Raw genomic sequence first — 57,671 nt, 5'->3', positions numbered from 1 at the left:
CGCACCGTGGACGAGAGGACGTACCCGGTTCCCCGTCGACCACGCCGCGCCTCCGGGCCGACGGCTCTCCAGACGGGTCGCGGGGTTACCCCGCTCGCCGGGCGCGAGCAGCCAGTCGGCCAGTTCCATGGCCCCTCCCGGGGGCAACGCCCGGCACACCGGGCACGTCCATCAGTCATCCGTACGTCCAGCAGTCATCTGTATGTCCAGGTCGCCGGCAGAAGCTCCGGCCCGGGCTCCTCGACAGCCGTGCCGGCCTCGGGAAGGACGTGGAGAAGCCGGAGGATGCCGTCCCCGCGGCGTAACCGCCGTAGCGTCCGGACATGTCAGACGAGTAGCCCTCGCAGAAGAGTCGAAACCTCGCCGCCCCGGCCTGGATTCACCCTGCTCACAAGCGGCGCCACCGAACGGAGGCGAAGGAGAAGACACCGAAGAGGATCAGCCCGATCACGACGGCGACCAGGAGCCACGGCCCCACCGGTGTCTGCGCGAAGCTGCGGAGCGTCGCGTCCACGCCCTTGGCCGCATGCGGGTCGAAGCGGACCGCTGCCACCAGGATGAAGATCCCCGCCGCGACGAACACCACGCCACGCGATACGCCTCCGCCCACACCCAGAGCGGTGACGACCTGTTTCGTATTTCGTACGGTGGCTCATGCCGCCGGTGTCCAGCTGCTTCAGGAAGCGCCGCACGGCCGCCCGCACGGCGAGTACCCCGCCGATACCGATCAGCAGACAGCCCGCGGCCCCCACCAGCACCTGCCCGTACGACAGTTTGAGCGCCGATGCCGTCCAGTCCTACGCCTTCGCGTTGCCGCTGGAACCCTGACCGCCCCCGGCGGCATACGTGGCCGTGCCCCAGCAGACGAAGGCGTAGAAGACCGCCCGGCCGCCGTCCAGCACACGCGAACCCACCTTCCGTTCGGGCCCCCGGGTGAGCGCGGCGCAGGCAGCCCGCCATGGCGCCGAAGCCGACCACCAGCGCCCACAGCATCACTTTCCCGAAGGGCTGCCCCGCGATCTCGTGCAGCGCGCCCTGCCGGTCCGCCTGGCCGCCGCCGCTGCCGACGGCGATCCGGACGGACAGCAGCCCGATCAGTACGTACACGACACCACGGGCGACAAAGCCCGCCCGCCCCGCGACGGTCAGCGTCTCGTTCCGCGTGCTACGCGCCGCGGACTTCGCGGCCCGGCCGCGCCGTTGCGTGTCGGACGAGGTCACGATGTCCTCCCCATGGCGGGCGCGCGGTACGCGTCCACCGCCCTACCCGAGTGCCCGGTCCCGGGCACTTGCGAGCGGTCGACCACTCGACCTGGCCGAGGTCCTTACAAGTGGGACCGCCCGACCACGACTTGTAGGGGTACCTGACGCACCAACAGAAATTAGGTCACGGAATGGAAAAAGGTCCAGGTCAAATGGTGTCCGACCTGGACCTTTACGGAGCCCCCTGTCGGATTCGAACCGACGACCTACGCATTACAAGATCGCCAGAGCATTGCCCCACAGTTCACTCCCTCCCCCTGTTTTCGTCGTCTGCGCAGTTCAGCGAGCATGGGGGTGTCCGTGGCGTGTTGATCGTTCACGAGGTTTCATCGCCCTTCCGGCCCCATCCTGGACCCAGGTTTGGGCCGGCCCCCGGCTAGCCTGGCACCAGTCGGGCTGGTATCAAGCTCAGCGAAAACACGCAGACACCCCCCGAGCCCGACATCCCAACCCCAGTAGGCGGACCAGCCATCGCGGACGCTGGTCAAGGTCGGCTCTGCGCCACGGACCGCCGCGTACCAGCCACTCCTGGCTGTCTCCTCTTCCCCGGTCTCCCCGCCTGACAGAGTTGATCTTTCGGATGGCCTGATTTCGGCCACCCTCAACCCACTGCATCCGTGCGATTCGCCACCCCAACTGAGTAGTCGTACTCATGCTCCCGCAGGTCTCCTGCTGCCACAGTGGTCACAGCGGGGTCCTTCAGCACGGCTTCGTTGAGCGGACAGTCGGCTACCGTCTCGCATCGGCCATTCACAACCGACTCCCTTCGTCCGGTCGACAGCCAACTCTCACTCAACCGGCCGGTGCAGGAGGTCACACGTGGCAGCGGCAAATCGACTCCGAGCCTCAATAGGATCGGCTTTCAGCCAGCTTCACGCCTTCGTGGCAGCCGGATTCCGCGAGACGCAAGATCACAGCTATCTTGCTGAGTTGCATCTGTTACGGATGAGGCACTGCCAGTGAGCGGCCGAGGTACTCGCTGAGCAACGTGCCGTACGGGGAGGAAACGGTGGCGGTCGACAGCACGGGGGATCCGCAGGCAACTGTCGCTGGGCTGGAAGCGGCTGCCGGGGCGATCGCCGCGTCGGGCATCGGGCCCCTTGCCGGTGTCGGTGCCGCTGTGGCGCAGGCACTGCGTGTCGAGAGCGAGACGCTGACGACCTTCAAGAAGCGGGTCGACGATCTCCTGACCCAGCTGGAGCAGTCGAAGGCCGCCCCGCGAAGGATCGCCGGCGGTGGCCTGCCGACAGGACGACTGGGGAGCTTCGACGAGGCCGACGCGCTTCACGCCTCCTACACCCGCGTGCACTCCCGCCTGGAGCAGCTGTCCAAGATGCTGGCGCTGCAGATCGAGGGGCTGGTCGTCACGGTCGACGCGTCGAAGAGCGGCTATCACAACCTCGACGACGGCATCCGCGACCGCTTGAGCCGGATCCGGGTCGAGGCGGACAAGTTGATCGCCGACGAGGCGGGTCCGGCGGCAAGGGCACACACCAGCGGCGCGTCGAACGGATCGGCCCGCGACCAACAGGGTTCTCAGCCGGCGTATGAGCAAGCCGGTGGCTTGTGATGTCGGTGTCGGCGAAGAGCGGCAGCACGATGCCCGCGGCGGTAAAGGCGGGGCAACTCCATGTCTGACTGGGGCAGTCGGGCCTGGCAGATGGTCAAGGAGACCCGGTTCGTGGCCCACGACCCGGAAGAGCTGTGGGCCATGGTCGAGCCCGCGGACGGTACGACGGCCACGGAGCTGGGCGAACTGCTGACCCAGGCCGCCAAGACGATCAAGGAGATCGGCGGCGACCTGCGCACACACAGCATGACGGTCGAGTGGGACGGCGAGGGCGGCGAGGCGTTCCGGACGTGGTGCAACCAGGCCGCGCTGGCCACCCTGGGTCTGGGCGACTACAGCGAGTCCGCGGGCAAGTGGCTGGGCCACGCCGCGGACACGCTCCACGAGGTCAAGCCCCAGCTGGAGATCCTGCGAAAGCAGAGTGCCACCGCACGGTCGGTGGTCAACGCGCATGCGGCGAAGGCGACGGACGTCGGCAACCACGACGACGGCCCCTCGGACACCGAGGTGAAGACGGCCAAGACCCGGTACACCAACGACAGTGCTGACGCCGCCGGCCTCATGATCAAGCTCGCCCAGTCGTACACGGCTTCGACCGAGCAGATCGACGCGCTGGAGGCGCCCGAGTTCCCGAAGCTGCCGGAGCGGTTCGTCCCCGAGGCCCGTGGCGAAACCGCGGTCTCCGTTCCGACTGGCCAGAAGTCCGTCACGCCAGTGGAGACCTCTGGGCGAAGGACAGCCGTCGACTCCGGTATGAGCGGGACGAGTTCAGCGCCTCAGGTGTCCGCGCCGCACCACCCCGCGAGCGTGGCGCACGTGCCCGATACGGCCCCGAGAGGCCATACGCACCCGACGAACACCGCGATCCCGACGAACACCGCGATCGACAGCGTGGGAACGCTTCCTTCCACCCCATCAGTCCCTGCTGCTGGCGCGGCTCCGCTACTGGGAGTGAGCGGCCCGGACGGCAGGACATCGTCGCCAACCGGTGTGCTCCCACCCGCATTCGGGGGTACCGCGACGTTGCCGCCCGGTACTGGGGCAGGCGGAGGTCGTCCCGCGTACGGCGCCCGGAGTTCACTGCGCACGCCCTCCGAGCCAGGCGCGTCCGGCAGTCCGCGCGTACCCGGCCGCGGGCTGACCGCATCGCCTGTCCCCGGTATGTCCGGTGCCGGTACTGGTATTCCGGGCACGCCGGGGAGGGGGCTGCCCGGTCCCACGTCGGCCAGGGGCACCAACGGCATCACCGGCGGCCGCCCCGTCTCTCCCGCCGGACGATCCACCGGTGCGATTCCCCGGGGCACGGTCGTCGGCGGCACCTCGAACGAGCAGCAGACTCCGATGGGCCGTGGCGGCGTCGCAGGGGGTACGAGCGAGGGCGCGGCACCGGCCGCCCGCAGCGGAGAACGCGTACCAGGTCGGGAAGGTACGGCGAGGGGCGGCCCGAGGTCGCCCACCCAGTCCGGTGGGATCATCGGCGGGCAGCCGAAGCAGGCCCCGCAGCGCAGAAGGGCGCTGTTCACCTCGGGAGGCGAGGGACTCGTACGCGGAGCGAACGCGAATGCCGACGGCACGCTGCCGCAGGGCGGCGGAACGATCCGCGATGGCTCTGCCGCTCCCTCGCGCCGCGCTGACCGCTCCCCTCGCGATGAACGCACCCGCGACCGTTCGGACGACCAGGCGGGCGACGGGAGCAACCGGCACCAAGACGACCAGCACGCCATCCCGCCGGCAACCGACTGAGCACAGCCCACACCACGAGCAGCTTCAACGAATACGCCGACGAGAAGGACGAACATGCGCACCCGCAGCAAGCAGGCCAGACGACGCGGACCGGTCGTGTCGGCCGTGGCAGGCGTCCTGCTGGCGAGCGTCGCCGTCACGCCCGCGCACGCTGACACCATCCGCAGCCGGCAGTGGTACCTCGACGCCATGCAGGCCCAGCAGATGTGGAAGACCAGCACGGGCAAAGGCGTCACCGTCGCATTGATCGACAGTGGCGTCCAAGCCGACATCCCCGACCTGCAGGGCCAGATCGTGGCGGGGAAGGACTTCTCCAAACGCGCCGGCGACGAACGCACGGACTACGACGGCCACGGCACGAGCATGGCGGTCATCATCGCCGGTACCGGTGGCAGAGGCATCACCAACGGCTCGTACGGCTTGGCCCCAGGCGCGAAGATCATGCCGATCCGCGTACCTGACTTCGTCGAACGCAACCGTACCGACGGCAACCAGGACGACTTCGCCACCAGCACGGCCAAGGCCATCCGGTTCGCGGCGGATTCGGACGCCAAGGTCATCAACATCTCCCTGGGAAGCACGGCCCACTCACAGCAGCTGACCGCCTCCGTCGACTACGCCCTGTCCAAGGGCAAGCTGATCTTCGCGGCCGTGGGCAACACCGGAGACGCCCTCAACGAAGTCGAGTACCCGGCAGCGATCCCCGGTGTCGTGGGCGTCGGGGCGATCGACAGAAACGTCAAGGCGACGAAGGAGTCCCAGCACGGGCCCCAGGTCGACCTGGTCGCGCCAGGAGCGGACATCGTCGCGGCCTGCCTCGAATCCAGCACCAAGGTGTGCGAGACGCGCGGCACCAGCGACGCCTCTGCCCTCGCCTCCGCCTCCGCCGCCCTGATCTGGTCCAAGCACCCCAGCTGGACCAACAACCAGGTCCTGCGGGTGATGCTCAACACCGCGAGCAAACCCAAGAGCGGCAAGGAACGCACCGACTACCTCGGCTACGGCGCCGTACGCCCCCGCATCGCACTGACAAACCCCGGCGACCCCGGGCCCGCGGACAAGTACCCCCTCCCGGACCTCGCGGCTGTGGGCTCGAACTCGCCTTCCTCGGACGCCTCCGACTCCACGGGCACGGGTGCTCCGGCAAAGGATGACGGCTCCGCTGCGGCAGCCACCGCATCCAAGGACGGTAGCGGCAACAACACCCTCTGGATCGGGGTGGGCATCGGCGCCGCCGTACTCCTCGGAGCGGCGATCGCGATTCCCGTAGTCGTCCGCAGGCGCCGGGCCCCCGCACGGTCTGTCAAGACCGCCATGACCGGTCCGGGCCAATTCCCGTACGCGGGCGCGGGTTTCATGCAGCCTCCGAACTCAGCACCGAGCGCACCAGACAGCATCGGCCCGTCCGATCGAGGCCCTAGTTCCGCATGAGTACAGATACTCATGCGCGATGGTCCCCGGTGCTGATGGGGCATGTGATGCACGGGCGTTACGGTACTTCTCGACCACCGCAGCATTGCTGTCGCACGTTCACATCAGCTCGTCGGTGCACGACGAGCCACGGGGAAGGGGCCACGTATGGCGTGGGACGAGTGGGAGCAGCTCAAGACCGCGGCGGTCGAGCGGCAGACCGCGAAGATGCAACTGAACCACGTACCGCTCGACCCCGGTGGTAGTGGTACCGGCACGCTGGTGTCGAACAAGCCGGCCTGGTCCAAGGCCGGCCAGGACGTCGGCTCGTTTCGTGACGACATCAGCAAGGCGCTGGGAAAGCTCTCGGACGGTCAGAAAGGTCTCGGCACGGACGCCGGCTGCCTGACTGCGGGGGCCCAGAAGGACGTCTATGACTCCTGGGAGCGCTACGTCAAGAGTGTGAGCGAGCGGTGTGGGAAGCTCGCGGGTCTGCTGGAGAAAGCGGGCAACGACCAGTTGAAGACCGATGAGGCGATCATGGTCGAGATCGGCAACCTGAAGGTGGACTACGCGGACACTTCGGCTGTCGGTGGTCAGGACACGGGGCGGTAATCAGTCATGGACCTTGCAACACTCAAGGCCCTCAAGCCGACCGAGTACTCGGAAGCGGCCGACGGATACCGCAGCACCTCTGACAAGGCGAGTGCGGCCAAAGACCGCATCGAGACCCAGATAGCCGTGGCCATGAGGGAGTCCCTGAAGGGCGAGGCTGCGGACGCGGCGGTCGTCCAGCTAACGGAGTTGGGAAAGAACTTCCACTACATCCAACTCGAATGCGGTCTTGTCAGTACAGCTCTCGAGGCGTTCGCGTACGAGATGGAAGCAGCCAAGAGGAAACTCGACGCGGCCATCGAGGACGCCCATGCGGCGAAGCTCACCGTGAACTCTGACGGCTCGATCACCTATCCGCCGGGCGGGCAGAAGACCGAGGACGGCAAGGTACCCGAGGGTGGCACGGTGACCGGCCTGACGGATGACACAGCCTCCGCCGTTGGCCGTCAGGCGGCCAACTTCGACCCCAACCCCAACCACCGCCTCGCGCAGGACTGTGTGGACCGGATCGCCACGGCCCTCAAGGAGGCGACGGAGGCCGACGAGAAGTGGGCGCCGAAGCTGCGGGCGTTGAAGGCAGACGACGACCTGACCGTCTCCGACCGGGACTGGGCCGACGCGTCCTCGGACACGAGCGGTGTACGCGACGCGGGCAAGAAGTACCTCGACTCATTGCCGCAGCCGCCCAAAGACGGCAGTCCGCAGGACAACGCGGCGTGGTGGAAGGGACTCAGCGCGGAGGAACAGGCCGCGTGGGTGTCTATGCGACCCGATGCCGTGGGCGCGTTCGACGGGCTGCCTTCCACGGTTCGGGACGAGGCGAACCGCATGGTCCTCGCCGAGGACCATGGTGTTGCGCAGGGTCAGTACGACGCCTGGCTGAAGAACCACCCGGAGCCCGAGCGATTCCAGACCTACATCGACCCCTATACCGGGACTGTGATGAAGGGCGTCAACGTGGAGACCCAGGCGTGGAAGGACTGGGAAGAGGCACGGAAGAACGCTCACAAATCTCTCGACGGTATGAATGCGATCCAGACTCGTTTCGACGCGACCGGTAAGAACGGGCTCCCCGAGGCATACCTGCTGGGATTCAGCACCGAAGGAGACGGCCGCGCGATCATCGCCAACGGAAACCCGGACACCGCGGATCATCAGGCGGTCTATGTTCCAGGTACGACGTCGGAGCTGGGCAATATCGACGGGAACATCAACCGGATGGTCAATGTCTGGCACGAAGCCGACGCCAAAGCCGGTGGGCAATCCGTTTCCACGATCACCTGGCTCGGCTACGACGCACCGGACAGCGTCGTCAAAGACGCACCGTTCGAACACTACGCGTACGACGGCGCACCGGCACTCCGTAATTTCATGGACGGACTCGACGTGTCGCATTCCGGAGATTCGCCGGCGCACACCACCGTAATTGCACACTCCTACGGAACGACCCTTGTCGGCGCCGCCGCAGAGACGGGGCATCTCAACGCCGATGACATCGTCTTCGCTGGCAGTCCTGGCGTCAAGGTGTCCGGTGCCGATGAGTTGGATGTCCCCAAGGGCCATGTGTGGAACGAGGAGGCCGACGGAGACCCGGTTCCGGACATCGGCCGCTACGGCCTCGGCGGGGACCGCTTCATCATCCCCAGCGATCCGGGATTCGGCGCCAACCAGATGACGACCGACACCGAAGGGCACAGCGGTTACTGGGATGACAACTCGCAGAGTCTGCTGAATCAGGCCCTGGTCGTCGTCGGGAAGGGCGACAACGTGGCACTGAAGCCGCCGCCCGACCCCTGGGCGCATGTGAAGTAGGACCAGCCCGACGACGTAAGGCTCCCTGACATGAAGACCAAACTGAGCACTCTCGCGCTCGCCGTACCCCTTGCCCTCACTACTCTCACCGGATGCAGCATGACTGACAAAGACTCCGATGCAATCCCGTCTGCAGGCACGAGCACCTCAAGAGACGCCTCCGATGCGATGGAAAAGGTATCCAGCGGTATCTACGATCTGATCGGCGTGAAGGGGAAGACGTCCAACAGCCGTCCGGGAGTCACGGATTGCTCAGGAAAGGACACGAAGACGTACTTTCGGATCTTCCACCCGTGGAGCTTTTACCCCGCATCGTCGAGCGACCTTGACACTGCGATGGAACAACTCAAGACGGAACTACCTAAACAAGGGTGGGAAATCGTCGAATACGGGCCGGACACCAGCAAGAACAAGAACATCAACCTGACCGCTGACAACAACAAGAAGAAGGTCAGCGTAAAAATCATCAAAATGTCGAAGGAAGACCCGCCGATGCTGAGCCTGGACCTTGTATCCGGTTGCTACAAGGTCCCGGACGGCGAAGAGGTCGAGCGCTTCTGAGTCTCGACGGCTTCCAGCTTGGCCGCCTGGAGAGCGGTCCAGGCGGCCAAGGTGTTCCGAAACTTGAATGGCTCTATTCAAGGATGTAACGGACCCGGAAACCTCTGAAGTGCAGAACCGCTTTCCTCTAGAGGATGGGAAGGATAAGGCTTCTGTTCGAAATGTCGCCGCCATTGTCGCAGGACAGCCGGGATACTTCACGGTGGAGACGCCGCGATGAGGAAAAGGGTTACAGCGGCCGCAGTACTGCTCCTGCTTCTTGCCTGGTGCGGCGCGACAGGTACCGCGTCCTCAAGCAAGAAAAGCCAATCGAAAACGAACATGCAAGAGGCGGCCGACAGGGCGGACGCGATTCTGGACGAGACCTTGGCGGCCATCAAGCCTCCCGTTCAGTGGACGCACACGTACTCCATGCCGGGTGACTGCTATGCGGATCGCGATCGTTCCGTCATAACGATCATCTCGACGGAACGGCGCGGCAGCTTCCTTGGTGTGTTAGAACGCCAATGGAAAGGCAAGGGCTACAAGCTCGTCGCCACGAGTCCGAACGGGCTGGCGGTCAACTTCGAGATCAAGGACGGCTTCCAGCTCGAAGTCCTGATTGGGACCACCGGCCAGGCCCACGTGAGCGTCGCCACCCCGTGTGTGGAGAAGTCCGAGGTTGCTCCGCCGACCAGCAAGCCGAACGGCCTCGACTACTCGAAGCAGGAGTTGCCGGCTCCGAACGTGCAGTCAACGTTCTGGTCGAGCGACACACCCCTCTCGAGCTGACGCACGCGTCCGGCAGCCAAGGTGCTCCGCGTCCGTTACGACGCCCGGGATCGTGGCGTCCAACTTCAAGCCACGATCTTGGCCACTGCCGCCCCAGATCTTGTCCAGATCGCGGGGGAGGCCGCGGCGGTCGCTCGGTCTGTTGGCCAGCCCATAAGAGGGCGCCCCCGGCAGGGGCCGTTGAACAGCGGCCAGCCAACGTCCAATTACAGCCTGTTGCCGATCAAGTACCCGCGATAGCCTGCCTGGTGCCTGTACGGCACAACCGGCGGCACACGAGGGGGATCGTGGAGGGGCGCGACGCGCGAGGGCACTATGAGGAGTTGGCGGCCGAGTACGACGAGCACTGGGTCTACGGCCCGGACTACGTTCCCTGGATGTCAGGCCGGATCACTGAGGCACTGCGGCTCGGCCCCACGGACCGGATCGCCGACATCGGCTCCGGTACGGGCCTGTTCGCCAGGCAAGTCGCCAAGCAGCTCCAGCCCCGCCACCCCATTCTGTGCGTCGATCCTTCCGAAGCGATGCTCGGTCAGCTCGGGACGCCGCCTCCGGCCGACCTGACACCCGTCGTTGCGTCCGCCGAGGACATCGCCGAAGTACGTACGCGACTGCCGTACGAGCAGCTCGATGCAATGTGGCTGAAGGAGTCGGTGCATCACGTGGCCGATCCGGCACACACGCTTCGCGGCCTGGCAGACCGGCTGGCGCCCGGAGGCCGACTGCTGGTGGTGATGCTGCCGGCCACCATCCAGTACCCGCTGTTCGAGGCGGCGCTCGCTCGGTTCGAGGAGCTGCAGCCGGACCCGGCTGTCATCGAGGGGCACCTGCGAGGTGCCGGGCTGGATGCAGGTCTCAGCTATGTCGAGCATGAGCTGCACATTGACCGGGACAAGTATTTCGGCATGGTGCGTGCCCGCTACATGTCCCTGCTCTCCACCTTCAGCGACAGCGAGATCGAGAAGGGCGTCGAAGAGATGCGAGGCGCTCATCCGGAGCCCGTGCTGGTGTTTCCGGACCGGTTCGCGTTCGTCCTGGGCCGGCGAGGTGGGGAGTCTGCGTGAGTACCTTGGTCGATGAACGGCTGCGGCGCCTGCGGAGTGAACTCGATGACCACACGCGGATCGCCGATCGGCTGGGGCTCGATCTGGAACGGCCGTTACGGTCCCTCAACGACGGCTATCCCGAGAACGCGGTCGCCCTGGTCGGGAAGCTGACCGAGAAACTGCTCAAGGAGCTGTGGCGTCACCACGAGGTCGAGGGCGACCCCTCGACGAAGGCCCTGAACGACCTGGTCAAGCGCTGCCGTCCGTACATCCGCAGCAGCACGGTTGTGGATGCGCTCGAAGACATTCGACGGCTCCGCAACCGGTCCACGCACGACGGGTACGACATATGTGACGAGGACGGGCTGCTGGCGGTCCGCAGGCTCGTGGACGTGCTGGTCTGGTTCACCGACACCGGGAGCGCGGCGCTTCTCGGCGGTGAGCCGGACATGGTGCCCGAGGTGGCGCGCCGTTGCGAGTTCCTTGCCGGGCTGTACGTCACCCTCGGCTACCGGCAGGCGAAGCGGTTCGTCCTCAGCCCGGACACCGTCTACCAGTTGTTCTGCCGCGAGTCGGGGATGCGGCTGGAATACGTGGAGTTGATGCTCTCCAGGGACGCCGACGACCTGGGTACCGTCCTTGCTGCCAGTGGCGGAGAGCTGTTGCGTACCCGGCTGCCCAAGCTCACCCGGTTCGTCGTCCTGGACGACGACGGCGGTGCGGGACCCGGCGCCCTGCATCACATGCTGGGGCTGGACTTCCGTATCGTGCGCTACGACGGCTTCGTCGAGACCCTCGTCAGTCTCGACACCCACCTCGCCGATCTCACCTCTGCCACTACCCCGGACGAGCCGAGGGCCGCTGTCGCCGCGGCGGCACTGGCCACCGATCCCCGTACCGGCGAGTCGAAGATGGAGCAGTCCACCGACGCGGCGGAACTCCTGACACGCCTGGCACACGGCAGTGCGAACGTCCTGGTCACCGGCCGTCCGGGAAGCGGCAAGAGCACGCTCCTGCGCTCGCTGGCCGTCAACCCGGAGATCCGCCGCTTCCGCTTCTACTTCGACCTCGGTCTCAAACCGAAGGACGAACCATTCTCCGAGTACGCGGCCCGCCTCCTCACGCCGGCCATGGCGTCCGACCGCTCACGCGCATACGAACTCTTCCTTTACCTCATCCGTTCCGGCGCCGCACTGTGCGTGCTCGACGCCGTGGACGAAGGCGTCGAGGAACCAAGCCCTGCCGGATTCCTGCGGCTCTTCACCGATCTCGCGGCCGTGCTGTCCGCCGAATCGGCGGTGGTCATGAGTTCACGCGTGTCCTTCCTCGCGGACTCGCCTCAGATCCGTCAGCTGCTGGACAGCGGCGCGGGCCGCTCCGAGCAGCTGGTCGAGCAGATGTACGCGAACGGCATCGACCCCTCACGCGTGCCGCACTTCCACGTCGTACGCCTGGCCGAACCCGAGGAAACCCCGCTCGAAAAGCGCCTCACCACAGCGCTTAACCTCCCCGCGGGGAAGCCGCTCGCGGACATCCTCGGCGCTCACATCACGCGGACGCTGGCCGAGCGCGGGCAGCCCGACCTGGAGCAGCAGCTGCCCGCCGCATTCGGGCATGCTTTCCTCACCGACCGCACCGTGTTCTCCCTCCTCGACATACACCGGCAGCTGGGGGCCAATGCATTCCAGGACGGCCGCCTCGATCTCGACGCGTGCGTTCTTGCTCCGCTGCTGCGGCCCGCCGGGCCCGATCACGTCGCCCTCGTCCACACGGCATATCAGGAACTGCTGGCTGCCAGGTTCCTCGCCGAGCCCGCGAACCGGAACCTGGCAGCGGACCTTCCCGGTGGCGGCTTCCTCACCGAGCAGGTGCGCGCCTTCCTCGCTGGCATGCCCGGCGACCGGGAGATTGACGACTGCGTGCTGCCCGCCGGTGCGTACCTGGTCGGTCCGGCCGAACGGCTCCTGCTCCGCCGCGTCGAGCGCCCCGTACGCTTCGACCGCCACGCCGTGACCGTCGCCCGCTACCGCTGCTTCCTCAACGCCCTCGACGCGGACGGCACCTCGCAGTGGGACCACCCCGACCAGCCGGCCGACGTCACCCACCGCCCCTGGACCGACCGGCTGACGCGGCCCGACTACTACGAGAATCCGCGCTACGACGCTCACCCTGCCATCTGCATCAACTGGTGGAGCGCATACGCCTTCGCCGCCTTCGAGGGCAAACGGCTGCCGACCTCCCTCGAATGGGAAGCCGCCGCACGCGGCAGCGACGGACGCCTCTTCCCCTGGGGCGACACACCCGACAGCACCCGCGTCAACTGCGCCGACACCTGGGTCGGCCGACCCGTCGTGACCTATCAGGCGTGGTACCGCGACTTCGCCGGCGACGCCGTCCGGCGGGCCGGAGCGACACCCGTCGACGAACGGCCGGGCAACCGCTCCCCGTTCGGCGTCCTCGACATGGTGGGTAACTGCTGGGAATGGACATCCACCAGCCTGGACGACCCCGGCGAGGCCGTCATCTGCGGCGGCAGCTACGACAACCCGATGCGGGCAGTACAGACCAGCAGCAAGGGCATCTACCGCAAACGCGGCAGGAGCAACGCGGTCGGCTTCCGGTGCGTACAGGACCTCGACACCTCCGGGACACAGGAGGCGACGGCATGAGCATCAGCGGGCCGCGTCACGGAACCATTGTCGACAGGCGACCGAGTGGCGGCGGACTGAGCGGTGCGCTCGGCTCCTATGTCGTCCGCGACGACGAGGACGAGCGGTACTACAGCTTCGACTACCGACAGATCGTGACCGAGGGGTTCCGCACCATCCGCACCGGCGAACGCGTCCGCTTCCACCTCAGCGCCGAAAGCCCCGACCGGGCGGAGTTCGTCATCCGCCTCAACCAGCCCGACCCAGCCGAGTTCTACCGGTGACCACCCACGGAGCTCCTCCGGTGCTCGAAAACGTCACAGGGGCACGCCAGGAACTGACCATCGTCCTGCCGGTACGGCTGCTGAGCGTCCCCCGCTGGCCAGAAGGCCCCTTCCCATTCGAGCTGGGAAACCGCCGCACCGACGCCCAGACCCGGTCCACCTACTTCGCCCCCGCCTCCGCCCGCGCACTGTACGGGGCACCGGGACGGCCACGGCGCTGGCACCTGCCGCTGGACGTCAAACACGACGGGCTGCACCTGCTGGGCCTGGAACTTCTCCGCGCAGCCACCGCCCGCAATCCCGAACACGCCCTCGCTGTCCTTCACTTGAGCGTGGAAAGACCGCTGCTGCCCATACTGCGGTCCCTGGCCGGGCGGCGGCCGAACCCCGCCGACGACCTGCTCACGCCGAGCCCCGCTGACGTACTGCTCACCGGGCCCTTCGATCCGGCTGGCCTTCTCGCCGGCATTGCCGACGTCCGTGACCCCGACACGCCGTTCGCCCTCGCCCAGCCCTACACCATCGCCTTCATGACCCCCACGGCGCGCCACACTCCCGCCCTCCGAGCCGACCTCGAAGGAGCACTGCCCGCCACCGCGGACCGCTGGCTGTGGCAACTGGCATCACGCTCCACACCGAAGGACTTCCCCCTGCCACCGGAGACCGCCGGAAAACAGCTCAAGGACGTCGTAAGAATCTCCGCGGACTGGAGCGCCCTGGTACTACGCCAAGGGGCCGCCTTCCTCGGCCACCGGCCCGACACCGGTGCGGGCGACTTCTTCGAATTCGGCGCACTGCACTCGCGAACCGTCTACCTCGACGCCCTGCTCCTCGGCTCACTCCAACGCGACCACATCGACGAGCTCACCGACGAACTCTCCGAAGTGTTCAACTCCTCACCGCTGGCACGCCCCGTCGCCACGCTGGAGCGGAACATCGCCGTCTTCCGCAGCACCTACTGGCGCCAGCACCTCACCGCACACGGCACGGCCAACGACCTGCTGCTCGCCTTCCAGAACCAGCACCGGCTCCCCGCACGATTCGACGAAATCCTGGCCGAAGCAGCCGACTACAGCAGGCTCGTACAGACCCAGGACAGCCAACAGATCAGCGGAGCCCTGGGCGTCCTCACCATTCTCGGCCTGCCGCTCGGCACCGCCCTCAGCATCCTGCAGGTCCTCGACGACCACTCCACAGCACACCTACTCATCTCGCTCGCGCTGTCGGTCGCCGCCACCGCCGCAGCCCTCACCACACGGTATGGGCGCCTGGTTCTGTCATCCCTGCGGGGCGGGGGCGGCAAGGCGTAGGGCACCGCGACCGGCGGCCGTTGTGGCTTCCTGTCTAGGACATCATTTACTACGATCACTGCAGAAGTGTGAGCACCGCTTTCCGCGGTGGAGGAGATACACGCGCGTAACCAGGTCCAACGCGGGGGACATCGACCATGATGGGGCGGGGCTGACGCTGGATGGCATTGAACCGCGAGGTCCATCAGGGCCGCTACGGTGAGGTGTTCGTCCAGGCCGTCGTCACCGCCGCCGGGATGACCGCCCAGAAGGTACTCGAAGACGACTACCTGATGGACTTCGTCGTCGGGCACCCCGGACCGCTTGGCCTGCTGAAGAACCCTATGATCGGCGTGCAAGTCAAGTGCACCCGGAAGGCAAGGGTGGGCCGCTCAACCATCACCCACACCCTGAAGAGCAAGTACTACAACGAACTTGCGAAGCCGGCCTCCGAGTTTGCGATTCCCCTGTTCTTGGTGGTCGTCCTAGTGCCTGATGATGCCGATGCCTGGATGGACGCATCGGATGAGCGGCTGGCTCTGCACCAAGCCGCCTACTGGACATGCCTCCATGGCGAGCCGCAGCGTCACGACCTGGAGAAGGACTCACCAGTCGCGGTGTCAGTGCCGCGTGAGAACCTGCTCAGCAAAGATGGTCTTGTGCAGATGTTCGCTCTGGCGGATCGCCTGCGCATGAAGGGGCGGGGGGTGCCGGTCCAATGACACAGAAACAACTACCAGAGCAAGCTCTGCGGTCCCTGAGCCCCGAGCTCCTCCGACGCTACCTCGACGCACAGGGCTGGTATCTCACCGACGACCAGCAGCGCGCTGAGGTCTGGGCGACACAGTTGACGGACGGCGTCATGGATGTCCTGCTGCCCAAGGACCCTCGCCTCGCCGACTACGTACGGCAGTTGCGCTATCTGTTCGACACCTTGGCCATCATCGAAGATCGAGAGCCGTCATCGATCCTCCGAGACATCGGGCAGGCCCAGACGGATGTGCACTATGTGCGGCTCCTGCCCGAGGGACTCGCCTCGGGCACGGTTTGGCTTCCCGAAGGAAGCCGGGCTGTGGCCAGTCTGAGGGATCTGTTCGTCAGTGCCACGTACCGAGCCACCACCTGGCTAGAGAACCAGCAGCCGCGGCCAGTTGAGCCTGGCCGTAAGCCGAATCAGGTGTACGAGTTCCTCAGCCGCCGTGTCCTTCTGGGGCTTGCCCAGCCAGGCAGCTACATCCTGACTGCTGAAGTGCCGCTCAATAGTGGAGTGCCCGAGCAACTGCCACTCGATGCCCAGGGCCGCTACGGCGGGACTCCTCTCGCCCGGCGAGTCTCCACAGCTTTCTACGAAGGTGCTGCTGCCGCGCATGCTGCAGCCGAACATGCGGTGATCAACCCGGGTGACCTCTCGGCCTTCGCTGAGCATGCCGAGCGCGGTCTCTCGGCGAACGTCTGTGAAGCGCTAACTGAGCTCTCCTCCCATGGGAAGGTGCCCTTCGAGCTACGGGCCGCGTGGGCGAGCAGCTTGCCGATGGAGCAGCCTTCGGGAATCCTCCGGTTCCAACCCGACATCATTGGGCAACTACAGCTTGGTGCGGAGTACCTTCGCGATCGCTTCGGGCGACAGGGGGTGTCCGTGCGGGGGTTCGTGACCAAGATGGAGCGGGGATCCACCACCGGGCCGGGTTCGGTGATTCTTTTGGGTCGGCCAGACGACCAGCCGACTAGTCGCGCCATGAGGGTCCACGTCGAGCTGGCCGCTGACGACTACGACCGAGTGGGCCGAGCTCATTTGGACGGGCAGGAAGTACTGGTCCAGGGCGATCTGGAGCGGTTCGGTAATCGCTGGAACCTCGTCCGCGTTCAGAGCTGCACTGTCGAAGAGATCCGTGACTGAGCAGCCTCAACGTCCGTAATTCCCGCAGCACCCTGCCATCGCCATCCAGTAGAGATTACTGTCGATCACGGTACGTACATGGCAGGGAGGCAGTATGCCCATCGGCGGAGTCGGCGACGGCAGACCACAGCCTGTGGCCCCCGGCGTCTTTCCTGTTGGGGTAAAGCTGGAGGAGCTGACTCCGAGAGCGTGCATCAGCGGCCTCAGCGCTTCCGGCCCCGTCACCGTGGTACGAGCTGACTGGCGCGGCAGCAGCGCGATGGAGGTCGTCTACCGAGACGATTCCGGCGCCTTCGGCAGCGTGTTTCTGTACCGAGAACACGAGGCGAACCTCACCCTGCACGCGCCCACCGCCCGCACCGGATTCACAGGCGATCCCTCCGCCTTCCGTCTGGCTGCCGAAGCGCTACGGCTCCGCATGGCGGGGCTCTTCGACCCCATGCTGGCCGTCACCACCTCCGACATCGAGCCGCTGCCTCACCAGATCCGCGCTGTCTACGGCGAGCTGTTGCCGCGTACCCCGCTGCGTTTTCTGCTCGCAGACGACCCGGGCGCTGGCAAGACCATCATGGCCGGGCTGTACGTGAAGGAATTGCTGCTCCGCGGTGACCTGGAGCGCTGCCTGATCGTCGCCCCCGGCTCACTGGTCGAGCAGTGGCAAGACGAACTGCTCGACAAGTTCGGACTGCGGTTCGAGCTGCTCAACCGTTCCCTCGTCGACTCGACTCCGGACAACAGCGTCTTCGAGCACCATCCCCGGCTGATTGCCCGCATGGATCAGCTGTCGCGATCGGAGGAGCTCCTGGAGCAGCTCCACGATTCGGACTGGGACCTGGTGGTCGTGGATGAGGCCCACCGGATGTCTGCACGCTGGTTCGGCAACGAGCTCAAGACCACCCGGAGGTACCAGCTCGGGCAGTTGCTGGGCCGCATCGCCCGTCACCTGCTCCTCATGACCGCGACCCCGCACGCCGGCAAGGAAGACGACTTCCAACTCTTCCTCGCCCTGCTCGACTCGGACCGATTCGAGGGCAAGTACCGCGAGGGAGTCCACACGCTCGACACGGGTGGCCTCATGCGTCGCATGGTCAAGGAGGACCTGCTTACCTTCGAGGGCAAGCCTCTCTTCCCCGAGCGCCGCGCCTACACCGTTCCATACGAACTGTCTTCAGCCGAGCACGAGTTGTATGAGGCTGTCACTCAGTACGTCCGCAACGAGATGAACCGCGCAGACAGACTCCGAGCAGCTGGCGACGGGCGCCGGGGAAACACCGTCGGCTTCGCCCTCACCGTTCTCCAACGCCGTCTGGCTTCCAGCCCCGAGGCGATCCTCCGGTCCCTGCAGCGGCGCCGTGAACGCCTGGTCCGTCGCCATCAAGAGATGCTGGCGGGTCCCACCGGGCGCGCCCGATCGGAAGACCCTGAGCTCACCCGTCGTCTGAGCGCCATGAACGGCGATGACGACTGGCAGGAACGTCTCGACGACCTGGATGGCAACGAACTCGAAGAACTGGAAGAGGAAGTCCTGGACGCGGCCACCGCGGCCCGGACCGCCACCGAGCTCACGGTCGAGATCAACCAGCTCGGTGAGCTGGTCCGGCTAGCCTCACAGGTCCGGCTCTCCGGCACTGACCGCAAGTGGAGCGAGCTGCGCACCCTGCTGCAAGATCGGGACGAGATCCGCGATCATGACGGCAATCCTCGCAAGATCATCATTTTCACCGAGCACCGGGACACCCTCAACTATCTCGTGGAACGCATCCGCAGCCTGCTCGGCCAGAACGAGGCGGTCCAGCTGATTCACGGAGGCGTACGGCGCGAGGAGCGCCGCCGAGTCCAGGAGCTGTTCACCCAGGAACGCGATGTCCGTGTCCTCGTAGCCACGGACGCTGCCGGCGAGGGCCTCAACCTGCAGCGCGCCCACCTGATGGTCAACTACGACCTGCCATGGAACCCCAATCGGATCGAGCAGCGCTTCGGCCGTATCCACCGAATCGGCCAGACCGAGGTGTGCCACCTGTGGAATCTCGTCGCTGCCGGCACCCGTGAAGGCGCCGTCTTCCAACGTCTCCTGGACAAGATCGAACACCAGCGTCGCGCCTACCGTGGACAGATCTTCGACGTGCTCGGCGAAGCCTTCGAGGAGCAGCCACTGCACCGGCTTCTCATGGAAGCCGTCCGCTATGGCGATCAGCCCGAAGTTCGGGCCCGCCTGGACGAGGTCATTGACAGCACAGTCGGCGAAGGACTCGACGAGCTGCTCGCGGAGCGGGCCCTTCACAGCGATCTACTGGGCGAAACCGAGGTGGCCGAGACCCGGCTACGGCTGGAAGAGGCTCGCGCCCGACGGCTTCAGCCCCACTATGTCGAGGCATTCTTCCGGGCGGCATTCATAGAACTCGGCGGTCGGCTGGCGAAGCGGGAGACCGGCCGGTTTGAGATCACGAATGTGCCGACCGTGCTGCTGAACCGTTCACCGCACCGTGGGCTGGCGGCCCCGGTGCTGCGTCGGTACGAGCGAATCGTCTTCGACCGGGAGCTGATCCGCCGACAGGGCCGCGCGGAGGCGGCCCTGCTTGCGCCGGGCCACCCGCTGATGGATGCGGTCGTGGACGCCACGGTCGAGCGGCACGCAGCCGTACTCAAGACCGGCAGTGTCCTCATTGACCGCGCCGACCCTGGCCGGGCTCCGCGCCTGCTCGTCGCACTCACACAGGAGATCACCGACGGACGTCCTCGCTCAAGAGTCGTCAGCAAGCGCTTCGACTTCGTCGAACTCACCTCCGACGGCTCGGCGATCCCTGCCGGCCCTGCCCCCTACCTGGACTACGACCCTCCAACAGAGGAAGAAGCAGACCTGGTGGCGGAGGAAGCCGCCCGGTTCGCCGGACAGCCCTGGCTGGCCGACGGGATGGAGGAGACGGCCATCGCCTGGGCCGCTGACCACGCGGTCCACGACCATCTGCGGTCTGTACGAGATCGGGTCGTTCCGGAGATCCAGCGCACCCGTGAACAGGTGCGACAGCGCCTCACTCAAGAGATCGACTTCTGGTACGCCCGTCATCTTGAGCTCCTCGATGCGCAGAGCCAGGGACGCAAGCTGAAGCTGCGCCCCGAGACTGCGCTGCGCCGCGCGAGTGACCTGGAGGAACGGCTGAAGCGACGGCTGCATGAACTGGATCTCGACGAACGCCTCCTGCCTCGTCCGCCCCGCGTGGCGGGTGGGGCGCTGGTGCTGCCCCAGGGGCTTGTCGATCGCCTACTCGGTCGACGACTTGACTCCGCGGCGGTCACTGCTGCTGTGCGAGACACAGCTGCCGTCGAACGCCGAGCCGTCATGGCAGTGATCGACGCCGAACAGCGCCTTGGCCGCCAGCCCGAAGAGATGCCACCCAACAACAAGGGCTTCGACCTCCGGTCCTGGACTGCAGACGGCAGCGGCCTGCTGAACTTGGAGGTCAAGGGCCGGATTGCGGGATCCCAAGACTTTACGATCACTCGCAACGAGGTGCTGCACGCGAAGAACGTCGGCGATCGGTACCGCCTCGCCCTGGTGTCGGTCTCCCCCGACGGGTCGGAGCACGACGAGGTGCGGTACCTGACGCAGCCCTTCCACGAGACGAGTACGGACGACTTCAATGTGACCAAGTTCGTTTTCCACTGGAAGCGCATGTGGGAGCAGGGCGCGCACCCTCACTGACGCGTGTCGCACCAGAGGCAGGAGCTGTATAAGCCGAAGGGAGAACGCTTGTCAGCGGCACACGCCATACTTGTCGACTGAGCTGTTCGTTCCACGGAACGTCTCCAGCCACCCAGCACTACCCGCCTGGCCCGAAGAGAAGAGCGCCCTGCATGACGACCACGCCCAAGCGTAAACTGATCGAGGTTGCGCTGCCGCTGGAAGCGATCAACCGCGAATCCGCGCGAGAGAAGTCCATCCGGCACGGGCACCCGTCGACGCTTCACCTGTGGTGGGCCCGTCGCCCTCTCGCCGCGTGCCGAGCGGTGCTCTTCGCCCAGCTTGTGGATGACCCTTCCTCGCACCCAGACAAGTTCCCGACGGAGGAAGCGGTTACTGCCGAGCGTCAGCGGCTGTTCCGCCTCATTGAACGCCTTGTGGTGTGGGAGAACACCACGGACGATGCGCTACTGCGCGAGGCCCATGAGGAGATCCTTAAGTCCACAGATGGCAACCCCCCTGCCATCCTGGACCCCTTCGCGGGCGGCGGCTCGATTCCGCTCGAAGCTCAGCGTCTGGGCTTGGAGGCCCACGCCTCGGACCTCAATCCCGTCCCAGTGTTGATCAATAAGGCCCTGATTGAGATCCCTCCGAAGTGGGCTGGCCAGCCGCCGGTATTCCCAGGAGCTGCTGAGGAGAAGCTGAGCAAGGACGGCCAGGCCGAAGGGATGTGGCCGAAGGCCACCGGCTTGGCAGAAGACGTTCGTCGCTACGGCGAGTGGATGCGCGACGAGGCCGAGAAGAGGATCGGCCACCTGTACCCGAAAGCCAAACTGGATGACGGCAGCGAAGCCAACGTTATCGCGTGGATCTGGGCGCGTACCGTCCAGTGCCGGAACCCTGCTTGTGGCATCCAGATGCCGCTAGTCAAGTCCTGGTGGCTGGGAAAGAAGAAAGGCAAGGAAGCCTACGTCGTTCCGCAGGTGCAGGGTGGCAACGTTAAGTTCGAGATCAGCCACGATATCAAGCAGGCCCCGAAGAAGGGTACAGATGGCACGGTGCAACGCACCGGCGCTGTGTGCATCGGGTGCCGGGACTCAGTGCCCCTGACTTACCTGCGCTCAGAGGGCAAAGCGGGTCGAATCGGATATCAGATGATGGCAGTCGCAGCCGAGGGTAAGCGGCGGCGAGTCTATCTCCCACCTAACTCCGAACATGAGCAGGCCGCGCAGGTGCCGCAACCTGACGACATTCCTGATTCAGAACTTCCCGAGGCGGCGCTGGGATTCCGAGTTCAGGGCTATGGCATGACTCACCACTCAGACCTCTTCACCAATCGACAACTGACCGCTCTCACCACTTTCAGCGATCTAGTTTTGGAAGCGCGAGATCACGTATTGCGTGACGCTCGAACTTCAGGGAATCCTCTCCCCGAGAAGTATGCGGATTCCGTGTCCACCTACCTAGGAATGGCATTTAGCAGAATCACTGCATCCCTCACGAACCTGAATATTTGGAATCCTGCGCCGAGCAAAGAAGGCGTGGGAGGGCTTTTCAAGCTCCAAGCAATTCCAATGAGTTGGGATTTTGCAGAGTCAAATTGCTTCCAGCCTGGCCCTGCCGAGATCCTGACCAGTGCTAACTGGGTGTCTCGCGTTCTCGATTTGCTGCCCAGCGGAAGTGGGGAAGTAGAGCAGGTAAACGCAGCCAGTCGCAGCTACTCTGGCCTGCTCGTTTCGACGGACCCGCCATACTACGACAACGTCGGCTACGCAGACCTGGCCGACTTCTACTACGTATGGCTTCGACGTAGTCTGCGACACGTTCATCCAGAGCACCTAGGCACCCTGCTTACCCCCAAGAACGAGGAACTGATCGCCGACCCCTTCCGCCATGGTAGCGATGCTCGCGCTGAGGAATTCTTCGAGAATGGTTTCGTCAGCGTATTCACTAACCTACGCAAGGATGCCGATCACCGGGCCCCGATTTCCGTATATTACGCCTTTAGGCAGTCTGAAACGGATCACGAAGGGGAAGCCTCCACCGGCTGGGAGACTCTCCTTGAGGGAATGATCCGATCAGGTTGGGTTGTTACAGGTACTTGGCCTATGCGGACTGAGCGTTCAGGGCGGACTCGCCATATTGCAAGCAATGCGCTTGCGTCGTCAATTGTCCTTGCGTGTCGACCGCGACCTGAAGATGCAGCAACAATCACGCGCGGTTCTTTTCTGGCGGCTCTCAAAGATGGAATGCCGGAGAAGCTCGGGGAGCTCCAGCAAGGTGCAATCCCTCCGGTGGACCTTGCGCAGGCGGCTATCGGCCCCGGCATGGCCGTCTTCTCCCGCTACGCCCAGGTTCTTGAGTCTGACGGCAAGCCGATGAGCGTGCGTACTGCACTCATCCTCATCAACCAGACCCTCGACGAAGTGCTGTCCGAGCAAGAGGGCGACTTCGACTCTGACACCCGGTTCTGCGTCCAATGGTTCAAGAACTTCGGCTGGAACGAGGGCTCCTTCGGCGACGCCGACAACCTTGCCCGAGGCCGCAACACCTCCGTCGAGGGCGTCCAACGCGGTGGTGCCTTCCGAGCCGTCGCCGGCAAGGCGAAACTGCTGCCCTTCTCTGAGCTGCCTTCCGACTGGCATCCAGAGACCGACGAGCGCATCAGCCTCTGGGAAGTTGTCCTGCACCTTGCGAAGGCTTTGGACGAGGAAGGCGGGGACGCCGCAGCCCGCCTCATGGCGGCCGCCCGTACCCGCGTCGATATGGATGTCGCCCAGGAGCTGGCGTATCTACTTTTCGCCATCTGCGAGAAGCGTGGCCTGGCTCAAGACGCGATCCTCTTCAACGGCCTCGGCCAGTCCTGGTCCGATCTGACCGCTGCTGCGCGCAAGCAGGCGGCCTCCGCTCCGAAGCTGATTCAGGACGGGTTCACGTTCGACGAGGAGTAGCAACTGCGGGCCGTTGCACCATAGACATCAGCACCAGAAGGACAGAGGACGGGGACGAGGACAGGCGATGGCAATCAGCAACCGGGACCGCGTGAATCGCGGGTTCGAACTGTTGGCGCAGGGACTGGAGCCCTTCGTCGATGAGATCATGACAGCCGCCACGCCCGACGGGGGCGACTGGATCAAGGTCCTCGAGGCCCGCGATAGCCAGAAGTTCGGAACGAACCGGGTCTACACCAAGTCCGACCCGGCTGTACTCCTCAAGGTGATCACCGAGGAGTGGCGGGCCGGGTTCAAGGACAAGCTTTCCCGCGGTGAGCAGTCCATCGCCTCTCTCCTCCGCGATCACCGCAACAAGTGGGCGCACAACGAGCGGTACAGCCCCGAAGATGCCGCGCACGTGCTCGACTTGGTCGAGCGGCTATTGACGTCGGCCGGCGACACCGAGCGGGCAGCAGCTGCCCGTAAGGAGAAGCAGAACCTGCTGCGGGCCATGTACGAGACCGAGACCCGCGAGGCGGTGAAGGAGTCGGCTCGTGCAGCGGTGGGTGTCCCCGGCTTGGTCAGGGGCCAGAGCATCAAGCCCTGGCGCGAGATCATCCGCCCGCACCGCGATGTGGCCTCCGGAAACTACGCCTCCGCAGAGTTCGCCGCCGACCTGGACGGCGTGAAGCGTAACGAGGGCAGCGAGGAATACACCGACCCAGTCCGGTTCTTCGAGCGCACCTACCTCACCGAAGGACTGCGTGACCTCCTCACCCGGGCAGCTCGACGGCTCTCCGGTGACTCCAACGCCAGCCCCGTCATCAACCTCCAGACCAACTTCGGTGGGGGCAAGACCCACTCGATGCTGGCGTTGTACCACCTGGCCTCCGGAACCCCGCTCGCCGATTTCCCGCAGGAACTCCACGACTTGATCGCGGACTCCGGTGTCGCCTGGGACTCCGTAGGTCAAGTGAAGCGAGTCACGCTTGTCGGCAATCGGATCAGGCCGGCCAAGGGAGACCTCAAAGACGACGGCACCCACGTCAACACGCTCTGGGGCGAGCTCGCCTGGCAACTCGGCGGCCGGGAAGCGTACGACCGAATCGCCGAGGACGACGAAGCCGGCACCAACCCCGGCCGGGCGCTGCAGGAGTTGATCGCCGACTACGGCCCCTGCCTGATCCTCATCGACGAATGGGTCGCCTATGCACGTGAGTTGTATGGCAAGGATGACTTGCCCGCCGGCACCTTCGACAGCCAGTTCACGTTCGCCCAGACCCTGACCGAATCGGTCAAGGCGGTCCCCGGCGCACTTCTGGTCGTCTCTATTCCGGCATCACACAAGGCGGACGGCAGCGACGCAGACTCGACCGGCGCCAGTGATCTGGAGATCGGTGGTCTGCATGGTCAGGCCGCCCTCAAACGGCTGCAGAATGTCGTACGGCGCGTGGCCGACCCTTGGCAGCCAGCCACCGCCCAGGAGTCCTTCGAGATCGTCCGACGTCGACTCTTCGAAGCGCCCGACACCGATGGCAAAGTTGAAATCGCCGCTGTGGCAAGGCAGTTCGTCGAGTTCTACCGCTCGAAACAGGGCGAGTTCCCCCGCGAATGCTCCGAGCCGGCGTACGAGGACCGGATCAAGGCTGCCTACCCGATACACCCCGAGCTCTTCGACCGCCTCTACAAGGACTGGTCGACCTTGGAACGGTTCCAGCGCACCCGCGGTGTGCTGCGCATGATGAGCACCGTCGTCCACGCGCTGTGGGCAGCGAACGACCCAGGGCCCCTCATCATGCCCGGCTCGATCCCGCTCCAGGATGCGAAGGTCGTCAGCGAACTCAACCAGTACCTCGACGACGAGTGGAAGGTCATCATCTCCACTGACGTCGACGGAGAAGGGTCCGTCCCCGTCCGGATCGACGAGGAGCGCACCACCTTCGGCCAGCGGCGGCTCACCCGCCGGCTCGCCCGCACGGTGTACTTCGGCTCGGCACCCACCCTGCGTAGCGATCACAAAGGCATCGACCGCCAATACGTGTGGCTGGGTACGGCCGTACCCGGCGACACCATCGGGAATTTCGGCTCCGCACTCGACTTGCTCAGTCAACGCACCACGTTCTTCTACCCGGAAAGCGGGCGCTACTACTACAGCACCCAGGCGTCCATCACGCGCCATGTTCAAGATGCTGCAGAGGCGCTGCGCGACCGTCCCGAGGAAGTCTGGGCGGAGATCGCCGACCGCCTCAACCGGACCCAGAGGCAACCCTCCGGGGACTTCGCTCGGGTTCACACCGCCCCGGACGGCACCGCTGACGTGCCGGACCTGGAAGAGGCCCGGCTGGTCCTGCTGCACCCCAAGTTCTTCCACAGCAAAGGGGAAAAGGACACCAAGGCACTGGAGTTCGTCAAGAAGTGCCTCAAGCAGCGCGGCACTGCCACGCGGGTGAACGTTAACCAGCTGGCGTTTCTCGCTCCTGATGATCGGCGCCTCGAGGAGCTCGAAGACGCCGTACGCGATTACCTTGCATGGAAGGACGCGTACGCGCAACGAGGGGAAGCCGGACTGAACCTCACAGCCCAGCAGGCCGGCCTCGCCGAGAGCCGTTGCGCCCAAGCGGACGAGACGGTCAATCTGAGGATCGCGGGTACGTACACCTGGCTGATCGTGCCGAAGCAGCCACAGGGCGACAAGGAGTACGTACTCAGTCCGATCCGCTGCGAAGGCAGCGAAGACAGGCTCGCCGTACGGGCTTCCAAGGTGCTGGTGAGCGCAGGGCAGTTCACCACGGTGTTCGGCGCCCTCAATATCCGGCTGGACCTCAACTCCCACTTGCGGCCGGTCTGGGAGTCCGGGCACGTCTCGCTCGGTGCCCTGTGGAACTACTACCGCAAGCACCCCTACTTGATGCGCCTTCGGGACCGGTCCGTACTTGAACAGGCTGTGCTGTCCGTCCTGTCGGAGGGAATCACCTGGGAAGCCGAGGGATTCGCGCTTGCCGAGGGATACGACGAAACAAGCAGCACCTACGTCGGTCTCTCTCTACCCATGCAGGATTCCTTCGGTCTGCCAACCGACGCCACTTTGCTCGTTAAGCCCGAGCAGGCGAACGAGCAGCGGGAAAGAGATCTGGCCGAGGCTGCTCGTAGAACAGCGGAACGTGAGGCCGCTGCGCGGGCAGCCAGCGATTCGCCAACAGCCGATGACGCCGACACGTCCAGTGAGGGCAGCCCCGCCGACGTCTCCACGAGGCAAACGACTCCGCCTGCTCCAGAGCCGGAGCCGATCCGGAACATCCGTTTCTTCGGGTCATATCCAGTGGATGCAGAGCGCAGCGGTCGTGACTTCGCGAAGTTCGTCGAGGAAATCCTTCCGCACCTGCGGTCCGCTCCTGGGGCCGAGGTACGTATCCGCCTGGAGATCGAGGCGCACAGCAAGGACGGCTACTCGGACGACAAGGTACGAGTCGTCACCGAAAATGCCCGCACCCTGAAGTTCGAGCAGTACGGCTTCGAGGACGAATAGCTCAGACGACGCGCTCGGCGGCCTCGGATCTTGGACCCGTGGTCGCCGAGCGCACGGCTCTCTGTCCAGTCGCCAATGACAGGCGAGATAGCAGTTGCTACTGAAGCGCACTCGATTCATGGCTGGTCAGCACTTTGGCCAGCCGCTCTTCGAATGAACTCCCCTCAACACGCTGCTTCTCCGGGCCGACGAACTGCCGCCACCGCGACGGATGTCTCGGCGTGCCGGCGACCATCCAGACCTTTCGCAGACCACGGGCGTCCACGTGCGTACGCACCCACGCAGCCTGCTCCTTGAGGAGTCTTCCCACGACACCGGTGATCCTCCCGGTACCCCAGGCGAACAGAACCTCATCAGCCCCCTCGATCGCCTCGGACAGCTGCTGGCGGGACCTTTCGAGGTCCTGCTCCGTCACGACGAGGCTGGCCAGCTGCGTCTGGTCCTTGGACTGGAGATCGATCAGATTGGCCAGCCTCAGCTCGGTGCAGCCGATCAGTGGTAGCGCGGCAAGCAGATTGCGGTGCGAGATCGTCTCCGCTGCGGGACGCAGGGGCGGGTTGAGCAAAATCGCGCACAACATCCGCTGATCGGCTCCGGAAACAGCGACCGGCGCGGTCATCACACCTCTATCGGGGCAGTCTTCAGCCGGATGACTGCCGACTCTTGATGGTACGACGCCCACCAATTGCGCAGGTCGGCGAGTTCTGGAACGCCGCTGATGAGCGGGTACCAGTAGCCCCTAAGGGCCTCCTTGGTAACGAACGTCCGCGACTTACGGAGGTATTCGATCCATCGGAGTTCGTCGGCGAGAGTGTCGCTGGCCGGGTCGGACCAGGGCTTCGCTGCCGTGGGCATGTTGGCGGCGGGGACGCCGAAGTCGGCTTCCAGGTGGAGGCCGTTCTCGCCGTTGAGGGTGGAGATCCTGTCGGTTAGGAGGTCGCCGGCGGCCTGTTCCATTCGGTTGTGGATCGACTCGACGCGACGCTCGACGTAGTCGTAGAGCAGCTCGACGAACTCCGTGGAGTCGGCGCCGCGGGAGGTGTCGAGGAGGATCTGTTCGAGTTCACCGATCAGCAGCTTCTGGCCGAGCGGCGGGAGCATGCCCTCGGTGATGATCTTCTCGGCCTGGCGGCGGACTATGGCGGTCTGGGCGTCGTACGCGCGGAACTTGACGGAGTTCAGACGGCGTTCGGGCATGCCCGTGCGGGTCAGCTCGTAGTCGGCTGGGGTGGTCATGGCGCGGGCGAAGGCGTTTGCTGTCGGCGGCGTCGATGTCGCGCAGCAGGGTGTCGAGCATGGTCGGTGCGGCTCCTCAGATGAAGTGGATCTGCGCAGTCGACTGGGCGATGTCCGCCGGGTTGAGGCCGCCGGGGATGTGGGCGGCCGCGATGACGCCGTGCCACAGCAGGGCCGCCCCGGCGCGAGCGCTGGTCGCGGCGAAGGAGACCTCGGCGAGCAGGACGCCGGTGAAGGTGGCGCGGCCGTCGGTGGCGGCCTTGTCCCACAGCCCGTAGAGGCCGGTGGCGGTGACCCGGCCCGGGATACCAGCGAGGAAGGTGTTGCGCGGCTGGAGGAGGCTGCTGAGCCTGTAGTGCGTGCCGCTGGTGAACAGGGCGACGTCGAGGGTGACGGTGAGTGGGGTGTCGAGCCCGTGCCGGGAGGCGAGCCAAGGGCGGTCGGCGGTGGTGGACTCGGAGTAGGTGATCGGCTGGAAATCCACGCCAGGTTCCTTCGGGCAGGCCGTGTGAGCAGCGAGTCCGTACGGTCACCGGGCAGTGCCGTCGTCCGCGGGTGGAGTGGAGGAGCGCCGTCCCCGTGGGGCATCAAGTGTCGTTGAGGTGACCACGGCGGCGGGCAGTGTCCAGGCCCAGCGAGCCGGGTCGCGAGGGAGTTTCGCCGGAGCGCGACGGAAGATCGCGGAGGGACTGCCCGAGGGCGGGGCCGGTGGAGGTCTGCTCGCGGCACTCGACCTCGGTCAACTGGGCTTGCTTGGCATCCTTGCGCTCCCTTTGCCGCCCGTTGATTTCGGGTCCTCCACGGCCGGAGTGACGTCATGTCAAATTGAGACCACGACGGAGCTCCTGCCGAACTGGCACAGACGCGTGGCCTTCGCACCCGCCGCGCCCCGGACGTCTTCAACTGGATCGTCTCCGACAACTCGCGCCGCCTGGAGCACCGCGCCCGCGTCGCCGGACTGGAGGATGTACCACCCGCAACTCTTCTCCGACCGCTGAGACCGCCCGGTAGAGCTGTCCCGCCTGCTGCCGATCCAGCTCCACGACAACCGCCACGAGGCCGAGGGTCTGGCGCTGGCCGCCGGCACCGCGCTGAAAGTAGTGCACGCGATGCTCGGGCACTCGTCGACGCGGATGGCGACCCACACCTACCAGACGGATGCTGCCCAGGATGCACGCCGCGAAGGCCTCAGCTTGCTTGGACCTCATCACCACATACTCGGAGAAAGACACTGAAGGCGGATGAACCGAATCCGCGCGGGCCCCAGATCAGGCCCCATCCGGCTACTTCGGGGCCCAATCGGCAAGTGGTCTAGACCGAAACCAGCTCAAGGGAACGAAGAAAGGCCAGGTCACAAGCTGTATGACCTGGCCTTCGAAGGAGCCCCCTGTCGGATTCGAACCGACGACCTACGCATTACAAGTGCGTTGCTCTGGCCATCTGAGCTAAGGAGGCCTGCACGGGTGCGAGACATGCGCGATCACGTGCCTGGTGCAGTGTACCCAGGTCCCCGACGCACCCTGTCGAAAATTTCCGCGAAGTTCACATGGCCTCGGGTACTGACAGACCGGGCAAACGCCAGGTACCGTCCGTACCCAGTTCACTCATGTGGACTACACCAACCACCTTCCTACTCGGATCGTCCGGCACGTTCCTGCCGGTAGAAGGGGGCCTTCACCATGGCCACTGTTTCGTTCGACAAGGCGACCCGGATTTACCCGGGCACCGAGAAGCCCGCCGTTGACGGTCTGGAGATCGAGGTCGGGGACGGCGAGTTCCTCGTCCTCGTCGGTCCGTCCGGCTGTGGCAAGTCCACCTCGCTCCGCATGCTCGCGGGGCTCGAGGACGTCAACGCGGGCGCCATCCGCATCGGTGACCGCGACGTCACGCACCTGCCGCCGAAGGACCGGGACATCGCCATGGTGTTCCAGAACTACGCGCTGTACCCGCACATGACGGTCGCCGACAACATGGGCTTCGCGCTCAAGATCGCCGGCGTCAACAAGGCCGAGATCCGCCAGAAGGTGGAGGACGCGGCGAAGATCCTCGACCTCACGGACTACCTCGCCCGCAAGCCGAAGGCGCTCTCCGGTGGTCAGCGTCAGCGTGTCGCGATGGGGCGCGCCATCGTGCGTGAGCCCCAGGTCTTCCTCATGGACGAGCCGCTGTCGAACCTCGACGCCAAGCTCCGTGTCTCGACCCGTACGCAGATCGCGTCGCTGCAGCGCCGCCTCGGCATCACCACCGTCTACGTCACCCACGACCAGGTCGAGGCCATGACGATGGGCGACCGCGTGGCCGTACTGAAGGACGGTCTGCTCCAGCAGGTCGACTCGCCCCGCAACATGTACGACCGTCCCAAGAACCTCTTCGTGGCCGGCTTCATCGGCTCCCCCGCCATGAACCTGATCGAGGTCCCGATCACCGACGGCGGCGTGAAGTTCGGCAACTCGGTCGTCCCGGTCAACCGCGAGGCGCTCAAGGCCGCCTCGGACAAGGGTGACCGTACGGTGACCGTCGGCGTCCGCCCCGAGCACTTCGACATCGAGGAGCACAACGGCGAGGCCGCGAAGTCCCTCACCAAGGACACCGAGGACGCCCCGGCCGGTCTCGCGGTCACCGTGAACGTCGTCGAGGAACTGGGCGCCGACGGTTTCGTCTACGGCAGCGCCAAGGTCGGCGACGACCTGAAGGACCTGGTCGTCCGCGTCAGCGGCCGTTCGGTGCCGGAGAAGGGCTCCACGCTCCACGTGGTGCCGCGTCCGGGTGAGCTCCACGTGTTCTCGACCTCCACGGGCGAGCGCCTCACCGACTGATCAAACGTTCGCATGTTTCACGGAGAGGGCCCCGCGGATCGCCGCGGGGCCCTTCCCGTTGGGGGCAGTTGAGGAGAGTCGTCCGACCGCTGTCGACAAATACCCCGGCAGACCCGTCATTTCGAGCAGTGTTCGTCAACGCCCTACCCAATGCGAGGCACCAATCCATCCCCCGAATTGGTGACTAAATGTCGCCAAATCATTACCGGACGCTACCCTCACACGCGTGAAGCACTCCAATAACCAACAGCCGCGACGCGGTCGGGGCCCCGCCCGCCGGGTCGGCCGCACCCTCGCCCTCGTCCTGCCCGTCGTCATGGTGCTCTCCGGCACCCTCGCGGTCACCCGGGTCAACTGGTCGGGGAGCCCCTCCAGCTCGATGCTGACCGCGACGGACGTCACGGCGGCCGGAGCCTCCTCGCGGGCGGCCGCACGCGCCCCGCAGGACGTCCTGCGCGACCAGCTCATGGCCGAGCTCCAGGACAAGAACCCCGGCGTCGTCCTGACCCACCTCCAGGAGGCGGTGAACGGCCACCCGTCGCTCGCCACGCACTGCACCTCCATCGCCCGCGCACTGGGCCGCGCAGCGGTCCGTATCTACGGCGCGACGCGCGCCCAGTCCTACGCCCGCCCCGTGTGCGACACCGCGTTCGCCTCCGGGGTCATGGCCGCGCACAGCTGACCGGAGCCGGTGCCCGGAGTAGGAGGTCGGTAACGGCTGATTAAGGAACGGTTGCAGCCGAAAGATGCGGTGGGGCCGCCACGTACAGTTCGGGTCATGACCGATTCGAACGCCGCGTCGCGCCCCACCCAAGCCGTGATCCTGGCCGGTGGCCAGGGCTCCCGGCTGCGCCCCTACACCGACGACCGGCCCAAGCCGATGGTCGAGATCCCCGGCACGGGGACGCCGATCATCGGCCATCAGCTCGTCTGGCTCGCCGAAGAGGGCGTGACCGACGTCGTCGTCAGCTGTGGCCATCTCGCCGAGGTGCTGCAGGACTGGCTGAAAACAGCCGATCTGCCGGTCGACGTGACCACGGTCGTCGAGACGGAGCCCCTGGGCCGCGGCGGCGGCCTCAAGTACGCCGCCGCGCATCTGCCCCGCCCGGACAGCCCCTGGTACGCCACCAACGGTGACATCTGGACCCGCTTCTCGCTCCGCGACATGGCGGACTTCCACACCGAGCGCGACGCCGTCGCCACGATCGCGCTGGCTCGGCCGCGGATCCCTTGGGGGGCCGTGCAGACGGACGACTTCGGGCGCGTCACGGACTTCATCGAGTCGCCGCCGACGCAGTACGCGATCAATGCGGGGGTGTACGTTTTCTCGCCCGAGTTCGCGGGGTTGTTGCCGGAGCGGGGGGATCACGAGCGGACGACGTTCCCTCACCTTGCGCGTGAGTTGCGGTTGGCCGGGTTCCCGATTCCGCAGGGGGCGTATTGGCGGGCCATCGATACCGCCAAGGATCTTCGGGAAGCCGCGAAAGAGCTTGCTGCGCTTGGTCGTTGAGTGCGGGCCGTATGTGGCTGGGCGCGCAGTTCCCCGCGCCCCTAGGGTGAGGAAGGGGGCCCGCACTGAAAAGTGCGGGCCCCCTTCCTCATACTCGCCGGAGTCAGCCGGTGGGCGGTGACTGCTGCAACAAGCCGCCCACCGGCCCAGCTACCCCAACAGGCCGCCCACCAGGCCCGGCTGGCCGGAGGACGAGGAGCCTCCGGTGCCGGTGCCGCCGCTGGAGCCGGTGCCGCCGGTGGTGGCGCCGCCCGACGTGGGTCCTGAGGTGGTGCTGGGGGCCTGGCCGGCCGGGGTGGACTGGCGGGGCTGCGTACGGCCCGCGGTGCCCTGTGTCTGGCTGGGGGCGCCGCTGGTGGCCGTACCGGACGAGTGGGTCGCGCCCGGGGTCGTCGCCGCGCCCGACGGACTGGCCGAAGTGGCGTGCTGCGACGGCGACTTGGACGCCCTGGGGCTGCTGCTGTGGCCCTTGGTCGGTTCGCCGGGGAGCGGGGTGCCGGGGAGTTCGTTGCGCGGGGCCTCGCCGGGGCCGGGGACGACCACGCGGCTGGAGTCGCGGACCGCGCCGCCGAGCAGCGAGCCCACGAGCAGGGTGAGGCCGATCGACACCGCCGTGATGAGGGCGCCGCGGCGCAGGACGTAGCGGCGCAACTCCCAGATGTCGGCGCGGGGTCCGAGGCGGCGCCAGGCGCTGCCCGCGAGGCGGCCGTCGATGGAGTAGACGGGGGCGCCGGCGATGATCAGCGGGGACCAGGCGGCGAGGTAGATGATGTCGGGGGCGTCGTAGGCGGGAACGGTCTTCCAGCTGACGGTGACGATGAGCGCGGCCGAGAGCAGTACGCCGCCGATCGCGGCGACCCGCTGCCACAGGCCGAGGATCGTCAGGACGCCGACGATGACCTGGGCGAAGGCGATGACGAGCCCGGAGCCGACGGGGTGCTGGAGGGCGAACTGCCGCAGTGGCTCGGCGACTTCCCACGGGTGCAGGGTGTTGAGCCACTTGACCATGGAGCCGCGTTTGCCGCCGTCGAAGTAGACGGGGTCGCACAGCTTGCCCATGCCGGCGTAGATCGAGATGAAGCCAAGGAAGATGCGGAGCGGGAGGAGGACGACGCCGAGGTTCATACGGCGGCCGGGGTAATAGGCGTGCCGTACCGGGTCGTTGCCGTAGCGCTTGGCGCGTCGGTCCTGCTCCGCGTCCGTCCTGTCCGCGCCGAAGTCCTCGAACTCCCGGTCCCCGTAGGCGGGTTCGTCGTAGGCGCTGCCCACGGTCCGCATCTGCGGCAGGAGTCGGTTCTCGCCGGTGTCGTGGTCGTGGCCGCGCTGGGCGCCGACCAGGGGGGTCTCGAGGGTCTGCGCGGTCAGGTCGCCGTCGTAGCCGCCGCTGTAACCGGCGTCCTCGATACGGGGGATGACCTGCGTGGCCCCGGCGTCGCCGGCCGGCTGGTCGCCGTGGCGGACGCCGCTGCCCCGCACGGCCTGGAGGAGCCGGATGGCGCCGGTGTCGTCCGGGGCGGACCTGCCGCTCCAGACGACGGGCCTGCGGCGCGCGGCACCCGCGCCGGCCGCGGGCATCCGGGCGGTGTCCTCGGCGGCACTCAAGTGCCGTGCGAGGCGCGGGTTTTGGGTGCGCGTCGAGGCGCCCAGCTGCACGCGGAAGCTCGCATGATTGACGATGACCTGCGCCGGATCGCTCGGCACCTTCACCATGCTCAGCGCGGGAGCGTCGTCGAATCCCGACGAGCGGTCCCCCGTGGGTGTGCGGGGTGTTCTGGTGTCCACACTCATCTAACCGAGTGACGTGTGTTTAGGACACTGCTTTGACTTGCCGGAAGTGTCCGGACAGCGTCAAGCTCGCCCTCGCCCCGCAGATTGCCCCGAGTGGGTGACGGTGCCGAACGTCCGTTCAGGAACGCTTGCGCGCCGCCTCGTAGAGGACGACCCCGGCCGCGACACCGGCGTTGAGCGACTCCGCACCGCCCGGCATCGGGATGCGGACCCGGAAGTCGCAGGTCTCGCCCACGAGTCGGGACAGGCCCTTGCCCTCGCTGCCGACGACGATGACCACCGGGCCTTCCAGCGCGGCGAGTTCACCGACCTCGTGCTCACCGTCGGCCGCGAGACCGACGATCGCGAGGCCCGCCTTCTTGTACGCCTCCAGGGCGCGCGTCAGGTTGGTGGCGCGGGCGACGGGCGTACGGGCCGCCGTACCGGCCGACGTCTTCCAGGCGCCCGCGGTCATGCCGGCCGCGCGGCGCTCGGGGACGAGGACGCCGTGACCGCCGAACGCGGAGACGGAGCGGACGATCGCGCCGAGGTTGCGCGGGTCGGTCACACCGTCGAGGGCGACGATCAGCGGGTCCTCGCCCTTGTCGTAGGCCGCGTTGGCGAGGTCCTCGGCGTGCGCGTACTCGTACGGCGGGACCTGGAGGACCAGGCCCTGGTGGTTGAGGCCGTTGGTCATGCGGTCCAGCTCGGGGCGGGGGGCCTCCATGAGGTGGACGCCGCCGCGCTCGGCGACGAGCTGGAGCGCCTCGCGCACCCGCTCGTCGTTGTCGATGAACTGCTGGACGTACAGCGTGACCGCCGGAACGCCCTCGCGCAGCGCCTCCACGACCGGGTTGCGCCCCACGACCATCTCGGACGTGCCCTTGCCGCCGCGCCCGCGCGCGACCGGACGGCGCTGGACCTGCTTGGCCTTGGCGTTGGCGACGCGGTTCTTCTTGTGGCCCTTGCGCGCCTCGGCGGGCGGGGTGGGGCCCTTGCCCTCGAGGCCCCGGCGCCGCTGGCCGCCACTGCCGACCTGCGCGCCCTTCTTGCCGGACATGCGGCGGTTGTTGGCTGCCATGACCTACCTGTCTGTGTGACCCGTCTGGGGGTGCGGTGCGTACGTACGTCTATGCAGTGTGCCGCCCGGAGGGCCGGGCGGCACAGTCGATCTTCGTTGACCGGGTGCGATCGGGGTGGGTTCAGCGGGGGCCGAGGGTCCAGCGCGGGCCCTGCGGACCGTCCTCGATGACCAGGCCCGACTGGTTGAGCTGGTCACGGATGGCGTCCGCGGTGCCCCAGTCCTTACGGCCCCGGGCGGCCTCGCGCTGGTCGAGGACCATGCGGACCAGGGTGTCGACGACACCGTGCAGATCGTCGCCGCGGTCGGTCTCGCCGGCCCACTGCGGGTCCAGCGGGTCGAGGCCGAGGACGCCGAGCATGGCGCGCACCTCGGCGAGACGCGCTACGGCGGCTTCCTTGTCGTCGGCCGCGAGTGCGGAGTTCCCCTGGCGGACCGTGGTGTGTACGACGGCGAGCGCCTGCGGCACGCCCAGGTCGTCGTCCATCGCCTCGGCGAACGCCGGCGGCACCTCGGCCGCGGGCTCGACGACTCCCCCGGCCTTCTCCACGACCCGCTGCACGAAGCCCTCGATCCGCGCGAACGCGGACTCCGCCTCGCGCAGGGCCTCCTCGCTGTACTCGATCATCGAGCGGTAGTGCGGGGTGCCGAGGTAGTAGCGCAGCACGATCGGCCGCCACACCTTGACCATCTCGCTCACCAGCACGCTGTTGCCGAGCGACTTCGACATCTTCTCGCCGCTCATGGTGACCCAGGCGTTGTGCACCCAGTACTGCGCGAAGTCGTCGCCGTAGGCCTTGGCCTGGGCGATCTCGTTCTCGTGGTGCGGGAAGATCAGGTCGAGGCCGCCGCCGTGGATGTCGAAGGCGGGGCCCAGGTACTTGTGCGCCATCGCCGAGCACTCCAGGTGCCAGCCGGGGCGGCCGCGGCCCCACGGGGTCTCCCAGTCGGGCTCGCCCGGCTTGGTCGCCTTCCACATCGCGAAGTCGCGCGGGTCGCGTTTGCCGGTGATGCCCTCCTCGGAGGGCTGGCGGAGGTCGTCGATGTCCTGGTTGGACAGCTGGAGATAGTCCGGGTAGGAGCGCACGTCGAAGTAGACGCTGCCGTCGGCCTCGTACGCGTGACCAAGCTCGATGAGCCCGCGCATCATCTCGATCATCTCGGGGACGTGACCGGTCGCCCGCGGTTCGTACGTCGGCGGGAGGCAGCCGAGTGCGCTGTAACCGTCGTTGAACGCGCGCTCGTTCTCGTAGCCGATCGCCCACCAAGGGCGGCCCTGGTCACGGGACTTGGCGATGATCTTGTCGTCGATGTCCGTGACGTTGCGGATGAACGTGACGTCGTAGCCGCGGTATTCGAACCAGCGGCGGAGGATGTCGAAGTTCAGGCCCGAGCGGATGTGGCCGATGTGGGGGGCGGCCTGCACGGTGGCGCCACAGAGGTAGATCGAGACACAGCCCGCTGTGAGCGGGGTGAAGTCACGAATCTGCCGGGCGCTGGTGTCGTACAGGCGAATGGTCACGGTACAAGGGTAGTGGGCGTTTCCTTGTGCCTCAGACGGTTGGGTCGATTGTTGTCTGCGGGCCGGTGGGGGCTGGTCGCGCAGTTCCCCGCGCCCCTAAAAAACCGGCTCACTCACGCGTGTTTCACGACCAGGGCTGTTGCCACCGCCATCAGGCCCTCGTCCCTGCCCGGGAAGCCCAAGCCGTCCGTCGTCGCACCCGACACCGACACCGGAGCCCCCGCCGCCTCCGACAACAGCTTCTGTGCCTCGTCCCTTCGCTTGCCGATCTTCGGGCGTGGGCCTACTACCTGTACGGCGATGTTGCCGATCGTGAAGCCCGCCTCTCGGACGATACGAGCCGCCTCCCTCAACAACGTGACCCCGGACGCGCCCGACCACTCGGGGCGACCGGTGCCGAAGTGCTGGCCCAGGTCGCCGAGGCCCGCTGCGGAGAACAAGGCGTTGCATGCGGCATGCGCTACGACGTCCGCGTCGGAGTGGCCTGCCAGCCCCGGGCCCTCGCCCTCCCACTTCAGACCCGCGCACCACAGCTCGCGGCCCTCCTCGAAGGCGTGGATGTCGGTGCCGATGCCGACCTGAGGGAGGGGGTACGGGTCAGAAGCCATCGTTCAGCCTCCTGCGGGCCAGGACCGCCTCCGCGAGGACCAGGTCCAGGGGGCGGGTCACCTTGAAGGCCTCCTCGTGGCCGGGGACGACCACGACCGTGAGGCCGAGCTGTTCGACCATGCTCGCGTCGTCGGTGACGTTGTCCGTGACCGTCTCGTGGGCGCGGATCAGCGTGGCGCGGTCGAAGCCCTGCGGGGTCTGTACGGCACGGAGGCGGGCCCGCTCGGGGGTGGCGACCACCGGCTCCGGGTCGCCGGGGTGCGCGGCCGGCTCGACTTCCTTGACCGTGTCGGCGAGGGGCAGCGCCGGTACTACGGCGGGAGCTCCCTCCCGTACGGCCTCGATGACCGCGTCGACCGTGTCGACCGGGACCAGCGGGCGGGCCGCGTCGTGGACCAGGACGATGTCGTAGCCGGGCGGCAGCGCGTCCAGGCCGAGCTTCACGGACTCCTGGCGGGAGTCGCCGCCGGGGACGACCAGGAAGTCGGTCCGCTCGGGCAGCGCGTGCGCGTCGAGGAGGGTCTTGACCTCGGCGGCGCCGTCGGGCGGGGCCACGACGACGACCAGGGAGACCGCGCGGGACGCGGCGAGGGCGCGGACCGCGTGGATGAGCATGGGGGTGCCGTTCAGCGCGCGTAGCGCTTTGGGGGCGCCCGGACCGAGGCGTACGCCCCGGCCGGCGGCCGGAATGACGGCTGCGGCGGAAGACTGCGCCTGCGAAGGGCGCGAATCGTCAGACATCGGTTCCTGTCAGGTTTGTGTGCTCGACCTACGTGGGTATGGCCTGAGGAGTGCCGGGCGCGACGCCTTGACCGGACCCTTCCGTGACACCGGTCGAGCCTGCTGCCCGGGCCCGGCACACCATTATCGGGGGATGTCTCTCCGGCGTTCGACAGAGTCACAGAGTCGGGGTCCTGGACCTCGACGGAGTCGCGGTCGGCGTCGGAAAATTTCCCCGAACATGCCGAAGCGCCCGGCGACAAGGGAGCTGTCATCGGGCACCACGGCATTTCAGTGTGCTGAGCAGGGCGTACCAGTTGCCTGCGTCAGGACGCGAGAACCTCGTCGAGCAGGGCCTCGGCCTTGTCCTCGTTCGTGTTCTCCGCGAGCGCGAGCTCACTCACCAGGATCTGGCGAGCCTTGGCGAGCATGCGCTTCTCACCTGCGGAGAGTCCGCGCTCGCGCTCACGACGCCACAGGTCACGGACGACTTCCGCGACCTTGATGACATCGCCGGAGGCGAGCTTCTCCAGATTTGCCTTGTAACGACGCGACCAGTTCGTGGGCTCCTCGGCATACGGAGCGCGCAGCACCTCGAAGACCCGGTCCAGCCCGTCCTGACCGACCACATCACGTACGCCGACGAACTCCGCATTGTCCGCTGGCACACGCACCGTCAGGTCACCCTGAGCGACCTTCAGCACCAAATAGGTCTTGTCCACGCCTTTGATCTGGCGAGTTTCGATAGCCTCGATCAGCGCGGCCCCGTGATGGGGATAGACCACGGTGTCGCCAACCTTGAACGTCATGTGACAGGTACCCCTTCCGTGGCTATCCAGGGTAACACGGAAACTGCGGGTTCTGAATGGCGTTTTCGCAGGTCAGGGCACATCTCGGGGCTTGACAACAGCAACAGGAACGTGCTGCGGAGACCGAGCGGAAGAGGGTATTCGCAGGTCGGAGCGGCTCTCCGGGCGAGGTGAAACGCGTACGTTACACACATCCGGAGGCGCCTCCAAGTGGACGAACGTCCCTAAATGTCTGGTTCCAAGTGCTCGACTTCCCCTACTCCGTTCGGATGCCGGAGCCCGGTACGAGACGAATCCGGAATTGATCACCGAAGCCCGTCGAGATGCCGGTGATCAATTATCCGAGGTGCCGTGCATTCTTCACCGAAAATCCGCCGACAGACGTCTGAGCTGCTTATGTGAATGCCGGACGAGTGCCGGTCGCAAGTGACCCACGAGTCACTTGAGGCACACGGGTACCCGGTTGAGGGAGGGTCGGGTGCGGTGGTGCGGGAACGGCTCGGTAACCTAAGGCCGCTGACAGACACTTAGGGCGGCTTTATCAGAGAGTCGCCCTGCTCCGCCCACGTTCAAGGAGTAGCCGCCGCCGTGAGCAGCAGCCTTCGACGCGGCGCCCTCGCCGCCGCCGCCATCGCGTTCTCGATCGCCTCGCTCGCCGCGTGCGGTGCCGGCAACGACGCACAGACGCTGGAGGTCAAGCCGGACAACGCGGCCGTCTCCGTGGGCGTCATCAAGGTGCAGAACGCGCTCGTCATCACCCAGCCCCTCACCGAGTCCGGCACCGAGGGCACGGGTCCCGCGGTGATCTCCGCGACCGTGTTCAACAACAGCAAGGACCCCCAGACGCTGGACTCCGTCAGCGTCGACGGCGTCGGCACGGCCACGCTGACCCCCGCCAAGGGCAAGGGCAAGCTGGTCGTCCCGGCCTTCGGCTCGCTCGTCCTGGGCGGCAAGGGCAACGCCTCCGCCGCGCTGACCGACCCCGGCAACATCACGGACGGCAACGCCCAGAAGGTCACCTTCACCCTCAGCACGACCGGCGGCGTGAGCCTGAGCGCGTTCGTCGTCCCGGCCGACAGCTACTTCACCAAGTGGGGCCCGACCTCGATCCCCACGCCCGCTGCGGGCGCTTCCGCGACGGCGACCACGTCCACCTCGCCGAAGCCGGGCAAGAGCACGTCGGCCACACCGACCGACTCGGCCTCCGCGAGCGCGACGGCCACGGAGTCGGCGTCCGCCGGCTGAGCAGCGGTCGTAGCAACAGTCGTAGCAATCCGTAGGACTACGACGAAGGGCGGGACCTCACGGAGAGGTCCCGCCCTTCGTCGTAGAGCTGATAACGCGGTGGTGGCGGTTTACGGCTCGAACTTGTAGCCGAGGCCGCGGACCGTCACCAGGTAGCGCGGCGCGCCCGGGTCCGGCTCGAACACCACTTTTGACGCACCCCTCGCACCGCTGCGCGGGCTTCGGAGTGCTGCGCCGGACTCCGTCCGACGGCCACCGCCAGGCCCGGTTTTACGGCTCGAACTTGTAGCCCAGGCCGCGGACCGTCACCAGGTAGCGCGGCGCGCCCGGGTCCGGTTCGATCTTGGCGCGGAGGCGCTTGACGTGGACGTCCAGGGTCTTGGTGTCGCCTACGTAGTCGGCGCCCCAGACTCTGTCGATGAGCTGCATGCGGGTCAGTACGCGGCCCGCGTTGCGCAGGAGCATCTCCAGCAGGTCGAACTCCTTGAGGGGCAGGTCGACCTTGGAGCCGGAGACCGTGACCACGTGGCGATCCACGTCCATGCGGACCGGACCTGCCTCGAGGGCGGCCGGAGTGACCTCCTCGGGCTCGCCGCGGCGGCGCAGGACGGCCCGGATACGGGCGACCAGTTCGCGGGACGAGAAGGGCTTGGTGACGTAGTCATCGGCTCCTATTTCCAGGCCTACGACCTTGTCGATCTCACTGTCCTTGGCCGTCACCATGATCACGGGGACGTTGGAGCGGCCGCGCAGCTGGCGGCAGACCTCCGTGCCGGGCAGGCCCGGCAGCATCAGGTCGAGCAGGACGAGGTCGGCGCCGTTGCGCTCGAACTCGTCGAGTCCGTCGGGCCCGGTGGTCGCGATGGCGACCTCGAAGCCCTCCTTGCGGAGCATGTACGACAGGGCGTCGGAGAAGGACTCCTCGTCCTCGACGACGAGCACTCGGGTCACGGAAGGACCTCCGGGGCGGGAAGCGGTTCGTACGGGGATGTGTCAGGGGACCCCTCGACCTCGTCGTCGAGGTCGGGGTGCTGGTGGGCACGGTCGCGGGCCGCACCCGCCTCCGGCAGCCTCAGGGTGAACGTGGAGCCCTGTCCCTCGGAGCTCCACACCGTGACCTCCCCGCCGTGCGAGGCGGCCACGTGCTTGACGATCGCCAGCCCGAGACCCGTACCGCCGGTGGCCCGTGAGCGGGCCGGGTCGACACGGTAGAAGCGCTCGAACACGCGCTCCTTGTCCTTCTCGGATATCCCGATGCCCTGGTCGGTCACGGCGACCTCGATGTGGTCGCCGCCGGGCGCGTTCACCCGGCGGGCGGCTATGCCGACGCGGGTGCGGGCGGGCGAGTAGTTGACGGCGTTCTCGACCAGGTTGCCGAGGGCGGCGGCCAGCTGGCCGCGGTTGCCCCAGACGTGCAGGTCGGCGGTGCCGCCGGCGGCCATGGTGATCTGCTTGGTGCCGGCCTGGTGCCGGCAGCGGTCGATGGCCTCGGCGACGAGTTCGTCGACGCGGACGGGTTCGGCGTCTTCGAGGGGGTCGTCGTTCTGGACCCGCGACAGGTCGATGAGCTCCTGCACGAGATTGGTCAGGCGCGTGGCCTCGATCTGCATCCGGCCGGCGAAACGCTCCACCGCCTCAGGATCGTCCGAGGCGTCCATGACCGCCTCGGAGAGGAGGGAGAGGGCCCCGACCGGGGTCTTCAGTTCGTGGCTGACATTCGCCACGAAGTCACGTCGTACGGCTTCGATGCGGCGGGCCTCGGTGAGGTCCTCCACAAGGAGCAGGACGAGCCGGGAGCCGAGGGGGGCCACCCGTGCGGACACGGCGAGTGCCTCGCCGCGTCCGGTGCCCCGCCTGGGCAGATCCAGCTCGACCTGGCGTATCTCGCCGTCGCGCCGGGTGTCCCGGGCCATCTGGAGCATCGGGTCGACGGAAAGTTTTCCGCCACGGACCAGTCCGAGGGCGTACGCCGCCGAGCTGGCCTTGACCACGGCGTCCGCCTCGTCGAGGACGACGGCAGAGGAGCGGAGCACCGAGAGCACGGTGTCCACACCCGGCGGAAGCACCGGGTCCGTATGCAGGGAGGTCCTGGTCGGTCGCTTCTGGTCGCGTTCGCTCCAGCGGAACGCCAGCATGGCGATGACGCCGGTGAGCACCCCGGCGATCGCTGCCGCTGCGGCGACCGCCGCGTTCACGTCCATGCTCCCAGGTTAGGCATGGGATACCTCCTGGCCACAGCCATCGGAGTGCGACCTCGAACACTCGTCGCCCAGAGTTCACCTTGGAGCCAGTATTGATTCATTTGGGGTGGCGGAAACCGTCGCGTAGGAGCGGGAACGTGGGAGCGTGGGGTGGAAGGGCCGGTTTCTGGTCACACGGTCACACGGTTTGGTCACATGGTCACACCGATGGGCCCAGGCCCCCTGAACCCCTGAGCCCCCGAAGCAAACGTAGGAGAGGGAACCCTGATGCGGGACGCGTACCACGAGGAACTTGACTCGATCGGTGACGGTCTGGTGGAGATGGCCCGGCTGGTCGGTTCGGCGATCGGACGCGCCACCACGGCCATCCTGGACTCCGACCTGAAGCTGGCCGAGAGCGTCATCGAGGCCGACAAGAAGGTCGACGACCTCCAGCACGACCTGGAAGCACGGGCCATAGCCCTGCTGGCCCGGCAGCAGCCGGTGGCGACGGACCTGCGCATCGTCGTCACGTCCCTGCGCATGTCGGCCGACCTGGAGCGGTCCGGCGACCTCGCCCAGCACGTGGCGAAGCTCGCCCGGCTCCGCTTCCCCGAGCGCGCCGTACCGCACGACCTCCACGCGACCATCCTGGAGATGGGCCAGCTCGCCCAGCGCCTGATGGCCAAGGCGGCGGAGGTCATCATCACGAAGGACGTCGACCTCGCCCTCCAGCTGGAGGCGGACGACGACGACATGGACCTGCTCCACCGCACCCTCTTCCAGCACCTCCTGGACGACAAGTGGAAGCACGGCATCGAGACGGCGGTCGACGTGACCCTGCTCGGCCGCTACTACGAGCGCTTCGCGGACCACGCGGTGTCGGTCGCGAAGCGGGTGGTGTTCCTGGTGACGGGCGAACACGCGGACGAACTGCAGCCGGACATTCAGCCGGTCACGGGGGTTGAGGGGGCGTAGGCCTCCGGCGGGGGGGTGGGGTTTCTGCGGCTTGGGCGATCTGGGTGACTTCGGTGACTCGGGCGTGCGGGTCTGGGGCCCGGGGTGGCGTGGCTCTCCGGGCGGGTGCGTGCGCCTGTCGGGTGACGGGACCCGGCTCTCCGGCAGGCGGGCTTGGGCGTGCAGAACTGCGGCCCGGAGTGCGGGCGCGCGAGATGCACCCAGAAACCCGAGCCCGCCGGCCCAGGGCCCTGAGCCCGCCTCCCCCGGGGCGTGAGTCCTCCAGGGCGTGAGTCCCCCGTTCGGGGCGTGCGGGGAAGCCTCCATGCGCCGTTGATGCGCCCGGCGAAACGGGCATCCAATGGGCACAGGCACCAGCCTCTAGGAGGACCCATGGCCGAATCACCCGGCACGACGCCCGACCCCACGCAGGAGCGCGAGACGCAGCAGCCCGTCGAGATCAAGAGCCTTCCGCTCTTCGGCGCCTGCGGCTGTGGCTCGGGATGCGGGTGTGGGTGCCAGTCCGGCAATCCATGCCAGTGCGGATGACCGACGCGCGGAGTCGTTGACCACGGCGGAGGGGCCCGGGGCGGGTTTGCCGCATCGGGGTCCCTCCGCCGCGAACAGCACGGCGACACCCGCGCCGCCCCCTGTCGCCCGTCCCCCGTCCCCGTGATCGTTCCGCTCGGTAGCCGGGAGCGCCGTACGGGCGCAGCATGGAAAGGGAAGTGGAAGGCAGAGCGGGCTAGCGCGCGGAAGGAGGTGCGCGGTCATGGCTCAGTACATGGACGTACACCACGGAATGAAGGGCATCACGGCCGACCAGTTGATGGCGGCCCACAAGGCGGATCTCGCCGTGGAGAAGGACGAGGGGGTCCACTTCGAGCGGGCGTGGGCCGACCCCGAGTCCGGGACCGTCTACTGCCTGTCGGAGGCCCCGTCGCCCGAAGCGGTGCAGCGTGTCCACGAACGCGCGGGGCACAGGGCGGACGAGGTGCACCCGGTGCCGTACTCGATCTGACGCCGTACCGGGGGTGTTGGGGGGGGTGCCCCGGGGTGCGGTCAGCCCCACCCCCGACCGGGTGGGGCGCTCCATGGTGGGTGCGGGCGAACGAAGGCATCTTAGAAGCCAGTTGCTCCTCCAGCCGATCTCCACTGATCGCCCGCCCGGAAGGAACGTCCCATGGAATCAAGGCAGTTCACCGACCCGGCCGAGGTCCCCGGCGAGGACGCCCTCGTCCCGTTGCTGGTCGCGTGGGATCTCGCGCACCCCGCCGTGGGTGATCCGGAGTGGCGGCATCTGCTCGACGAGATCGCTCATCCCCGCACCACGGAGGCGTTCCGGCGGCTGGCCGGAACTGCCGCCTGAGTCAACACGGTTGACCGGCAGGACCGTTCGAGCGTTGGGTGCTGTTTGGGCAAAGGGTTCGGCATCGGCAGTTCAACTGTCTTGTCCTGTGCATGTCTCACTGGGTGAGATGCACGCAGACGATCGCGTGCAACTCGGAATCACTCAGGGGGGACTCATGCACATAGCCCGCAACAGACGTGGCCTCGCGGCTTCCACGGCCGCCACCGCCACCCTCGCCGCCGCCGCGCTGGCGACCGCTCCGCTGGCCGGTGTCACCAGCGCCGCACCCGCCGCCGTACCGCAGACGAAGGCGGTCCCGGCCATCACCGGACACACCCTCGCCCGCGACGTGTCCAGCCCGCTCACCAGCGAGCAGTGCGAGGCCAAGTGGCAGATCGCCTGCTACAACCCGCTCCAGTACCGGACCGCGTACAACCTCAACTCCCTGTACAAGAAGGGGATTACGGGCAAGGGACGCACGATCGTCATCGTCGACTCGTTCGGCTCGCCGACGATCCAGCACGATCTCGACGTCTACAGCAAGCAGTTCGGCCTGAAGAGCACCAAGGTCAAGGTCGTCAAGTGGGGCAACGTGCCCGTCTTCGACCCCAAGAACGCGGACATGACCGGCTGGGCCGGCGAGTCCACCCTCGACGTCGAGATGGCCCACGCGGTCGCGCCCGACGCGAAGATCGTGCTGGTCGAGACGGCCGTCGCCGAGACCGAGGGCGTCACCGGTCTGCCGGAGATGATGGACGCCGAGAAGTACCTCATCGACCACGGCGTCGGCGACGTCATCACGCAGAGCTTCGGCGCCACGGAGAACACCTTCCCCGGCTTCGACCAGGGCGACTTCTCCAGCATCAAGAAGCTGCGCTACGCCTTCCAGGACGCCAACCGCAAGCACGTGACCGTCCTCGCCTCCTCCGGCGACGGCGGCGCCACCGACTACAACGCGGACGGCTCGGCCTTCTACGACAAGCCCGTCAACTCCTGGCCTTCTTCCGACCCGTTGGTCACGTCGATCGGCGGTACGCAGCTCCACCTGAACGACAAGGGCAACCGCGTCACGCCGGACAGCGTCTACAACGACTACGGCGCGGGCGGCGGCGGCCAGTCCCACGTCTTCGCCCGCCCGTCCTTCCAGAACGGCGTGAAGGGCATCGTCGGCGCCCAGCGCGGCACCCCGGACGTGTCGATGGCGGCCGCGGTCAACGGCGGCGCCTGGGTCTACTCCAGCTACGACCCGACCGCGATCGGCTGGGACGTCTACGGCGGCACAAGCGAGGCCAGCCCGCTCTTCTCGGGCATCGTCGCCCTCGCCGACCAGGCCGCGGGCCACCGCGTGGGCAACATCAACGAGGCGCTGTACGCGCTGGCGAAGCACGGAGCCAAGAGCAACGGCATCGTCGACGTCAACGACGGCACGAACAACACGTACGCGGGCGTGACCGGTTACACCGCCGTCAACGGCTACGACATGGCGACGGGCGTGGGCACGGTGGACGCGCTGCGGTTCGTTCCGGCGCTGGTGAAGGCGAGCCGGCGGCACTGAGGCATCGCCGCATCCCTGATTCGCGAACGACGGCCCGGGTCCAGTACCCGGGCCGTCGGCCTGTTCAGACGCTGATCGGTCTGTTCACACGCTGATCGACTGGGCGTACGAGACCTGGTTCAGCACGTATACGACCTGGTTGCGCGACTGCACCGGGATCATCGTGGAGTGGTGCCGGCCACCGCTGTTGACGCTGACCTGCACGAAGCCGGTGGTGACGCGTTCCTTCATCAGGAGGAACAGCAGTCCGACGAAGCAGAGCAGGAAGAAGAGAATCGCGAGCACGATCGCGTGCGGCGGGATCCGTTCCTCTGTACGCGACATGTCGGTGGCCGTCCAGACGGCGCCCCGGAGCGGCATCGGCCCGGCCGGGCTCACGATCGTGTCGCCGTTGACCGCGATGTCCCCGAGGGTCAACATCGGTGCGGCGAACGGGGGTTGTTGCGGCGACGGCGGCTGTACGGCTTGCGGGTAGCCGTAGTTGGGGGGCGCGGGGTAGCCGTAGCCGCTGCCGCTCTCGCCGAAGAGACCGGCGGACGGGACGGTGGGCGGGCCGCCGGGCGGGGTGCCGCCGTACGGACTGCCGTACGGGGACGGTGTGTCGTACGGATTCGGACCGGGCTGGACCGGCTTGCCGAACTGGCCCGGCTGGCCCGGCGGTTGTTCCGGTGGTGGTCCGGGGTAGTGGTTCGCCATGGGTGCTCTTCCCCCCGAGAGTGCGTACGGACGTCGGCGCGCTCACGCGGTGATGAGCTGTGCCGGGTTCATCCTCGCAGCCCGGTGACGTGCCGTATCCACGTACGGACGAGAAAAGGCGGCGCGACGTCAACTGGCCTGAACGGCCTGCCAAGATCATGCGAGAGTGGGCTCCATGACGACACCGGAAGCCATGGTCGTGGCGGTCGACGAGGTCGAGGAACTCGCGGTGGACGGGCTGCGGTGGCTGATCGGGGCGGCGCGCGAGACCCCCGGAGGAGGCCTCGCCTGGACGACCAGGCCCTCGGACGACGAGCTCAACCCCATGCTCTACAGCGGTACCGCCGGGAACGTGCCCGTACTCCTGGAGGCGTGGCGGCACTTCGGGGACGACTCCTACGCGGATGCCGCCCTGCGGGCCGGCCGCAGCCTCGCGGACTCCGTCGACGACGTGGACGCCTTCGCCGACGACTCCCTCTACTTCGGCCGCACCGGAACTGCCCTCGTCCTGCGGGCACTTCACGAACAACTCGGCGACCCGGCCGCCGGTGCCGCCGCCGACCGCGCGCTGGAACTCGTACGGTCGCGCTTCGACGGGACCCGCTGGGGCGAGCTGTTCGAGCTGATGGGCGGCAACGCGGGAATCGGCCTCGGCGCGCTCCTCGCCGGCGACGCCGAACTGGCCGTCCTCGCGGTGGAGCCGTATCTGCGGGCCGCGGAGACGACCCCGGCCGGCGTCCACTGGGCCCACCGCACGGGCATCGACTCCCGGCTGCATCACCTCTCGCACGGCACGCTCGGCATCGTCCTGGCGCTCGCCCGGGTCGGCGACGCCACCGGCCGCGCGGACCTGCTGGAACTGGCGCTGGCCGGTGCGGCGGACGTCGTGGCACGCGACGAGGCGGGCCCGGCGGGTTTCCTGGTCCCGCACTCCACCCCGCAGTACCGCCCCGATGTGATCGAGCCCGTCAGCTTCGGCTGGTGCCACGGGCCGGCCGGCGACGCCCAGGTCTTCCGGCTGCTGCGGGACATCACGGCCGACCCCGTCTGGTCCGCCCTCGCCGAGCGCTGCTGGCACTCGGTCACCCACTCCGGCCTCCCGCAGCGGCCGCGCCCCGGCTTCTGGGACAACAACGGCCGGTGCTGCGGCACCGCGGGCGTCCTCGCCCTGGCCTGCGACCGGATCGCCGAACAACAGGACCCGTACGACTTCGCCCACGTCCTCGTCTCCGACCTCACCACCCGCGCGACCCGCGACACCGCCGGCGCCCGCTGGTCCAACGTCGAACACCGGGTCACCCCGAACGACCTCGAACCGTGCACCGGTTGGGCGATGGGTAATGCGGGGATCGTCCGGGAACTCCTGCGCTTTGTACGGCTGGGGAGAGGGGGGGTCGGGTCGAGGGGAGCTGGGCCAAGACGGGCTGGGCGGAGGGGAGTTGGGCCGAGGGGGCGATCCCCGGTACGCGTTCGCCTGGCCGGACCAGCCACAGGTGTCCGCCTAGGGGCGATCGCGCGCAGCCCGCCCCGAGTTGATTGCCATCGGCACCGTCATTCGAGGGTGGGAAGCCCTCGCCCCCGGAAGAAGTGACGCCCCGCCCGGAGGCCCAGGACCAGTGTCGTGACCGCCAGTACGAGGTTGAGGGTGTCCATGATCATGAAGACGGTGTAGGACGCGTGCAGCAGGCGCGGCAGGTTGCCGCCGATCATCCCCACGCCGAGGAGGAGGGGGAGCCACGCCCAGACGAACCGCAGACCCTGATCAGGACCGGTTCCCTCACGAACCTTCGCCCGCTCCCACCACCGCCCACCGAGCCCCGCAAGGACCAGCGCGCAACCCATCGCGACCACGGACCAGTCCATGAACCGCAGCAACGCCATCCCCTCAATTCGCTAGTGGTCAGCGGAAGTTGGAGGCACTACGACACCGGAGTCGGTTTCCGACGCCGGCGGAAGCGACGCCCGACAACCCAGAGGTTGATCAGGAGCACTGCCACCCCCGCGACGAACCAGCCAACGGAGCCGCCGTCGCGGTAGGTCACGAGTCCTACCACCAGCAGCATGACGCCGACCACCAAGCCCATGAGGTCGGAGAGGACGTCGAGCCATCTCAAGACTTTCGAATCGTCGGCCACAGCTTGATCGTGACAGGGGAACGGCCCGCTTGCCAAGGCTCGTTGGCCGTCAAGAGGACTTCGCGCGACCGCGCACCCAGCGGCGCAGTGCCGCGAGGTCTTGGTTCTTGGACGCCGCCGACCGAGCGATTTCACGGGAGTCGGCTCGGAAGACCCACAGAGGCGACCAACGCCCGCGCCCCCTCGGATCGGTCCAGCGGACGGCGGGGAAGTCGGTGATCTCCACGATGCCGCTTCGCGGGATGGTCCGCGTCCACAGATAACCACGTACGGTCAACTCACCGTTCCCGCACGAGACTCCGGCCCGGTATCCCCGCACGGCGATGGTCACGGAGAGAAGCAACGCCAGGCAGGCCGACAGCCGTGGCAATACAGCGGTGGCCTGAATCCCGTAGACGACACTCGCGACCGCCGGCACCCCACCCAGGCCGGCGTTGGCCACGCGGACCCCTCTGGTCGGGACCAGTTCCATGGCGGTTCCTGTCGACGGGCGGGAGGGTCGGACGACCCGGCCCTGGTCAGAGGGGTGGGCACCCCAACTTACCTGCGGTCGGGTGGTCGTTGCCGGTCGTAGTCGTCAGAACCCCCACCGCCGCACGCGCGCAACTGGTGGTTCTTCTCGACTACCCGGCCCACGACAAGACAGCGGTCACAAGCGCATTGAGTGACAGAGTGACCGTGACTTGAACAAGCGTCACCATCACCGTGTCGCCGATCTGCTCGCTGAGCGGGCGGCGTTCGAGGCTGACGAGTCTCTTCTGGTAGCGGCGCATGAGCTTCCCTTCGCTGTTCGGTAACTCCAGCCTCAACCGCCGGGCACAGCAGGTGTGCGGTCTGCGTCGCAACGCGACAGATGCGAGTTGCATCAAGTCTCTGACCTGCGCCGACCGCACATGAGAGTCTGCGGCAGAGACACTTCGAGACAGTTAGGGAGCCCGCGTGGGGACATCACGAGGGAAGCGAGGAGTGGTGATGCCGGGCGAGGACCAGGTACCTCCCGGCCCGCACAGGCAGATGCTCACTACTCTCCATCGGGCTTACGTGGCAGCCGGTCGCCCCGGACTCCGGAAAATCGCCCTTGGCTTGAAACACGATGATTCAGTCCCCACAACTCTGAACTATCAAGCGATCGGCAAAGTCCTTGGCGGAAAACATCTTCCAAACCCGAGGCAGCTCACAAGTCTCGCTTCGTGGTTGCACCGCGAAGGAAACATTGAAGAGCCGGACGAGGAAAGCACTCGTAGCCTGATTCAGCATCTCGTAGAGCTATGCGAAGCGGCACACAATCATCAAGCCGCTCCTGAATCCCCGAAAGCCGATCAACCCTCCGAGAAAAGGAAGCCCGCCGCATCGGATCCGGAGGTGATTGAGTACGACCTCACGAGCGAACGCCTACTACTGGGCTGCATGCTCCTTTCCAAGGACGCCGTTGCCGACGTCACGGAAATATTGAATTCTGAAGATTTCGCGAGCAGTACGCACGGCAGCATCTTTTCAACTCTCGCCAACAGCTATATAAACGGAAGGGAGGTATCTGTCGAAGAAGTAGCCAAGCTGGTGAGTTCTGAAGAATTCTCGAAATCCACCGCTGCTAAGTACATCGCCACCCTAGTACAGGAAGTGGATAATCCAAAAAATGCCGAAATTTATGCCGCAGAAATCGCAGACAGATCCCTGGCGCGTCGCCTTGCCAGATTCGGAAGCAAGCTGCAAAAAACCGCACAATCAGCCGCGGATGACCCTGAAATAAAAATTGATGGCCTCATGAGTTCTGCCGAAGAGGAGTTCTTCTCCCTCACAGGTGAAAGAAACTCGGTCAGCGGTCTCCGTGCGGTACTTGAGGGGGCTTTGGACCAGGTTGAAGCTGCCGGATCAAGGAACGCCCCACTCGGAGTCCCCACGGGATTCCGGGATCTCGACGCACTTAATTCCGGCTTCCGAGCCGGTGAGTTTGTACTTGTAGGCAGTACATCCGGCATGGGAAAGTCGACCCTTGCGACCGATTTCATCAGAAGCTGTTCAATTCAGCACGCCGATACGAGTTTTCTGGTTTCCCTTCAGATGAATCGCGAAGACATGATCACCCGAATGCTTTCCGCAGAAGCACGGGTGGCCCTGCATCACATGCGTGCCGGTATCATGACCGAGGAGGATTGGACACGACTTGCCCGCGTTATGCCATCAGTCAACGCTGCGCCTATCCACATAGTTGACGACAGCAGTTACAGCCTCGATCAACTTGCCCGTGACTGCAAGAGGCTCAAAGTACGCGACAACCTTAGACTGGTGGTTGTCGATAGCCTCGATCTGCTACTTCCCGATTCTTCAGTGAATCGCGAGTCAGGGAACGGAAATTCGGCTGAGATCGCAGGCAGGCTACGCGAACTGGCCAAGAAGCTAGAACTGTCCATCGTCGCTTTTTACCCCATGACGCGCCCGCCAGCACACAGCACACACCGTCGTCCTGAAATCAGAGATCTCCCCGGATCACTTGAGAATATTGCAGACGTAGTAATTATTCTTGACCGCGAGGATGCTTACGAAAGAGACTCTCCGCGAGCAGGGGAAGCAGATCTGATCATCGCCAAGAATCGCAATAATCCCACGGCTTGGATCACGGTAGCGTTCCAAGGTCACTATGCGAGATTCGTTGACATGTCTTGACCGCGGCGCAAACTTGTAGGGTCTCAAAAGCCTTGGACTCGCAGTTCAGGGGCTTCAATCGTTCGGGTAGCTCAGCGCCTCGTCTCGTACCTGGTCAGGACCACGCCGCCGGGAAGCGTCCGTGTCTCCACCAGGTTCAGGTTCACCCAGCTGTCCAGTGCGGTGAAGAACGGCGTGCCGCTGCCCACCAGGACCGGATGGGTGGCGATCGCGTACTCGTCGATCAGCCCGGCGCGCATGGCCGCCCCGGCGAGGGTCGCGCCGCCGATGGTCATGGGGCCGCCGTCCTCGGCCTTGAGCCGGGTGATCTCGGCGATCGCGTCGCCGGTGACCAGGCGGGTGTTCCAGTCGACCTTGTCGATCGTCGAGGAGAACACCACCTTCGGCGTGTCCCGCCAGTTCCGCGCGAACTCGATCTCCGCCGGGGAGGCGCCCGGCTGCTGGTCGCCGGTCGGCCAGTAGGAGCTCATCGTCTCCCACAGCTTGCGCCCGTACAGCGACAGGCCACTCGCCTGCTCGTGGTCGAGCCACCACTGGAACAGCTCGTCGCTCGGCGGTCCGCCCCAGCCGATGTCGTCGCCGGCCGCGGCGATGTAGCCGTCCAGGGTCAGGTTCATGCCGTAGATCAGCTTCCGCATGGCTCAACCTTCCGTGAGTCGGTCTCACGCGTACAGACCGGCGCGGCGCGGGAAACTCATCGGTGGCCGTGAGGCAGCCAGGAACGCCCAGGTCACGCACGATCGACAGGTCACGAGCGGCGAGACCCGGGTCGCACGCCGAAGGCGTACGCGCACCTCATTCCGCAGAGGGCCCAGGCCGTGACAGCGCCCCCGATCCGCGCCATGAGCTCAGGTCGGGGGCGTGATCACAAAACCTACTTCTTCTTGCCCTGGTTCTTGACCGCCTCGATCGCAGCCGCAGCCGCGTCGGGGTCAAGGTAAGTGCCGCCCGGCTTGAGCGGCTTGAAGGCGGCGTCGAGTTCGTACGCCAGCGGGATGCCCGTCGGGATGTTCAGGCCCGCGATGTCGGCGTCCGAGATGCCGTCGAGGTGCTTGACGAGGGCGCGGAGCGAGTTGCCGTGGGCGGCGACCAGGACCGTGCGGCCCGCGAGGAGGTCGGGGACGATGCCGTCGTACCAGTACGGGAGCATGCGGACGACGACGTCCTTCAGGCACTCCGTGCGGGGGCGCAGCTCCGGGGGGATCGACGCGTAGCGCGGGTCGGCGGACTGGGAGAACTCCGTGCCGTCCTCGAGGGGCGGCGGCGGGGTGTCGTAGGAACGGCGCCACAGCATGAACTGCTCCTCGCCGAACTCCGCGAGGGTCTGCGCCTTGTCCTTGCCCTGGAGGGCGCCGTAGTGGCGCTCGTTCAGGCGCCAGCTGCGGTGGACCGGGATCCAGTGGCGGTCCGCGGCCTCCAGCGACAGCTGCGCCGTGCGGATCGCGCGCTTCTGGAGGGACGTGTGGACCACGTCGGGGAGCAGGCCGGCGTCCTTGAGCAGCTCACCGCCGCGGACCGCCTCCTTCTCGCCCTTCTCGTTCAGGTTGACGTCCACCCAGCCGGTGAACAGGTTCTTCGCGTTCCACTCGCTCTCGCCGTGGCGGAGGAGGATCAGCTTGTACGGTGCGTCGGCCATGCCTCAGAGCGTAATCCACGCATTCGGGCCATGGCCGGGCGCCTGCCCTTCGGTCCGACAGTTGACGGCTTCTGTTAATCGAGTGGTCCGCCCACCCCTCCCCTTCGTAAGTTGTGAGCGGCGCATGAGCCACTTACACACCATGCGCCATTTACACGCCTGTCCGACCGTGGGGGATCGAACCATGTCACTCGCCGCCCTGAGACGTGCCGCCCGGGAAACCGTCTCCGGTCTGCCCCGCGAGTTCTGGTGGCTGTGGACCAGCACCCTCGTCAACCGGCTCGGGGCGTTCGTCTCGACCTTCATGGCCCTGTATCTGACCCTCGACCGCGGCTACTCCGCCGTCTACGCCGGTCTCGTCGCCTCCCTGTACGGGCTCGGCGGCGTCGTCTCGTCCATCGGCTCCGGGGTGCTGACCGACCGGATCGGACGCCGGCCCACACTGCTCATCGCGCAGTCGTCGACCGCCGCTTCCGTGGCGCTGCTCGGTTTCATGCACGACCCCGTCGCCATCGCCGGCGTCGCGTTCCTCGTCGGGGCGGCGACCAACGCGTCCCGGCCGGCCGTGCAGGCGATGATGGCCGACATCGTGCGACCCGAGGACCGGGTCCGCGCGTTCTCGCTCAACTACTGGGCCATCAACCTCGGTTTCGCCGTCTCCTCCATGGCCGCCGGGTTCATCGCCGAGGTCAGTTACCGTGCCGGGTTCCTGCTGGAGGCGGGGATGACGGCGGCCTGCGCGGTCGTCGTGTTCCTACGGCTGCCCGAGTCCCGGCCCACCGTCCCGGCCGGCGACAGCAAAGGGGCCGTGGACGCGGTCGGGCTCCGGACCGTCCTGCGCGACGGACGGTTCATGAGCGTCGTAGGACTGTCCTTCCTCGTCGCCCTCGTCTTCCAGCAGGGCTCGGTCGGACTGCCGGTCGCGATGGGCGAGGCCGGCTTCACGCCCGCCGACTACGGCACCGCGATCGCCGTCAACGGCTTCCTCATCGTCGCCCTCCAGATCCCGGTCACCCGCCTCATCGAACACCGGGACGCCAAGCGGCTGTTGGTCGTCTCCTCGCTCCTCGCGGGCTACGGCTTCGGGCTCACCGCGTTCGCCGGCTCGGTCGGCGTCTTCGCCCTCACGGTGTGCGTGTGGACCCTGGGCGAGATGATCAACGCCCCGACCCAGACGGGTCTCGTCGTCCGGCTCTCCCCGGTCCAGGGACGCGGGCGCTACCAGGGCATGTACACCCTGTCCTGGGCGGTCGCCGGGCTCGTCGCACCGCTGATGTCCGGGTTCGTCATCGACCGGTTCGGGGCCGAGTGGCTGTGGGGGAGCTGCGCGGTCGTGGGGACGGCGGCGGCGGTCGGCTACGGGGCGCTGATGCGGCGGGTTCCGGTCACCGGATCGGCAGCAACCGTGGACATACCGGCCACGGCGAAGACCGAGGTCGGCGCGGCCTGAGAGCGACGACCCCGACGACCCCGCCCACCCTGACCGGCGGGGTGGGCAAGGCGGGCGGGTAGCCGTGAGCAGCCGGTCAGGGCATCAGCACACGACAGTGATCGAGAACGGCCTGTCGCTGTCCACGGCCGCGTTGCCGCTCGCGGACGGCGTCGCCGTACGGATGAAGAGGGTGTTCCCGTTCACCTGGCCGACCAGGATGGACGAGCTGCCCGGCCCGGGGTCGCTCCCGCCGTTGGTGTTGATGGTGCCCAGGAGGGCGCAGCCGTTGAGGTTGTGTGTCGTGGTGATGTTGTAGCGGCCGTTGCCGAACTTGTTGACTCCACGGATGCCCTGCCCGCCCAGGATGTGCCCGCTCGCGGAGACCTTGGCCCAGTCGGCGGTCGCCGCCGCCCGGTGGACCTGGTCCGGTTGGGCCGACGCCGCGACCGTGCCCCCGATGGTGAGTGCCGCCACCACGGCCCCCAGGGCCAGCTTCGTGGATCGGTTCATGGTTCTCTCCCTGCCGAAGAATGGATCGGTGCAGGTGGCCCACCCCGGGTAAGGGCTCACCGGGGAGGACTCTCCTCCCTCCCGGGGCGCGTGCAGAAGGCCTCACGGCGACGGCCACTCGAACTGATCAAGCCGTCTCACCTGCACACATTCGCCCGTAGGGAGTTTTCCGCCCGCCGCCCGCTGACGAGTCCGCATCACCCGCGCCCGACACGGGCAGTGATCAACGAATCACCCCGCACACCCACCGCCACCCCTCACGGATGCATCCGCGCCCCCTTGACCACCTTGTCCACCCCGTTCCGCGGCCCGTACACGGCCAGCCCCACCACATCCAGCTCGGCGGTGGCGACGGCCCGTACCGCCGCCCGGTTGTCCCGGTCGTTGCCGGTGGCGAAGAGGTCCGACGTGAAGACGGCCCGGGGCAGCGCGCGGCCGAGGGCCCTGCCGTGGGCCGCCACCAGTACCTCCTTCGTCGCCTCGAAGACCATCACCGGCTGCCGGAACATCGGCAGGTAACCCACCCCGTCCGCGTCCTCGTACGGCTCCCCGATCACCTCGGGAGCCTGCGTACCCAGGCCGCTGACCAGGAAGGACGTGACGTTCAGCCGCTGCCACGGCTCGAGGTCGTCCCGCAGCAGGACGGCGATCTTCGTGTCGAAGCGGATCGGTTCACCAGCGATGTCAGTGCTCATACGCCGAGACTGCCGACCGCCCCACGCCCTCGTCTTGTACGTTCTTTGCATGGCCCCGCAGCAGGGCCCGGGCCACCCCGACCCAGGCCGCCCCCAGCAGGAAGTCTCCGCGTGGCGCCCCCGCATCCCCGGTGTCGTCGAGGTCTTCCACGCCCACTTCACCGAGTACGCGTACCCGATGCACGTGCACGACGCTTGGACGCTGCTGATCGTGGACGACGGTGCCGTACGGTACGACCTCGACCGGCACGAGCACGGCACCCCGCACGACACGGTGTCGCTGCTCCCGCCGCACGTCCCGCACAACGGCTCCCCCGCCACCCCGCACGGCTTCCGCAAGCGCGTCCTCTACCTCGACGGCACGCACCTCCCGGACGACCTCATCGGTTCCGCCGTCGACCGGCCCGACCTCCGCGATCCCGAACTCCGGCTGCGCGTGGGCCAGTTGCACACCGCGCTCGACCACCCCGGCGACGAACTGGAGGCCGAGAGCCGCCTGACCCTCATCGCGGAACGACTGCAGGCCCACCTACGGCCGTCCTCCCCCACCCCCGCCGGAGATCCCACCCTCGCCCGCACCCTCCGCGAACTCCTCGACGAGCGCGTCACCGAAGGCATCGCCCTCGACGAGGCCGCGCGGCTCGTGCACGCCCATCCCGCCCATCTGGTACGGGCGTTCAGCGGGGCGTACGGCATCGCACCGCACCAGTACCTGATGTCCCGCCGCGTCGACCGCGCCCGCCGTCTCCTCCTCGACGGCCTGCCGCCGGGCGAGGTGGCCACGGTCACCGGCTTCTACGACCAGTCCCATCTCACCCGCCATTTCCGGAAGTTGGTGGGGGTCACGCCGGGGCGTTATTCACGCGACAGAGATCAACGCCGCGGCTAGATTCCGCGCATGGACTGGCACGAGTGGCACGACGCATACGACTCCCCCGACTCCTACCTCAGCAGGCGCCTGGCCATGGTCCAGGAACGCGTCCGGTACGCCCTCGACACCGCCCCGCCCGGCCCGCTCACCGCGATCAGCGTCTGCGCCGGACAGGGCCGTGACCTGATCGGCGTACTGGCCGACCATCCCCGCGGAGCCGAAGTCCGCGCCCGGCTGGTCGAGTTGGACGAACGGAACGTCGCCCACGCGACACAGGCCGCCCGCGCGGCCGGCCTTCCCGACGTCGAAGTGGTCGCCGAGGACGCCTCGTTGACGGATCAGTACGCCGACCTCGCACCCGCCGACCTCGTCCTCCTGTGCGGCGTCCTCGGCAACATCACCGACCCGGACGTCGAACGTCTCCTGGACCACTGCACCGCGTTGTGCCGGACCGGGGGCACGGTCGTCTGGACACGCAACCGCAAGGACCCGGACCTGGTCCCGCGGATCTGCGCCTGGCTGGAGGAGCGCGGCTTCGAGCGACTGTGGGTGTCGGATCCCGCGATCCCCGCGTCCGTCGGCGCCCACCGCTTCACCGGCGAGCCCCGCCAACTCCCGCCCGGACAG

Annotated in this window: 50 protein-coding genes, 1 tRNA gene and 1 pseudogene (2 of these 52 only partly in view); 29 read left to right on the top strand and 23 right to left on the bottom strand. The window is 67.0% G+C overall.

The features are described 5' to 3' along the window. Both OO70_RS20780 and OO70_RS20775 read right to left on the bottom strand, forming a co-directional pair. Window positions 1-129: the beginning of a phospholipase D family protein gene (locus tag OO70_RS20780; RefSeq protein WP_043673330.1), read on the bottom strand. The gene continues 1,467 nt to the left of window position 1, outside the view; only the first 129 of its 1,596 coding nucleotides appear in the window; it begins with the start codon at window positions 127-129; the stop codon falls past the left edge of the window. Between the two features lie 259 nt (window positions 130-388). Next, window positions 389-1,221 (bottom strand): annotated as a pseudogene (locus tag OO70_RS20775) (DUF1206 domain-containing protein). Window positions 1,222-2,272: 1,051 nt separating this feature from the next. Between OO70_RS20775 and OO70_RS20770 the strand changes: the two are divergent. From OO70_RS20770 to OO70_RS20695, 16 genes are all read left to right on the top strand, one after another. Continuing rightward, window positions 2,273-2,833 carry a hypothetical protein gene (locus OO70_RS20770; RefSeq protein WP_051741452.1) on the top strand — a complete coding sequence of 187 codons (561 nt, stop codon included), beginning with the start codon at window positions 2,273-2,275 and terminating at the stop codon, window positions 2,831-2,833. Window positions 2,834-2,893: 60 nt separating this feature from the next. Continuing rightward, a complete protein-coding gene (locus OO70_RS20765) occupies window positions 2,894-4,576 on the top strand; it encodes a hypothetical protein (RefSeq protein ID WP_158711495.1) in 1,683 nt (560 codons plus the stop codon). Between the two features lie 54 nt (window positions 4,577-4,630). Continuing rightward, window positions 4,631-6,007: a type VII secretion-associated serine protease mycosin gene (gene mycP, locus OO70_RS20760; RefSeq protein WP_078651479.1), complete on the top strand. Its 1,377-nt coding sequence runs from the start codon at window positions 4,631-4,633 to the stop codon at window positions 6,005-6,007. A 147-nt stretch (window positions 6,008-6,154) separates the two neighbouring features. Beyond that, a complete protein-coding gene (locus OO70_RS20755; protein ID WP_043673324.1) occupies window positions 6,155-6,601 on the top strand; it encodes a hypothetical protein in 447 nt (148 codons plus the stop codon). 6 nt (window positions 6,602-6,607) lie between these two features. Next, window positions 6,608-8,413 (top strand): alpha/beta hydrolase, encoded by a 1,806-nt coding sequence (locus tag OO70_RS20750; protein WP_043673321.1) that lies wholly within the window; start codon window positions 6,608-6,610, stop codon window positions 8,411-8,413. 30 nt (window positions 8,414-8,443) lie between these two features. Then, window positions 8,444-8,974 (top strand): hypothetical protein, encoded by a 531-nt coding sequence (locus OO70_RS20745; RefSeq protein ID WP_043673318.1) that lies wholly within the window; start codon window positions 8,444-8,446, stop codon window positions 8,972-8,974. Window positions 8,975-9,190: 216 nt separating this feature from the next. Next, window positions 9,191-9,745 carry a hypothetical protein gene (locus OO70_RS20740; RefSeq protein WP_043673316.1) on the top strand — a complete coding sequence of 185 codons (555 nt, stop codon included), beginning with the start codon at window positions 9,191-9,193 and terminating at the stop codon, window positions 9,743-9,745. A gap of 323 nt (window positions 9,746-10,068) precedes the next feature. Further along, on the top strand, window positions 10,069-10,809 hold the full coding sequence (locus OO70_RS20735) for a methyltransferase (RefSeq protein WP_234336895.1): 741 nt from the start codon (window positions 10,069-10,071) through the stop codon (window positions 10,807-10,809). Continuing rightward, window positions 10,806-13,460: an SUMF1/EgtB/PvdO family nonheme iron enzyme gene (locus OO70_RS20730; protein WP_043673311.1), complete on the top strand. Its 2,655-nt coding sequence runs from the start codon at window positions 10,806-10,808 to the stop codon at window positions 13,458-13,460. Before OO70_RS20735 ends, OO70_RS20730 begins: the two co-directional genes overlap by 4 nt. Continuing rightward, entirely contained in the window at window positions 13,457-13,723 is a 267-nt protein-coding gene (locus tag OO70_RS20725) for a hypothetical protein (RefSeq protein ID WP_199827359.1), read from the top strand. Before OO70_RS20730 ends, OO70_RS20725 begins: the two co-directional genes overlap by 4 nt. Before the next feature lie 20 nt (window positions 13,724-13,743). Next, entirely contained in the window at window positions 13,744-15,033 is a 1,290-nt protein-coding gene (locus OO70_RS20720; RefSeq protein WP_234336894.1) for a hypothetical protein, read from the top strand. Window positions 15,034-15,194: 161 nt separating this feature from the next. Beyond that, on the top strand, window positions 15,195-15,734 hold the full coding sequence (locus OO70_RS20715; RefSeq protein ID WP_043673306.1) for a DUF4365 domain-containing protein: 540 nt from the start codon (window positions 15,195-15,197) through the stop codon (window positions 15,732-15,734). Next, a complete protein-coding gene (locus OO70_RS20710) occupies window positions 15,731-16,909 on the top strand; it encodes a hypothetical protein (RefSeq protein WP_043673303.1) in 1,179 nt (392 codons plus the stop codon). Before OO70_RS20715 ends, OO70_RS20710 begins: the two co-directional genes overlap by 4 nt. Window positions 16,910-17,003: 94 nt before the next feature. Then, the gene (locus OO70_RS20705; RefSeq protein WP_078651478.1) at window positions 17,004-20,609 is read left to right on the top strand and encodes a helicase-related protein; all 3,606 of its coding nucleotides are present in this window, start codon (window positions 17,004-17,006) and stop codon (window positions 20,607-20,609) included. 152 nt (window positions 20,610-20,761) lie between these two features. Further along, window positions 20,762-23,539, top strand: a complete 2,778-nt coding sequence (locus tag OO70_RS20700) for a DUF1156 domain-containing protein (protein ID WP_043673300.1) — start codon at window positions 20,762-20,764, stop codon at window positions 23,537-23,539. 67 nt (window positions 23,540-23,606) lie between these two features. After that, entirely contained in the window at window positions 23,607-27,047 is a 3,441-nt protein-coding gene (locus tag OO70_RS20695) for a Swt1 family HEPN domain-containing protein (RefSeq protein WP_043673297.1), read from the top strand. A gap of 97 nt (window positions 27,048-27,144) precedes the next feature. Here OO70_RS20695 and OO70_RS20690 read toward each other — a convergent pair whose 3' ends face one another. From OO70_RS20690 to OO70_RS20670, 4 genes are all read right to left on the bottom strand, one after another. Further along, complete coding sequence (locus OO70_RS20690; RefSeq protein WP_078651477.1) at window positions 27,145-27,666, bottom strand: DUF1643 domain-containing protein; 522 nt, start codon at window positions 27,664-27,666, stop codon at window positions 27,145-27,147. Further along, window positions 27,666-28,283, bottom strand: coding sequence for a major capsid protein (locus OO70_RS20685; RefSeq protein WP_043673291.1), 618 nt, complete (start codon window positions 28,281-28,283; stop codon window positions 27,666-27,668). The genes OO70_RS20690 and OO70_RS20685 overlap by 1 nt, the downstream gene beginning before the upstream one ends. A 76-nt stretch (window positions 28,284-28,359) precedes the next feature. Then, window positions 28,360-28,767, bottom strand: coding sequence for a head decoration protein (locus OO70_RS20680; protein ID WP_051741447.1), 408 nt, complete (start codon window positions 28,765-28,767; stop codon window positions 28,360-28,362). Window positions 28,768-29,664: 897 nt separating this feature from the next. Then, a tRNA-Thr gene (locus OO70_RS20670) sits at window positions 29,665-29,738 on the bottom strand. Between the two features lie 224 nt (window positions 29,739-29,962). On the opposite strand from OO70_RS20670, the gene OO70_RS20665 reads away from it, so the two are divergent. The 3 genes from OO70_RS20665 to OO70_RS20655 all read left to right on the top strand — a co-directional run bounded on the left by OO70_RS20665 (window position 29,963) and on the right by OO70_RS20655 (window position 32,609). Then, a complete protein-coding gene (locus tag OO70_RS20665) occupies window positions 29,963-31,099 on the top strand; it encodes an ABC transporter ATP-binding protein (RefSeq protein WP_043673286.1) in 1,137 nt (378 codons plus the stop codon). Window positions 31,100-31,325: 226 nt separating this feature from the next. Next, window positions 31,326-31,781 carry a hypothetical protein gene (locus tag OO70_RS20660; RefSeq protein WP_043673283.1) on the top strand — a complete coding sequence of 152 codons (456 nt, stop codon included), beginning with the start codon at window positions 31,326-31,328 and terminating at the stop codon, window positions 31,779-31,781. Window positions 31,782-31,877: 96 nt separating this feature from the next. Then, window positions 31,878-32,609, top strand: a complete 732-nt coding sequence (locus tag OO70_RS20655) for a nucleotidyltransferase family protein (protein WP_043673279.1) — start codon at window positions 31,878-31,880, stop codon at window positions 32,607-32,609. A 150-nt stretch (window positions 32,610-32,759) separates the two neighbouring features. Here OO70_RS20655 and OO70_RS20650 read toward each other — a convergent pair whose 3' ends face one another. The 6 genes from OO70_RS20650 to OO70_RS20625 form a co-directional block, all read right to left on the bottom strand. Further along, on the bottom strand, window positions 32,760-34,397 hold the full coding sequence (locus tag OO70_RS20650) for a DoxX family protein (RefSeq protein WP_043673276.1): 1,638 nt from the start codon (window positions 34,395-34,397) through the stop codon (window positions 32,760-32,762). Between the two features lie 118 nt (window positions 34,398-34,515). Beyond that, window positions 34,516-35,457, bottom strand: a complete 942-nt coding sequence (gene rlmB / locus OO70_RS20645) for a 23S rRNA (guanosine(2251)-2'-O)-methyltransferase RlmB (RefSeq protein WP_043673273.1) — start codon at window positions 35,455-35,457, stop codon at window positions 34,516-34,518. Between the two features lie 121 nt (window positions 35,458-35,578). Then, complete coding sequence (gene cysS / locus OO70_RS20640; protein ID WP_043673270.1) at window positions 35,579-36,979, bottom strand: cysteine--tRNA ligase; 1,401 nt, start codon at window positions 36,977-36,979, stop codon at window positions 35,579-35,581. Window positions 36,980-37,092: 113 nt separating this feature from the next. Continuing rightward, window positions 37,093-37,587 carry a 2-C-methyl-D-erythritol 2,4-cyclodiphosphate synthase gene (ispF, locus tag OO70_RS20635; protein WP_043673267.1) on the bottom strand — a complete coding sequence of 165 codons (495 nt, stop codon included), beginning with the start codon at window positions 37,585-37,587 and terminating at the stop codon, window positions 37,093-37,095. Then, a complete protein-coding gene (gene ispD / locus OO70_RS20630) occupies window positions 37,577-38,329 on the bottom strand; it encodes a 2-C-methyl-D-erythritol 4-phosphate cytidylyltransferase (RefSeq protein ID WP_043673265.1) in 753 nt (250 codons plus the stop codon). Before ispD ends, ispF begins: the two co-directional genes overlap by 11 nt. A gap of 305 nt (window positions 38,330-38,634) precedes the next feature. Next, entirely contained in the window at window positions 38,635-39,117 is a 483-nt protein-coding gene (locus tag OO70_RS20625; RefSeq protein ID WP_003953493.1) for a CarD family transcriptional regulator, read from the bottom strand. A 588-nt stretch (window positions 39,118-39,705) separates the two neighbouring features. Here OO70_RS20625 and OO70_RS20620 point away from each other — a divergent pair. Further along, window positions 39,706-40,362 carry a hypothetical protein gene (locus OO70_RS20620; RefSeq protein WP_043673260.1) on the top strand — a complete coding sequence of 219 codons (657 nt, stop codon included), beginning with the start codon at window positions 39,706-39,708 and terminating at the stop codon, window positions 40,360-40,362. A 270-nt stretch (window positions 40,363-40,632) separates the two neighbouring features. On the opposite strand, the gene OO70_RS20615 is transcribed toward OO70_RS20620, so the two are convergent. Together OO70_RS20615 and OO70_RS20610 are read right to left on the bottom strand one after the other, a co-directional pair. After that, entirely contained in the window at window positions 40,633-41,313 is a 681-nt protein-coding gene (locus OO70_RS20615; protein ID WP_009340348.1) for a response regulator transcription factor, read from the bottom strand. Beyond that, complete coding sequence (locus OO70_RS20610) at window positions 41,310-42,563, bottom strand: sensor histidine kinase (protein ID WP_043673256.1); 1,254 nt, start codon at window positions 42,561-42,563, stop codon at window positions 41,310-41,312. The genes OO70_RS20615 and OO70_RS20610 overlap by 4 nt, the downstream gene beginning before the upstream one ends. 267 nt (window positions 42,564-42,830) lie before the next feature. On the opposite strand from OO70_RS20610, the gene phoU reads away from it, so the two are divergent. From phoU to OO70_RS20590, 4 genes are all read left to right on the top strand, one after another. Next, window positions 42,831-43,520, top strand: a complete 690-nt coding sequence (phoU, locus tag OO70_RS20605; protein ID WP_043673253.1) for a phosphate signaling complex protein PhoU — start codon at window positions 42,831-42,833, stop codon at window positions 43,518-43,520. A 751-nt stretch (window positions 43,521-44,271) separates the two neighbouring features. After that, window positions 44,272-44,520: an SCO4226 family nickel-binding protein gene (locus OO70_RS20600; protein WP_019072371.1), complete on the top strand. Its 249-nt coding sequence runs from the start codon at window positions 44,272-44,274 to the stop codon at window positions 44,518-44,520. 162 nt (window positions 44,521-44,682) lie between these two features. Continuing rightward, window positions 44,683-44,868: a hypothetical protein gene (locus OO70_RS20595; protein ID WP_043673246.1), complete on the top strand. Its 186-nt coding sequence runs from the start codon at window positions 44,683-44,685 to the stop codon at window positions 44,866-44,868. A 157-nt stretch (window positions 44,869-45,025) separates the two neighbouring features. Then, window positions 45,026-46,405, top strand: a complete 1,380-nt coding sequence (locus tag OO70_RS20590) for a S53 family peptidase (protein ID WP_043673243.1) — start codon at window positions 45,026-45,028, stop codon at window positions 46,403-46,405. Between the two features lie 84 nt (window positions 46,406-46,489). Here OO70_RS20590 and OO70_RS54650 read toward each other — a convergent pair whose 3' ends face one another. After that, entirely contained in the window at window positions 46,490-47,101 is a 612-nt protein-coding gene (locus OO70_RS54650) for a hypothetical protein (RefSeq protein WP_043673240.1), read from the bottom strand. Window positions 47,102-47,276: 175 nt separating this feature from the next. Between OO70_RS54650 and OO70_RS20580 the strand changes: the two genes are divergently transcribed. Beyond that, entirely contained in the window at window positions 47,277-48,692 is a 1,416-nt protein-coding gene (locus tag OO70_RS20580) for a lanthionine synthetase LanC family protein (protein ID WP_234336893.1), read from the top strand. Here the strand turns inward: OO70_RS20580 and OO70_RS20575 are convergent. From OO70_RS20575 to OO70_RS54645, 4 genes are all read right to left on the bottom strand, one after another. Then, on the bottom strand, window positions 48,653-48,982 hold the full coding sequence (locus tag OO70_RS20575) for a hypothetical protein (protein WP_043673237.1): 330 nt from the start codon (window positions 48,980-48,982) through the stop codon (window positions 48,653-48,655). The genes OO70_RS20580 and OO70_RS20575 overlap by 40 nt on opposite strands. A gap of 38 nt (window positions 48,983-49,020) precedes the next feature. Continuing rightward, window positions 49,021-49,236, bottom strand: a complete 216-nt coding sequence (locus OO70_RS20570; RefSeq protein WP_043673233.1) for a hypothetical protein — start codon at window positions 49,234-49,236, stop codon at window positions 49,021-49,023. 49 nt (window positions 49,237-49,285) lie between these two features. Next, window positions 49,286-49,708 carry a hypothetical protein gene (locus OO70_RS20565; RefSeq protein ID WP_043673230.1) on the bottom strand — a complete coding sequence of 141 codons (423 nt, stop codon included), beginning with the start codon at window positions 49,706-49,708 and terminating at the stop codon, window positions 49,286-49,288. Between the two features lie 151 nt (window positions 49,709-49,859). After that, window positions 49,860-50,009 carry a hypothetical protein gene (locus tag OO70_RS54645; RefSeq protein WP_158711494.1) on the bottom strand — a complete coding sequence of 50 codons (150 nt, stop codon included), beginning with the start codon at window positions 50,007-50,009 and terminating at the stop codon, window positions 49,860-49,862. A 268-nt stretch (window positions 50,010-50,277) separates the two neighbouring features. Between OO70_RS54645 and OO70_RS52510 the strand changes: the two genes are divergently transcribed. Beyond that, window positions 50,278-51,900, top strand: a complete 1,623-nt coding sequence (locus OO70_RS52510) for a replicative DNA helicase (RefSeq protein WP_158711493.1) — start codon at window positions 50,278-50,280, stop codon at window positions 51,898-51,900. Between the two features lie 71 nt (window positions 51,901-51,971). Here the strand turns inward: OO70_RS52510 and OO70_RS20560 are convergent, their stop codons facing one another. Next, window positions 51,972-52,538 (bottom strand): dihydrofolate reductase family protein, encoded by a 567-nt coding sequence (locus tag OO70_RS20560; RefSeq protein WP_043673227.1) that lies wholly within the window; start codon window positions 52,536-52,538, stop codon window positions 51,972-51,974. Window positions 52,539-52,774: 236 nt separating this feature from the next. Next, on the bottom strand, window positions 52,775-53,536 hold the full coding sequence (locus OO70_RS20555; protein WP_043673224.1) for a phosphoglyceromutase: 762 nt from the start codon (window positions 53,534-53,536) through the stop codon (window positions 52,775-52,777). Between the two features lie 184 nt (window positions 53,537-53,720). Here OO70_RS20555 and OO70_RS20550 point away from each other — a divergent pair, with 184 nt between their 5' ends. Continuing rightward, a complete protein-coding gene (locus OO70_RS20550) occupies window positions 53,721-54,986 on the top strand; it encodes an MDR family MFS transporter (protein WP_043673221.1) in 1,266 nt (421 codons plus the stop codon). An 84-nt stretch (window positions 54,987-55,070) separates the two neighbouring features. On the opposite strand, the gene OO70_RS20545 is transcribed toward OO70_RS20550, so the two are convergent. Together OO70_RS20545 and OO70_RS20540 are read right to left on the bottom strand one after the other, a co-directional pair. Continuing rightward, window positions 55,071-55,478, bottom strand: a complete 408-nt coding sequence (locus tag OO70_RS20545) for a hypothetical protein (RefSeq protein WP_043673219.1) — start codon at window positions 55,476-55,478, stop codon at window positions 55,071-55,073. 257 nt (window positions 55,479-55,735) lie between these two features. Next, window positions 55,736-56,173 carry a DUF2000 domain-containing protein gene (locus OO70_RS20540; protein WP_043673217.1) on the bottom strand — a complete coding sequence of 146 codons (438 nt, stop codon included), beginning with the start codon at window positions 56,171-56,173 and terminating at the stop codon, window positions 55,736-55,738. Between the two features lie 49 nt (window positions 56,174-56,222). On the opposite strand from OO70_RS20540, the gene OO70_RS20535 reads away from it, so the two are divergent. Together OO70_RS20535 and OO70_RS20530 are read left to right on the top strand one after the other, a co-directional pair. Further along, the gene (locus OO70_RS20535; RefSeq protein ID WP_043673214.1) at window positions 56,223-57,062 is read left to right on the top strand and encodes a helix-turn-helix transcriptional regulator; all 840 of its coding nucleotides are present in this window, start codon (window positions 56,223-56,225) and stop codon (window positions 57,060-57,062) included. A 9-nt stretch (window positions 57,063-57,071) separates the two neighbouring features. Next, window positions 57,072-57,671: the 5' portion of a methyltransferase domain-containing protein gene (locus OO70_RS20530; protein ID WP_043673211.1), read on the top strand. Its footprint extends 45 nt past the window's final position; only the first 600 of its 645 coding nucleotides appear in the window; the start codon lies at window positions 57,072-57,074; the stop codon falls past the right edge of the window.

It is taken from the genome of Streptomyces xylophagus, from assembly GCF_000716435.1.
GTDB lineage: Bacteria > Actinomycetota > Actinomycetes > Streptomycetales > Streptomycetaceae > Streptomyces > Streptomyces xylophagus.
This window is presented reverse-complemented; position numbering and strand designations above follow the sequence as displayed.

Excerpts from the sequence above, each read along its gene's own strand:
- OO70_RS20575 (WP_043673237.1), bottom strand. The coding sequence starts at position 48,982 with ATGGCGTTGCTGCGGTTCATGGACTGGTCCGTGGTCGCGATGGGTTGC.
- OO70_RS20610 (WP_043673256.1), bottom strand. The coding sequence starts at position 42,563 with ATGGACGTGAACGCGGCGGTCGCCGCAGCGGCAGCGATCGCCGGGGTG.
- OO70_RS20710 (WP_043673303.1), top strand. The coding sequence starts at position 15,731 with ATGACACAGAAACAACTACCAGAGCAAGCTCTGCGGTCCCTGAGCCCC.
- OO70_RS20560 (WP_043673227.1), bottom strand. The coding sequence starts at position 52,538 with ATGCGGAAGCTGATCTACGGCATGAACCTGACCCTGGACGGCTACATC.
- OO70_RS20550 (WP_043673221.1), top strand. The coding sequence starts at position 53,721 with ATGTCACTCGCCGCCCTGAGACGTGCCGCCCGGGAAACCGTCTCCGGT.
- OO70_RS20545 (WP_043673219.1), bottom strand. The coding sequence starts at position 55,478 with ATGAACCGATCCACGAAGCTGGCCCTGGGGGCCGTGGTGGCGGCACTC.
- OO70_RS20625 (WP_003953493.1), bottom strand. The coding sequence starts at position 39,117 with ATGACGTTCAAGGTTGGCGACACCGTGGTCTATCCCCATCACGGGGCC.
- OO70_RS20540 (WP_043673217.1), bottom strand. The coding sequence starts at position 56,173 with ATGAGCACTGACATCGCTGGTGAACCGATCCGCTTCGACACGAAGATC.
- OO70_RS20555 (WP_043673224.1), bottom strand. The coding sequence starts at position 53,536 with ATGGCCGACGCACCGTACAAGCTGATCCTCCTCCGCCACGGCGAGAGC.
- ispF (WP_043673267.1), bottom strand. The coding sequence starts at position 37,587 with ATGGCTTCTGACCCGTACCCCCTCCCTCAGGTCGGCATCGGCACCGAC.
- OO70_RS20765 (WP_158711495.1), top strand. The coding sequence starts at position 2,894 with ATGTCTGACTGGGGCAGTCGGGCCTGGCAGATGGTCAAGGAGACCCGG.
- OO70_RS20595 (WP_043673246.1), top strand. The coding sequence starts at position 44,683 with ATGGAATCAAGGCAGTTCACCGACCCGGCCGAGGTCCCCGGCGAGGAC.
- OO70_RS20665 (WP_043673286.1), top strand. The coding sequence starts at position 29,963 with ATGGCCACTGTTTCGTTCGACAAGGCGACCCGGATTTACCCGGGCACC.
- OO70_RS20535 (WP_043673214.1), top strand. The coding sequence starts at position 56,223 with ATGGCCCCGCAGCAGGGCCCGGGCCACCCCGACCCAGGCCGCCCCCAG.
- OO70_RS54645 (WP_158711494.1), bottom strand. The coding sequence starts at position 50,009 with ATGCGCCGCTACCAGAAGAGACTCGTCAGCCTCGAACGCCGCCCGCTC.
- OO70_RS20600 (WP_019072371.1), top strand. The coding sequence starts at position 44,272 with ATGGCTCAGTACATGGACGTACACCACGGAATGAAGGGCATCACGGCC.
- OO70_RS20715 (WP_043673306.1), top strand. The coding sequence starts at position 15,195 with ATGGCATTGAACCGCGAGGTCCATCAGGGCCGCTACGGTGAGGTGTTC.
- OO70_RS20690 (WP_078651477.1), bottom strand. The coding sequence starts at position 27,666 with ATGACCGCGCCGGTCGCTGTTTCCGGAGCCGATCAGCGGATGTTGTGC.
- OO70_RS20750 (WP_043673321.1), top strand. The coding sequence starts at position 6,608 with ATGGACCTTGCAACACTCAAGGCCCTCAAGCCGACCGAGTACTCGGAA.
- OO70_RS20740 (WP_043673316.1), top strand. The coding sequence starts at position 9,191 with ATGAGGAAAAGGGTTACAGCGGCCGCAGTACTGCTCCTGCTTCTTGCC.
- OO70_RS20705 (WP_078651478.1), top strand. The coding sequence starts at position 17,004 with ATGCCCATCGGCGGAGTCGGCGACGGCAGACCACAGCCTGTGGCCCCC.
- OO70_RS54650 (WP_043673240.1), bottom strand. The coding sequence starts at position 47,101 with ATGGCGAACCACTACCCCGGACCACCACCGGAACAACCGCCGGGCCAG.
- OO70_RS20695 (WP_043673297.1), top strand. The coding sequence starts at position 23,607 with ATGGCAATCAGCAACCGGGACCGCGTGAATCGCGGGTTCGAACTGTTG.
- OO70_RS20745 (WP_043673318.1), top strand. The coding sequence starts at position 8,444 with ATGAAGACCAAACTGAGCACTCTCGCGCTCGCCGTACCCCTTGCCCTC.
- OO70_RS20565 (WP_043673230.1), bottom strand. The coding sequence starts at position 49,708 with ATGGAACTGGTCCCGACCAGAGGGGTCCGCGTGGCCAACGCCGGCCTG.
- OO70_RS20755 (WP_043673324.1), top strand. The coding sequence starts at position 6,155 with ATGGCGTGGGACGAGTGGGAGCAGCTCAAGACCGCGGCGGTCGAGCGG.
- OO70_RS20580 (WP_234336893.1), top strand. The coding sequence starts at position 47,277 with ATGACGACACCGGAAGCCATGGTCGTGGCGGTCGACGAGGTCGAGGAA.
- OO70_RS20590 (WP_043673243.1), top strand. The coding sequence starts at position 45,026 with ATGCACATAGCCCGCAACAGACGTGGCCTCGCGGCTTCCACGGCCGCC.
- phoU (WP_043673253.1), top strand. The coding sequence starts at position 42,831 with ATGCGGGACGCGTACCACGAGGAACTTGACTCGATCGGTGACGGTCTG.
- mycP (WP_078651479.1), top strand. The coding sequence starts at position 4,631 with ATGCGCACCCGCAGCAAGCAGGCCAGACGACGCGGACCGGTCGTGTCG.
- OO70_RS20700 (WP_043673300.1), top strand. The coding sequence starts at position 20,762 with ATGACGACCACGCCCAAGCGTAAACTGATCGAGGTTGCGCTGCCGCTG.
- OO70_RS20650 (WP_043673276.1), bottom strand. The coding sequence starts at position 34,397 with ATGAGTGTGGACACCAGAACACCCCGCACACCCACGGGGGACCGCTCG.
- OO70_RS20685 (WP_043673291.1), bottom strand. The coding sequence starts at position 28,283 with ATGACCACCCCAGCCGACTACGAGCTGACCCGCACGGGCATGCCCGAA.
- OO70_RS20725 (WP_199827359.1), top strand. The coding sequence starts at position 13,457 with ATGAGCATCAGCGGGCCGCGTCACGGAACCATTGTCGACAGGCGACCG.
- OO70_RS20655 (WP_043673279.1), top strand. The coding sequence starts at position 31,878 with ATGACCGATTCGAACGCCGCGTCGCGCCCCACCCAAGCCGTGATCCTG.
- ispD (WP_043673265.1), bottom strand. The coding sequence starts at position 38,329 with ATGTCTGACGATTCGCGCCCTTCGCAGGCGCAGTCTTCCGCCGCAGCC.
- rlmB (WP_043673273.1), bottom strand. The coding sequence starts at position 35,457 with ATGGCAGCCAACAACCGCCGCATGTCCGGCAAGAAGGGCGCGCAGGTC.